This is a genomic window from Dactylosporangium darangshiense (genome assembly GCF_039537565.1).
GTDB lineage: Bacteria > Actinomycetota > Actinomycetes > Mycobacteriales > Micromonosporaceae > Dactylosporangium > Dactylosporangium darangshiense.
In genome coordinates, this window is record NZ_BAABAT010000003.1 from 57390 (window position 1) to 114031 (window position 56642).

The 56642-nt window shown below is 73.3% G+C and carries 49 protein-coding genes and 1 pseudogene (1 of these 50 only partly in view); 18 read left to right on the forward strand and 32 right to left on the reverse strand.

Features of this window, described 5'->3' with window-relative positions:
• From ABD901_RS06965 to ABD901_RS06975, 3 genes are all read right to left on the reverse strand, one after another.
• A protein-coding gene (locus ABD901_RS06965; RefSeq protein WP_345122493.1) for a protein kinase domain-containing protein crosses the window boundary here: on the reverse strand, nucleotides 1–1490 show its 5' portion. 160 nt of this gene lie to the left of the window's left edge; only the first 1490 of its 1650 coding nucleotides appear in the window; it begins with the start codon at nucleotides 1488–1490; its stop codon lies beyond the left edge, outside the window.
• A 185-nt stretch (nucleotides 1491–1675) separates the two neighbouring features.
• Nucleotides 1676–2935, reverse strand: a complete 1260-nt coding sequence (locus ABD901_RS06970) for a glycosyltransferase family 4 protein (protein WP_345123543.1) — start codon at nucleotides 2933–2935, stop codon at nucleotides 1676–1678.
• 218 nt (nucleotides 2936–3153) lie between these two features.
• Nucleotides 3154–5082, reverse strand: coding sequence for an amylo-alpha-1,6-glucosidase (locus ABD901_RS06975; RefSeq protein ID WP_380136286.1), 1929 nt, complete (start codon nucleotides 5080–5082; stop codon nucleotides 3154–3156).
• A gap of 154 nt (nucleotides 5083–5236) precedes the next feature.
• Here ABD901_RS06975 and ABD901_RS06980 point away from each other — a divergent pair, with 154 nt between their 5' ends.
• Nucleotides 5237–7891 carry an MGH1-like glycoside hydrolase domain-containing protein gene (locus ABD901_RS06980; protein ID WP_345122497.1) on the forward strand — a complete coding sequence of 885 codons (2655 nt, stop codon included), beginning with the start codon at nucleotides 5237–5239 and terminating at the stop codon, nucleotides 7889–7891.
• A gap of 146 nt (nucleotides 7892–8037) precedes the next feature.
• Here ABD901_RS06980 and ABD901_RS06985 read toward each other — a convergent pair whose 3' ends face one another.
• Nucleotides 8038–11190, reverse strand: coding sequence for a helix-turn-helix transcriptional regulator (locus tag ABD901_RS06985; protein ID WP_345122499.1), 3153 nt, complete (start codon nucleotides 11188–11190; stop codon nucleotides 8038–8040).
• A gap of 63 nt (nucleotides 11191–11253) precedes the next feature.
• Here ABD901_RS06985 and ABD901_RS06990 point away from each other — a divergent pair, with 63 nt between their 5' ends.
• Entirely contained in the window at nucleotides 11254–12099 is an 846-nt protein-coding gene (locus ABD901_RS06990) for a PP2C family protein-serine/threonine phosphatase (RefSeq protein ID WP_425556662.1), read from the forward strand.
• A gap of 161 nt (nucleotides 12100–12260) precedes the next feature.
• Here ABD901_RS06990 and ABD901_RS06995 read toward each other — a convergent pair whose 3' ends face one another.
• Nucleotides 12261–13631: an FAD-dependent oxidoreductase gene (locus ABD901_RS06995; RefSeq protein ID WP_345122501.1), complete on the reverse strand. Its 1371-nt coding sequence runs from the start codon at nucleotides 13629–13631 to the stop codon at nucleotides 12261–12263.
• A 115-nt stretch (nucleotides 13632–13746) separates the two neighbouring features.
• Here ABD901_RS06995 and ABD901_RS07000 point away from each other — a divergent pair, with 115 nt between their 5' ends.
• Together ABD901_RS07000 and ABD901_RS07005 are read left to right on the forward strand one after the other, a co-directional pair.
• Nucleotides 13747–14253, forward strand: a complete 507-nt coding sequence (locus ABD901_RS07000; RefSeq protein WP_345122503.1) for a TetR/AcrR family transcriptional regulator — start codon at nucleotides 13747–13749, stop codon at nucleotides 14251–14253.
• Between the two features lie 117 nt (nucleotides 14254–14370).
• Nucleotides 14371–17016, forward strand: coding sequence for a putative bifunctional diguanylate cyclase/phosphodiesterase (locus tag ABD901_RS07005; RefSeq protein ID WP_345122505.1), 2646 nt, complete (start codon nucleotides 14371–14373; stop codon nucleotides 17014–17016).
• Between the two features lie 6 nt (nucleotides 17017–17022).
• Here the strand turns inward: ABD901_RS07005 and ABD901_RS07010 are convergent, their stop codons facing one another.
• Together ABD901_RS07010 and ABD901_RS07015 are read right to left on the reverse strand one after the other, a co-directional pair.
• Nucleotides 17023–18387: a serine/threonine-protein kinase gene (locus ABD901_RS07010; protein WP_345122507.1), complete on the reverse strand. Its 1365-nt coding sequence runs from the start codon at nucleotides 18385–18387 to the stop codon at nucleotides 17023–17025.
• Between the two features lies 1 nt (nucleotide 18388).
• Nucleotides 18389–19408 (reverse strand): LacI family DNA-binding transcriptional regulator, encoded by a 1020-nt coding sequence (locus ABD901_RS07015; protein ID WP_345122509.1) that lies wholly within the window; start codon nucleotides 19406–19408, stop codon nucleotides 18389–18391.
• Nucleotides 19409–19579: 171 nt separating this feature from the next.
• On the opposite strand from ABD901_RS07015, the gene ABD901_RS07020 reads away from it, so the two are divergent.
• Nucleotides 19580–20398, forward strand: a complete 819-nt coding sequence (locus ABD901_RS07020) for a serine/threonine-protein kinase (protein ID WP_345122511.1) — start codon at nucleotides 19580–19582, stop codon at nucleotides 20396–20398.
• Nucleotides 20399–20415: 17 nt separating this feature from the next.
• Here ABD901_RS07020 and ABD901_RS07025 read toward each other — a convergent pair whose 3' ends face one another.
• The gene (locus tag ABD901_RS07025) at nucleotides 20416–20781 is read right to left on the reverse strand and encodes a hypothetical protein (RefSeq protein ID WP_345122513.1); all 366 of its coding nucleotides are present in this window, start codon (nucleotides 20779–20781) and stop codon (nucleotides 20416–20418) included.
• Between the two features lie 115 nt (nucleotides 20782–20896).
• Between ABD901_RS07025 and ABD901_RS07030 the strand changes: the two genes are divergently transcribed.
• From ABD901_RS07030 to ABD901_RS07040, 3 genes are all read left to right on the forward strand, one after another.
• The gene (locus tag ABD901_RS07030; RefSeq protein WP_345122516.1) at nucleotides 20897–22192 is read left to right on the forward strand and encodes a glycoside hydrolase family protein; all 1296 of its coding nucleotides are present in this window, start codon (nucleotides 20897–20899) and stop codon (nucleotides 22190–22192) included.
• On the forward strand, nucleotides 22189–22944 hold the full coding sequence (locus ABD901_RS07035; protein WP_345122518.1) for a 3-ketoacyl-ACP reductase: 756 nt from the start codon (nucleotides 22189–22191) through the stop codon (nucleotides 22942–22944). Before ABD901_RS07030 ends, ABD901_RS07035 begins: the two co-directional genes overlap by 4 nt.
• Before the next feature lie 164 nt (nucleotides 22945–23108).
• Nucleotides 23109–25268 carry a transglycosylase domain-containing protein gene (locus ABD901_RS07040; RefSeq protein WP_345122520.1) on the forward strand — a complete coding sequence of 720 codons (2160 nt, stop codon included), beginning with the start codon at nucleotides 23109–23111 and terminating at the stop codon, nucleotides 25266–25268.
• Here ABD901_RS07040 and ABD901_RS07045 read toward each other — a convergent pair.
• Nucleotides 25228–26700, reverse strand: a complete 1473-nt coding sequence (locus tag ABD901_RS07045) for an MFS transporter (protein WP_425556664.1) — start codon at nucleotides 26698–26700, stop codon at nucleotides 25228–25230. The genes ABD901_RS07040 and ABD901_RS07045 overlap by 41 nt on opposite strands.
• Before the next feature lie 45 nt (nucleotides 26701–26745).
• On the opposite strand from ABD901_RS07045, the gene ABD901_RS07050 reads away from it, so the two are divergent.
• Nucleotides 26746–27285, forward strand: a complete 540-nt coding sequence (locus ABD901_RS07050) for a hypothetical protein (protein WP_345122522.1) — start codon at nucleotides 26746–26748, stop codon at nucleotides 27283–27285.
• Between the two features lie 34 nt (nucleotides 27286–27319).
• Here ABD901_RS07050 and ABD901_RS07055 read toward each other — a convergent pair whose 3' ends face one another.
• The 5 genes from ABD901_RS07055 to ABD901_RS07075 form a co-directional block, all read right to left on the reverse strand.
• A complete protein-coding gene (locus ABD901_RS07055) occupies nucleotides 27320–28015 on the reverse strand; it encodes an ABC transporter permease (RefSeq protein WP_345122524.1) in 696 nt (231 codons plus the stop codon).
• A gap of 17 nt (nucleotides 28016–28032) precedes the next feature.
• Nucleotides 28033–28944 (reverse strand): ABC transporter ATP-binding protein, encoded by a 912-nt coding sequence (locus ABD901_RS07060; protein WP_345122526.1) that lies wholly within the window; start codon nucleotides 28942–28944, stop codon nucleotides 28033–28035.
• Nucleotide 28945: 1 nt separating this feature from the next.
• A complete protein-coding gene (locus ABD901_RS07065) occupies nucleotides 28946–29812 on the reverse strand; it encodes an ABC transporter permease (protein WP_345122528.1) in 867 nt (288 codons plus the stop codon).
• Complete coding sequence (locus ABD901_RS07070) at nucleotides 29796–30752, reverse strand: ABC transporter ATP-binding protein (protein ID WP_345122530.1); 957 nt, start codon at nucleotides 30750–30752, stop codon at nucleotides 29796–29798. Before ABD901_RS07070 ends, ABD901_RS07065 begins: the two co-directional genes overlap by 17 nt.
• A gap of 138 nt (nucleotides 30753–30890) precedes the next feature.
• A complete protein-coding gene (locus ABD901_RS07075) occupies nucleotides 30891–32126 on the reverse strand; it encodes an MFS transporter (protein WP_345122531.1) in 1236 nt (411 codons plus the stop codon).
• An 18-nt stretch (nucleotides 32127–32144) separates the two neighbouring features.
• On the opposite strand from ABD901_RS07075, the gene ABD901_RS07080 reads away from it, so the two are divergent.
• The 4 genes from ABD901_RS07080 to ABD901_RS07095 all read left to right on the forward strand — a co-directional run bounded on the left by ABD901_RS07080 (nucleotide 32145) and on the right by ABD901_RS07095 (nucleotide 35099).
• Nucleotides 32145–32822, forward strand: coding sequence for a FadR/GntR family transcriptional regulator (locus ABD901_RS07080; RefSeq protein ID WP_345122533.1), 678 nt, complete (start codon nucleotides 32145–32147; stop codon nucleotides 32820–32822).
• On the forward strand, nucleotides 32819–33601 hold the full coding sequence (locus ABD901_RS07085) for an ABC transporter ATP-binding protein (protein ID WP_345122535.1): 783 nt from the start codon (nucleotides 32819–32821) through the stop codon (nucleotides 33599–33601). The genes ABD901_RS07080 and ABD901_RS07085 overlap by 4 nt, the downstream gene beginning before the upstream one ends.
• Before the next feature lie 53 nt (nucleotides 33602–33654).
• On the forward strand, nucleotides 33655–34458 hold the full coding sequence (locus ABD901_RS07090) for a class I SAM-dependent methyltransferase (RefSeq protein WP_345122537.1): 804 nt from the start codon (nucleotides 33655–33657) through the stop codon (nucleotides 34456–34458).
• A gap of 422 nt (nucleotides 34459–34880) precedes the next feature.
• A complete protein-coding gene (locus tag ABD901_RS07095) occupies nucleotides 34881–35099 on the forward strand; it encodes a hypothetical protein (RefSeq protein ID WP_345122539.1) in 219 nt (72 codons plus the stop codon).
• 36 nt (nucleotides 35100–35135) lie between these two features.
• Here the strand turns inward: ABD901_RS07095 and ABD901_RS07100 are convergent, their stop codons facing one another.
• Complete coding sequence (locus ABD901_RS07100) at nucleotides 35136–35534, reverse strand: alpha/beta hydrolase (RefSeq protein WP_345122541.1); 399 nt, start codon at nucleotides 35532–35534, stop codon at nucleotides 35136–35138.
• Between the two features lie 569 nt (nucleotides 35535–36103).
• Nucleotides 36104–36478: a GNAT family N-acetyltransferase gene (locus tag ABD901_RS07105; RefSeq protein ID WP_345122543.1), complete on the reverse strand. Its 375-nt coding sequence runs from the start codon at nucleotides 36476–36478 to the stop codon at nucleotides 36104–36106.
• A 233-nt stretch (nucleotides 36479–36711) separates the two neighbouring features.
• On the opposite strand from ABD901_RS07105, the gene ABD901_RS07110 reads away from it, so the two are divergent.
• Entirely contained in the window at nucleotides 36712–36858 is a 147-nt protein-coding gene (locus ABD901_RS07110) for an SDR family oxidoreductase (RefSeq protein ID WP_345122545.1), read from the forward strand.
• A gap of 141 nt (nucleotides 36859–36999) precedes the next feature.
• Here ABD901_RS07110 and ABD901_RS07115 read toward each other — a convergent pair whose 3' ends face one another.
• The 10 genes from ABD901_RS07115 to ABD901_RS07160 all read right to left on the reverse strand — a co-directional run bounded on the left by ABD901_RS07115 (nucleotide 37000) and on the right by ABD901_RS07160 (nucleotide 46770).
• A complete protein-coding gene (locus tag ABD901_RS07115) occupies nucleotides 37000–38376 on the reverse strand; it encodes an alkaline phosphatase family protein (RefSeq protein ID WP_345122547.1) in 1377 nt (458 codons plus the stop codon).
• A complete protein-coding gene (eboE, locus tag ABD901_RS07120) occupies nucleotides 38373–39527 on the reverse strand; it encodes a metabolite traffic protein EboE (protein WP_345122549.1) in 1155 nt (384 codons plus the stop codon). The genes ABD901_RS07115 and eboE overlap by 4 nt, the downstream gene beginning before the upstream one ends.
• On the reverse strand, nucleotides 39527–40375 hold the full coding sequence (locus ABD901_RS07125; RefSeq protein WP_345122551.1) for a TatD family hydrolase: 849 nt from the start codon (nucleotides 40373–40375) through the stop codon (nucleotides 39527–39529). Before ABD901_RS07125 ends, eboE begins: the two co-directional genes overlap by 1 nt.
• Nucleotides 40375–40983, reverse strand: coding sequence for an EboA domain-containing protein (locus ABD901_RS07130; RefSeq protein WP_345122553.1), 609 nt, complete (start codon nucleotides 40981–40983; stop codon nucleotides 40375–40377). The genes ABD901_RS07125 and ABD901_RS07130 overlap by 1 nt, the downstream gene beginning before the upstream one ends.
• Nucleotides 40980–41843 carry a sugar phosphate isomerase/epimerase family protein gene (locus ABD901_RS07135; protein ID WP_345122555.1) on the reverse strand — a complete coding sequence of 288 codons (864 nt, stop codon included), beginning with the start codon at nucleotides 41841–41843 and terminating at the stop codon, nucleotides 40980–40982. The genes ABD901_RS07130 and ABD901_RS07135 overlap by 4 nt, the downstream gene beginning before the upstream one ends.
• Entirely contained in the window at nucleotides 41840–42697 is an 858-nt protein-coding gene (locus ABD901_RS07140) for an SCO3242 family prenyltransferase (RefSeq protein ID WP_345122557.1), read from the reverse strand. The genes ABD901_RS07135 and ABD901_RS07140 overlap by 4 nt, the downstream gene beginning before the upstream one ends.
• The gene (locus ABD901_RS07145) at nucleotides 42694–43827 is read right to left on the reverse strand and encodes an inositol-3-phosphate synthase (protein ID WP_345122559.1); all 1134 of its coding nucleotides are present in this window, start codon (nucleotides 43825–43827) and stop codon (nucleotides 42694–42696) included. Before ABD901_RS07145 ends, ABD901_RS07140 begins: the two co-directional genes overlap by 4 nt.
• A 541-nt stretch (nucleotides 43828–44368) precedes the next feature.
• On the reverse strand, nucleotides 44369–44983 hold the full coding sequence (locus ABD901_RS07150; RefSeq protein ID WP_345122561.1) for a YidC/Oxa1 family membrane protein insertase: 615 nt from the start codon (nucleotides 44981–44983) through the stop codon (nucleotides 44369–44371).
• A gap of 571 nt (nucleotides 44984–45554) precedes the next feature.
• Nucleotides 45555–45809, reverse strand: a complete 255-nt coding sequence (locus ABD901_RS07155) for a DUF6412 domain-containing protein (protein ID WP_345122563.1) — start codon at nucleotides 45807–45809, stop codon at nucleotides 45555–45557.
• Between the two features lie 538 nt (nucleotides 45810–46347).
• Nucleotides 46348–46770 (reverse strand): tautomerase family protein, encoded by a 423-nt coding sequence (locus ABD901_RS07160; RefSeq protein WP_345122565.1) that lies wholly within the window; start codon nucleotides 46768–46770, stop codon nucleotides 46348–46350.
• A gap of 83 nt (nucleotides 46771–46853) precedes the next feature.
• On the opposite strand from ABD901_RS07160, the gene ABD901_RS07165 reads away from it, so the two are divergent.
• Entirely contained in the window at nucleotides 46854–47420 is a 567-nt protein-coding gene (locus tag ABD901_RS07165; RefSeq protein ID WP_345122567.1) for a TetR/AcrR family transcriptional regulator, read from the forward strand.
• Nucleotides 47421–47667: 247 nt separating this feature from the next.
• Here ABD901_RS07165 and ABD901_RS07170 read toward each other — a convergent pair whose 3' ends face one another.
• From ABD901_RS07170 to ABD901_RS07180, 3 genes are all read right to left on the reverse strand, one after another.
• Nucleotides 47668–50433, reverse strand: coding sequence for an ATP-binding protein (locus ABD901_RS07170; protein ID WP_345122569.1), 2766 nt, complete (start codon nucleotides 50431–50433; stop codon nucleotides 47668–47670).
• Nucleotides 50409–50600 (reverse strand): hypothetical protein, encoded by a 192-nt coding sequence (locus ABD901_RS07175; protein WP_345122571.1) that lies wholly within the window; start codon nucleotides 50598–50600, stop codon nucleotides 50409–50411. Before ABD901_RS07175 ends, ABD901_RS07170 begins: the two co-directional genes overlap by 25 nt.
• A gap of 259 nt (nucleotides 50601–50859) precedes the next feature.
• On the reverse strand, nucleotides 50860–50991 hold the full coding sequence (locus ABD901_RS07180) for a hypothetical protein (RefSeq protein WP_345122573.1): 132 nt from the start codon (nucleotides 50989–50991) through the stop codon (nucleotides 50860–50862).
• Between the two features lie 207 nt (nucleotides 50992–51198).
• Here ABD901_RS07180 and ABD901_RS07185 point away from each other — a divergent pair, with 207 nt between their 5' ends.
• Nucleotides 51199–51978 (forward strand): DUF72 domain-containing protein, encoded by a 780-nt coding sequence (locus ABD901_RS07185; RefSeq protein ID WP_345123547.1) that lies wholly within the window; start codon nucleotides 51199–51201, stop codon nucleotides 51976–51978.
• A 138-nt stretch (nucleotides 51979–52116) separates the two neighbouring features.
• On the opposite strand, the gene ABD901_RS07190 is transcribed toward ABD901_RS07185, so the two are convergent.
• The gene (locus tag ABD901_RS07190; RefSeq protein WP_345122575.1) at nucleotides 52117–52866 is read right to left on the reverse strand and encodes a Kelch repeat-containing protein; all 750 of its coding nucleotides are present in this window, start codon (nucleotides 52864–52866) and stop codon (nucleotides 52117–52119) included.
• A 29-nt stretch (nucleotides 52867–52895) separates the two neighbouring features.
• A pseudogene (locus ABD901_RS58980) lies at nucleotides 52896–53375 on the reverse strand (hypothetical protein); the annotation flags it as partial.
• Between the two features lie 50 nt (nucleotides 53376–53425).
• On the opposite strand from ABD901_RS58980, the gene ABD901_RS07195 reads away from it, so the two are divergent.
• Both ABD901_RS07195 and ABD901_RS07200 read left to right on the forward strand, forming a co-directional pair.
• The gene (locus ABD901_RS07195; RefSeq protein ID WP_345122577.1) at nucleotides 53426–53890 is read left to right on the forward strand and encodes a MarR family winged helix-turn-helix transcriptional regulator; all 465 of its coding nucleotides are present in this window, start codon (nucleotides 53426–53428) and stop codon (nucleotides 53888–53890) included.
• A gap of 285 nt (nucleotides 53891–54175) precedes the next feature.
• Entirely contained in the window at nucleotides 54176–55573 is a 1398-nt protein-coding gene (locus ABD901_RS07200; protein WP_345122579.1) for a serine/threonine-protein kinase, read from the forward strand.
• A gap of 9 nt (nucleotides 55574–55582) precedes the next feature.
• Here ABD901_RS07200 and ABD901_RS07205 read toward each other — a convergent pair whose 3' ends face one another.
• Nucleotides 55583–56395 carry a sugar phosphate isomerase/epimerase family protein gene (locus ABD901_RS07205; RefSeq protein WP_345122580.1) on the reverse strand — a complete coding sequence of 271 codons (813 nt, stop codon included), beginning with the start codon at nucleotides 56393–56395 and terminating at the stop codon, nucleotides 55583–55585.
• Between the last annotated feature and the right edge of the window lie 247 nt (nucleotides 56396–56642).

Consider the following 56642-nt stretch of genomic DNA (forward strand, 5'->3'; position numbering starts at 1 on the left):
TTGCGCGGCGGCGGGCCGCCGGGCTGCACCGGCGGGCGGGACTTCTCCGGCGGGGCGTCGACGATCTCGGTGATCGCGGGGAGCTGCTCCTGCGGGCCGCGCATGTCGTTGCGCTGGTCGCAGGCGACGTCGTTGAGGAAGAAGTCGCTGGGCGGGCCGGGCTGGCCGCCGTGGCCCCACACGCCGAAGGTGATCGCCTTGCCGGGCGGCAACGGGGCCTGGCCGGTGACGACCTGGGCGCCGACGCCGGGCTCGTAGCTGCCGACGCCCTCGATGCGCTCGACGGCCTGGCCGCCGCGGAACACGAAGCGCAGGGTCCACGGGTCGAGGGTGCGGTTGCCGACGTTGGAGACCCTGACCCGGGCCTCGAACGGCATGTCGCCGCCGTCGGTGAGCTGCGGGTGGATGTAGAAGTCGATGTTGCAGCCGGGCTTGGGGGCCCACGGCTTCCAGATGATCATGCCGGTCGTGGCGCCGGCGGCGGCCACCGTGGCGATGATCGCGGCCCAGGTGCGGCGGGTGCCGCGGTGGTCGCGGTGTTCGCGGCGGGGTGCCGGCAGGGCGCGGCGCGGGGCCTCGAGCTCCGCCGTCGGGGGGACGTGGACCTCCTGCGTCGAGGAGCCGTCCTCGCCGGGGAGTACCACGTGGATGCCGGTCGCCGCGGCCAGGACCCTGGCGACCTCGACGGCCGGCGGGCGGGCGTCGGGGTCCTTGGCCAGGCAGCGGCCGACCAGGCGGGCCACCTCGCCCGGCATGCCGGGGATCTCCGGCAGCGGGTGCGGGGGCTCGTACACGTGGTTGGCGATCATCTGCGTCGGCGTGTCCGCGTGCCACGGCAGGCGGTCGGTGAGGCAGCGGTACGCGAGCAGGCCCACGGTGTACACGTCGGTGGCGGGAATCACCCCGCCGCCGAGCAGCCGCTCGGGTGCGAGGTAGGCGGGGGTGCCGAAGACGGTGCCGTCGCGCTCGTCGTCGGGGTCGTACGAGCCGGTGAGGCCGGCGACGCCGAAGTCCAGGATCTTCGCGCCGGCCGCGGTGAGCATGACGTTGCTCGGCTTGATGTCGCGGTGGACCACCCCGCGCTCGTGCGCGGCGGCGAGGCCGGCGGCGACCTGGGCGCAGATCTGCGTCGCCCGGCGCCACGACATGGGGCCGGAGCGCAGGCGGTCGGAGAGCAGTTCGCCCTCGAGCAGCTCCATGACGACATAGGGGCGGCGGCCGTTGCGGCCCGCGGAGAGGTCGCCGGCCTCGCCGTAGTCGTGCACGGCGGTGATGTTGGGGTGCTGCAGCCGGGCCACCACCTGGGCCTCGGCCCGGATCCGCTCCCGGTTGCCGGGCTTGCTCGCGAGCTCGCCGGCGAGCAGCTTGATCGCGACGTCCCGGTCGAGGACGAGGTCGCGGGCCCGCCAGACGACCGCCATGCCGCCGGTGCCGACGGGTGCGATCAACCGGTACCTGTTGCCGAGGACCTCGTCGGCGCTGCCGCTCAACCCAGTTGCCGTTTCCTGATCGACTCCGGTCGCTGTACCTGGAAAACCGTACCGGGGAACCCTCGCGGTGGCGAGACCCAAAATGTGACCGACCCCGGCAAATCCCTCGCCGGGGCGGTCAACGGACGTGCGGAACAGGGTCGGAAATCCGATGTATCAGCCTCGCACCGTACCGACTCGGCCGGCTACAGCGTCAGGAGGTTGCCCTCCGGTACGACGATCTGCGGGCGGCCGTGCTCGAGGAAGGCCGCGGCCTGCTTCGCGGCGAAGCCGGGGGCCTCCGTGATCGCGGTGGCGTAGACGTCGGCGGTGTTGCCGGCGATGATCGGCCAGCCGTACCGCTCGCTGACCATGGATCGCGCCTGCTTGGCGACCCGGCGGGCGAACGGCTCGTCCTCCAGCAGGGTGCCGACCGACGCGGCCAGGGCCTCCGGGGTCTTGGCCGGAAACGTCACGCCGGTCACACCGGGCTCGACGATCTCGGCGAGCCCGCCGGTGGCGGCGACCGCGAGCGGCGCCCCGGCGGAGGCGCCCTCCAGGGCCACCATGCCGAACGGCTCGTAGATGCTCGGCACGACGAGCGCGTCGGTGGCCGCCATCAGCGCGGGCAGCTCGCCCTCGCCCATGAAGCCGGCGAAGCTGACCGCCCGCTGCAGGCGCAGCCGGCGCACCTCCTCCTGCAGCTCGGCGCGGTGCGGGCCGTCACCGGCGATGACGACCCGCAGGCCGTTGTGCCGGGCGCGCAGCTCCGGCAGCGCGGCGATGAGGTCCTGCACGCCCTTCTCATAGACCAGCCGTCCGGCGTAGCCGAGCAGGGGCCCGTCGGCGGCGAAGCGCGCCCGGGCGGCGTTGACCGCCCGCGACGGGGCCCGCCACACGGTGGCGTCGACGCCGTTGGCCACCACCGACACCCGCGCGGGCGCGAGGTCGAGCAGCCGGGTGACCTCCCAGCGCATGTACTCCGAGCACACGATGACGCGGCACGCCTCGTGCCCGAGCCACCACTCGACGGAGTGGATGCACTTGTTCATCTCGTCGGGCAGCCAGCCCTGGTGCCGTCCCGCCTCGGTGGCGTGGATCGTGGCCACCAGCGGCAGGTCGAGGCACTCCTTCAGGGTCACCGCGGTGTGGGTGACCAGCCAGTCGTGCGCGTGGATGAGGTCGTACTCCCCCGTGGCCGCGGCCCGCAACGCCGCCCGGGTGAGGGTGTGGTTGAACGCCATCGTCCACGCCAGCAGCGTCGAGGTCGCCAGCGGGAACAGCGGCGGGTCCTCGGCGGCCCGCACGACGCGCACGCCCTCCGCGTACTCCTCCAGCGGCGCGCCCGGCGCGTGCCGCGTCACGACCGTCACCTCGTGGCCCGCCGTCACCAGCGACGTCGCCAGCGCGTGGACGTGCCGGCCGAGGCCGCCGACCACCACCGGCGGGTACTCCCACGAGAGCATCAGAATGCGCAACGGTTGTCGGTTCCCGGTCCCGATGGTCTCGCTCACGTGGCCGCCCCCAAGTGATCGTTGATCAAAACGCTCGCCCAGATACCCACGCACGGCAGCGATTACACGCGCGGTATCGCCCCCGCGCGTGAGCCGTTGGGTGGGTTTGAGACTCATCCTGCCCGGCGAGGGTTACCGGGGCGGCAAATCTCATTTCTGTGGTGTAACGGTCAGCCGACATTCCTTCGTACGCGCAGGGCCTCCGCGACCGACCAGGCCTGGAACGGGCAACCCGTCGCCCGGTGGGGTGGGTCCCCGTCCGCTGTCTCGCTGACCGAACCTACGCCCCACTCCCACAGATGCGCCTCGATACCCTGCAACAACGCTTCGTGCTCCTGCGCAGATCGGGCCGACCGGGCATCGGCATATGGGCCGATCATCCAGGGCCACACCGTCCCCTGGTGGTAGGCCGCGTCGCGCTGCGACGGGCCGCCCGAGTGCGTGCCGACGTAGGCCGGGTCATCGGGGCCCAGGCTGCGCGGCCCGAGGGGCGTGAGCAGGGCGGACACGCCGTCGGGAAGGGGGCGCCCGCGCATCGGGCCGCGGGGCAGGCTCCACGCCAGCAGCTGGTTGGGGCGCAGCGCCGGGTCGTCGCCGGCGGGCCCGTCGACGACGTCGAAGAGGGGCGTTGCATCCTGCACCGCCGTTGCGGAGTGCAACCGGCGCCCGAGCGGGAAGCGCCGCTCGAAGCTGTGCCGGGCCCGCTCGTGCAGCGCCCGCACGTCGCCGGCGTCGCGGCCGAGGCGCTCGTTGAGGGCGGCGATCGCGGCGAGGCCGTTGATCCACAGCGCGTTCACCTCGACGGGCTTGCCGGCCCGCGGCGTGATCGGCACGCCGTCGACGCGGGCGTCCATCCACGTGAGCGCCACGCCCGGCGCGCCCTGGGTGATGAGCCCGTCGGCATCCGCCCGGATGCCGTAGCGCGTCCCCCGCAGGTGTGCGGCGACGACCTCGTCCAGGGCCGGGAGGAGCTCGGCGGCCAGGTCGTCGTCACCGGTACCGCAGACGTGCCGGTCGACCGCGTGCAGGAACCACAGGGTGGCATCGACGGTGTTGTGCTCGGTGCGCCCGGTGTCGGCGGTGTTGGCGAGCATCCCGTCGTCGAGCGTGGCGGCGTACGCGCGCAGCAGCTCGCGGCCCTCGTCGTACCGGCGGGTGGACAGGAAGAGGCCCTCGTAGGAGGTCATCGTGTCGCGGGACCAGGTGCCGAACCACGGGTACCCGGCCACGACGTCGGGCGCGCCCGCGGCGCCGGCGACCACGAACGCGTCGGCGGCGAGGACCAGGGCCCGGTCGACGTCGTCGCTCGCGTCGTGGGTGAGCGCGCGGTTGCGCCGGCGGGCCGACTCGACGATCCGGGCGGCGCCCCGGGCCTGCTCGTGCGTGCCGGCCCACGCCTCGACCTCGAGGCTCTCGCCGGGCTCCAGGCGGGCGGTGAACCCGCCGGCGAAGAAGAGGTCCTCGTCGGGCGTCAGGCCGCGGTCGCGCTCGAGGCGGGCGTGCGCACCGCGGTACCACTGCCGGACCTGACCGAACCCGGGACCTTCCAGGCGGAAGGCCCGCTCGACGACCGCGCCGCGCTCGTGCGCCTCCACCGCCGGCTCGGGCCCGGCGGCGGTGCGCTCGCCGTGCACGTCGCGCCAGGTGACCAGCGCCTTGAGGGTGAGCGTGACCGGGCCGGGCGCGCTCACCAGCCGGTGCACGACGCCGAGGTGGGCGCGGCCGTGGACCATGGCGAGCTCGCGCTCGAGCACGACCGGGCCGATCCGCCAGCGCCGGCGCGGCAGCCCGTCGACGAGGTCGAAGCGCTCGAGCAGGGTGTGCCCGGCCGGGCTGATCACGCCGCCGGACCACTCGTGCACGGCGAGCTCGACGGCGGCGCCGGATGGCAGAGTGAGCACCGGGTCCAGGGCGGCGAGGGCCAGGTGTCGCCGGCCGGGTTCGCCGGGTTCGGCGGCGACGAGCAGCCCGTGGTACCGCCGGGTCCGAAGCCCCGACACGGTGCCCATCGCGTAGCCGCCGGTCCCATCCGGGACAAGCCACTCACGCGTCGCACCTGCCGTCAAATCACCACATATCTGCGGACCGAACACCACCATGCGCACAATCTTGGTGGCTAGGGGTGGCGGGCGGCGAGCGCTTCGCCACAAGATTATTGATCAAGGGGGGTGGTGGTGTAGGAACAAATGCCACGGAAGGGGTCGAATGTTGGGTCTCAACTTGACCGAAACATGAACAACGGAGAATAGCTGCGTGATCGAGGACGATGGGAACGCCGAGCGCCGAAGGCTGGCCGAAGCCGACAGCGGGGAGCGCCCATGGCGGGGCTGGGGGCCCTACCTGTCCGAGCGAGCCTGGGGCACGGTCCGGGAGGACTACAGCCCCCACGGCAACGCCTGGGACTACTTCCCGCACGATCAGGCCCGCTCCAGGGTGTACCGCTGGAACGAGGACGGCATGGCGGGCATCTGCGACGACCGCCAGACGTTCTGCTTCGCCCTCGCGCTGTGGAACGGCCAGGACGCGATCCTCAAGGAGCGCATGTTCGGCCTCGGCGGCGACCTCGGCAACCACGGCGAGGACGTCAAGGAGTACTGGTGGTACCTGGACTCCACGCCGACGCACTCGTGGATGCGGTGGCGCTACCACTACCCGCAGCGCGCGTTCCCCTACGACGACCTCGTCGCCGAGAACTGCCGGCGGGGGCGCGACGAGCCGGAGTACGAGCTGGTCGACACCGGCATCTTCGACGAGGACCGGTTCTGGGTCGTCGACGTCGACTACGCCAAGGCCGGCCCGACCGACATGTGCATCCGCATCCGCGTGGAGAACCGCGGGCCTGAGGCGGCCGAGCTGCACATCCTGCCGACGCTGTGGTTCCGCAACACGTGGGCGTGGGGGCTGCCCGGGCGCGACTACCGCCCGGAGATCCGCGCCAAGGACAACGGCCTGCTCGCCGAGCACCGCCTGCTCGGCCGCCTGGCGCTGACCGGCGACGGTGCGCCGCAGCCGCTGTTCTGCAACAACGAGACCAACGGGCCGCGGATCTGGGGCAAGCCCGGTGAGGAGTACCCCAAGGACGGCATCGGCGACCACGTCATGCACGGCACCGACAGCGTCAACCCCGAGGGCGTCGGCACCAAGGGCGCCCTGCACTACGTCGTCACCGTGCCGGCCGGGGGCTCGCACGAGATCCGGCTGCGGCTCAACCTCAACGCGCCCGGCGCCAAGGACCTCGCGCCGGCCGATCTCAAGGCCGACTTCGAGTCCACGATGAGCCGCCGCCGCGCCGAGGCCGACCGGTACTTCGACGACCTCGTCCCGGGCGAGGCCACCGCCGAGGAGAAGATGATCGTCCGGCAGGCGGTCGCCGGGCTCATGTGGGGCAAGCAGTTCTTCCACTTCGACGTGGCCCGCTGGCTGACCGGCGACCCGGTCTCCGAACCCCCGCCGGAAGGCCGGCGCTACGGGCGCAACTCGCACTGGTGGCACATGAACAGCTGCGACGTGCTGTCCATGCCCGACCCGTGGGAGTACCCCTGGTATGCCGCCTGGGACCTGGCGTTCCACTGCGTGGCGATCGCGCGCGTCGACCCCGGATTCGCCAAGGAGCAGCTGCTGCTGCTCCTGCGCGAGTGGTACATGCACCCCAACGGGCAGATCCCGGCCTACGAGTGGGCGTTCAGCGACGTCAACCCGCCCGTGCACGCCTGGGCCGCGCTGCGCGTCTTCGTCATGGACGGCTCGCACGACTTCGACTTCCTCGCCCGCGTGCTGCACAAGCTGCTGCTGAACTTCACCTGGTGGGTCAACCGCAAGGACGCGGAGGGCAACAACGTCTTCGAGGGCGGCTTCCTCGGCCTGGACAACGTCGGGCCGTTCGACCGCTCGGCGGCGCTGCCGGTCGGCGGGCGCCTCGAGCAGAGCGACGGCACCGCGTGGATGGCGATGTACGCGCTGAACCTGCTCGACATGTCGCTCACCCTCGCGGTGCACGACCGGGTGTACGAGGACATCGCCGCCAAGTTCCTGGAGCACTTCGCCTACATCGCCGACGCCGCCTACGAGTTCGGCCTGTGGGACGAGGAGGAGGCGTTCTTCTACGACGTCCTGCGCACCGCGGACGGCCAGCAGATCCCGCTCAAGGTCCGCTCCGTCGTCGGCCTGCTGCCGCTGACCGCCACAACGATCATCAGCTCCTCGACGCTGCGCCGGCTGCCCGACGTCGCCGCCCGCCTGCGCTGGTTCCTGACCAACAAGCCGGAGTACGGCGACGTGGTCGGCGCGAAGAAGAGCCGCGGCGGCCAGCAGCTGCGCCTGCTGTCGATGGTCGGCCCGGACCAGCTCATCCGCATCCTGCAGCGCATGCTCGACCCGGACGAGTTCCTCTCCCCGTACGGCCTGCGCACCCTGTCCCGCGCGCACAAGGACGAGCCGTTCACGGTGCACCTCGGCGACCACGCCTACACCGTCGGCTACGAGCCCGGCGAGTCCACGAGCGGCCTGTTCGGCGGCAACTCGAACTGGCGCGGCCCGATCTGGATGCCCGTCAACTACATCCTCATCGAGGCCGTGCGCCGCTTCGCGGAGTTCTTCGGCGACGACCTGCAGGTGGAGTACCCGGCGAACAGCGGCAAGATGGCGACCCTCGGGGCGGTGGCCGACGACCTGTCGCACCGCCTGGTGAAGCTGTTCCTCAACGACGAGCGCGGCAACCGGCCGGTCTTCGGCGACGTGCCGCTGTTCCAGTCCGACGGCGCCTGGCACGACCTGCTGCTGTTCTACGAGTACTTCCACGGCGACACCGGGGCCGGTCTCGGTGCGGCGCACCAGACGGGCTGGACGGCGCTGGTGCTGGATCTGATCCTGACGTTGCGTACTCCGCCGCCGACGGATCCGCGTTCCTGAGCGGGCCATTTGCGGGGCTTTTGCGGGGCTTTTGCGGGGCTTTTGCGGGGCTTTTGCGACAAGTCGGGCGCTGGCGCGCCACGACTTGTCGGATTTATACCCCGACAGGGGATAAATCCGATCATGTGCCGAATCTCGCGGCCCGGCTAGCGCTCGGGGGCCAGGCGGTGGCGCACCGCCCACAGCGCGGCCTCGGTGCGCGACGCGGCGCCGGTCTTGCGCAGCAGGTTGGAGACGTGAACCGTCACGGTGCGGATGGAGATGCCCAGGGAGCTGGCCACCTGCTGGTTGGTCATGCCGGCGGCGAGGCAGCCGAGCACCTCGAGCTCGCGGGCGGTCAGGTCGCCGCCGGCGCGCAGGCTGTGCAGGAGGGTCTCGGCCTCGGCCAGGCGCCAGCCGGGCCAGTGCGCCAGCAGCGCGACCGCGCGCTCCGCGTGGCGGCGGGCCTCGCCGGCGCGGCCGAGGCGCAGCAGGGCGTGCGCGACCGCGGTGTGCACGGCGGCCTCCTCGGCGCGGTCGGTGTTGCCGAAGCCCGGATCATCGGCGCTCTCCAGCGCGGACGGGAGCAGGGACACGGCCTCGGCGTCGCGGCCGGCCGCCACGGCCAGCAGCAGCCGCAGCCGAGGCGGGCGCTCGGCGACGTGCTCCTCCACGACGGCGGCGGGCACTGCTCCGTGCAGGGCCCAGCGCGCCGCCTCGGCCAGCCGGGCCGCGTCGCATCCGCCCACACAGTCGCGCAGCATTTCCGCGGGATCCGCCGGGTGTACCCCACGAGCCGCCACCGCCACGCGCAGCACCCGCACGAGGCCCGAGTCGCGGCCCTCGGCATCGGCGCGGGCGAGCATCCGCACGGCGAGCGGGTCGTCGCCGCGCTCCAGGGCGAGCAGCCCGGCGCGGGCTGCGAAGCCGGCCCGCTCCACCGGGTCGCCCTCGATCGGCAGGCGGGACCACACGAGGGCCTCGGCCCGGGCCAGGTCGCCGGTGCGGATGGCGTGCGCGACGCCGAGGCTCGTGGTGCGCCCGGCGCAGAACTCGAGGCCGTACCGGCCCAGGGTCGCCATCGCGTCGTCGAACAGCCGCCAGCCGGCGACCTCGCCCGACCCCGGCAGCGCGACCACGACGAGGTTGTGCACCGCCCGGCCGATCGCGACCGGGTCCCGCTCCCGCGCGGCGAGCTGCCGGGCCGCCCGGAGCAGGGCGACGCCGTGCTCGGCCGCGCCGGTGAGCGCCTGCGCCGTACCGAGGGTCACCGACGCCGACGCGATGCCGGCACCGGCCCGCTCGGCGGCCGCGAGCGCCGCCTCGGCCAGCGCGAGCGCGCTCGCCGCGCCCTCCATGCGCAGCGCGCTCTCCGCCTCCGCGGCCCGCTGCCGCGCCAGCGACGCCGGCGAGCCGCCGATCGCCGCGGCCCGGTCCAGCGAGCGGCGGTGCCCGTCGGGCTCGCCCAGGCACCAGCGCGCGGCGGCGAGCTGCCGGTGGGCGTCGGCGAGCTCGTCGTCGCACCCCTCGGCCTCGTTGATCCAGTCGGCCGCGTAGTCGGCGGCGAGGCCGAACCGCGCGCTGACGAACGCCGCTGCGGCACCGACCGCGACCAGCGCCCGCCGCTGTATCGCGGCCTCGTCGGCTTTCTCCCCCGCCGCGCCCGGCGCCCGCCGCTGGACGGCGGCCTCGTCGGCCCCTTCCCCCGCCGCGCCGGGCGTCAGCCGCTGGACGGCGGCCTCGTCGGCTTTCTCCCCCGCCGCGCCCGGCGTCAGCCGCTGGACGGCGGCCTCGTCGGCCCCGTTCCCCGATGCGCCCGGTGAGGGCCGGTGCGGTGACTGCCGCTGTATCGCGGCCTCGACGGCGCCGTCCCCGATCGCGCGCGGCGAGGGGCGGTGCGGCAGGCGCAGGCCGAGCGCGACCAGGTCCAGGGCGGCGTCGGCCAGGCCCTCGGCGAGGCTCGCGGCGGCGCCCCGGGCGGCGGCGGCCCGCGCCTCGGCGGTGTCCCCGAGCGCGGCGGCGTGCCGGGCCAGGGCCGCGTCGTCGCCGAGCTCGACGGCGAGGCCGCGGGCCAGGGTGTGCACGCGGGTGCGTTCGCCCGGCATCGCACCGGCGGCGAGGGCCTCGCGCAGCAGCGGGTGGCGGAAGCGCAGGGAGCCCGCGGGGGCGAGGTCGGGCGCGATGAGCAGCAGGCCGAGGTCGAGCAGGCGGCGCAGGGCCGGCTCGACATCGCCGCCGCACACGTGCACGAGGACGTCGCTCTCGACCGGGTCGCCGAGCAGCGCCGCGGCCCGGGCAACCCGCCCGACCAGCTCCGGCTCGCCCCCGACCGGCTCGACGAGCAGGCCGACCACGTGTGCGGGCAGGGGCGCGCCGGCGAGGTCGTCGGCGGTCCCGTACGCGGCGAGCAACTCCGTCAACCAGAACGGGTTGCCGCCGGTGCGCCGCAGCGCGCCGCGGACGGTGCCGGGCGCGGGCGCGCTGCCGTACTTGGCCTCGATCAGCTCGGCGGTCTCGCGGGCGTTGAACGGGGCGAGGTGGATGCGGCGTACGGACGGCCCGCCGCCGAGGCGGCGCAGCGTCCGCGCGGCGGCGAGGGCGAAGGCGGCCTCCTGCGGCGGGCGGCTGGTCACGAGCAGCAGCGCGCGGAGGCTCTCGGCGGCCGCGGCGAGCTCGGCGACGAGCGAGAGGCTGGCCGGGTCGAGGTCGTGCAGGTCCTCGACGACGACGATGCCCAGCTTCCGTCCACGTTGGACACGCGGCGAGGCATCGGATATTTCCGATTCGGTACCCACATCAGCGCCATCGCCACGGAATTTCGTGAAATGTCGGATAAGTCCGGACGCGGAGCGCCTGGACTTATCCGCCCGAACACCGAAGTCCTCGACGGTCGTGCCCGCCGCGTCGCCGACGTCGCCGGCGCGCTCGTCGAGCCGGCCCGCGTCCGCCTCGAGCAGGGCGCGCACCACGTCGACGGCGGCGCGCAGCGTCGTGGCCGGGGCCAGGCGCGGCTCGGCGCCGTCCGCCGAGCGTTGCGCCAGCCGGTTGAGCAAGGCTTCGTCCACGGAGAGCCCGGCGGCGGGGCGGCCGCTGAGCACCGATGCCAGCCAGTCGTGCGGCGCGGCCCCAAGCGACCGCGCGGCGCCGCGCACCACGGGCGTCCCGGTCAGGTCGAGGCGCTCGAAGATCTCCGCGACGAGGCGGCTCTTGCCGCTGCCACCCTCGCCGGTGATCAATATTATGCCTGGTCGCCGGGCCTGCCACGCCTCCGCGATCTCGGCGAGCTGTGCGGCTCGGCCGATGAAGGGGGCGGTTGGCATGCGGCCACGATACGCACAAGTGCGTAGTGACGCCCGCGGTACCGATGCGGCACGCTGTCACGCATGGCAGAGGGCGTGGCAGAGGGCGTGATCGACGGGGGTCACCAGCCGCTCGCGTTGCACTGGGCGGCGCGCACCGATGTGGGACTGGTGCGCAGTACCAACCAGGACTCGGTTTTTGCCGGTGACCGGCTCCTCGCGGTCGCCGACGGCATGGGCGGGATGGCGGCCGGCGACGTCGCCAGCCGGCTCGCCATCGAGGCGATGGGCCCGCTCGACGAGGAGTTCGCGGGCAACGACCTGCTGACGGCCCTGCGCACGGCGGTCTCCGACGCCAACCGCCGCATCCGCGACGAGGTCGAGGCCGACCCGGCGAAGCTCGGCATGGGCACGACCCTGACCGCGATCCTGTTCTCGGGCGATCGCATCGGCCTCGTCCACATCGGCGACTCGCGGGCGTACCTGGTGCGCGGCGAGGAGTTCGGCCAGATCACCAAGGACGACACGTACGTGCAGCTGCTGGTCGACGAGGGCCGCATCACGCTCGACGAGGCGGCAACGCACCCGCAGCGCTCCCTGGTGAGCCGGGTGCTGCAGGGGCAGCCGACCGATCCCGTGTACTCCGTGACGGCCGCCCGCGCCGGGGACCGCTACCTGCTGTGCAGCGACGGGCTGTCCAGCGTGCTGCGGGCGGAGACGATCGAGGAGGCCCTGCGCGAGTACGCCGACGTCGACGAGTGCGTCGAGCGCCTCGTCGACCTGGCCCTGCGCGCCGGCGGCCCGGACAACATCACCGCCGTGGTCGCGGACATCGTCGGCGACGACGTGCCCGAGCCGAAGGGCCTGCGCCAGCGCCTGCGCTCCTGGCTCGGCCGCGACGAGATCACGGGCGCCCGCCTCCCGGCCTAGCCGGGCCACCTCCCGGCCTGCGCCAGCGCCCGCGCTCGCGGCTCGGCCGCGACGAAATCACGGGCGCCCGCCTCCCGGCCTAGCCAGGCCGCCTCCCGGCCTAGCCGGGCCACCTCCCGGCCTGCGCCAGCGCCCGCGCTCGCGGCTCGGCCGCGACGAAATCACGGGCGCCCGCCTCCCGGCCCAGCCGGCGCGACGACCGGCGACGGCGTCGGGGGCGTCCAGGCGGCGATGCGCTCGGCGCCCCGCGTGGTCGCGCTCGCCGGGGTGAGCCGCGCCAGGGTGCGCACGACGGCGCTCGCCACGGCACCGCGGGCGCCGGCGACCCGCCCGACCTGCCACGAGCGCCGCGCGACGAGGGCGACCCGGGGCCGCCGCTCGGCGTCGTACCGGCGCAGCGCGGCCTCTACCTCGCCGTCGCGGCCCGTGTCCCCGGCGGGCACGAACCCGGCGAGCGTCACCGCGTCCTCCAGGGCCTGACAGGCACCCTGCCCGAGATTCGGCGTCATGGCGTGCGCCGCGTCGCCGACGAGCGCGGTCCGGGCCCCGAACCGCATGGGCGCGACCGGATGCAGGTCGAGCAGCGGATGGTGCAGCAGCGTCGCCGGATCGGTCGCGGCCAGCAGCGCCGGGATGGGCACGTGCCACCCGCCGAAGGCCCGGCGCAGCTGATCCAGCTGCGTTTCCTTCGCGTCGGTACGCAAGGGAGCCGGCGCCGCCGCGTACCAGTACACGCCCCGGCGCCCCATCGGCACGTGCCCGAAGCGCAGCCCGCCCGGCCCCATCGTCTCGCCGCCCTCGAGCGCACCGCCCATCGCCTCGGCCGGCACAACGGCCCGCCACGACACCTGCCCGCTGTCGCGGATGCGCACCTGCGGGGCGTACGCCGCCCGCACCACGCTGCCGATCCCGTCCGCGCCAACGATGAGGTCCGCGTCGAGCTCGCGGACGTCGCGCACCTCGGCCCCGGTCCGCACCTCGAGCCCATCGGCGAGGATCTCGTGCAGGTCCGCCCGGTGCACCACGATCGGCCCACCGGCGCCCACGCCCGCGCCGCCGTCACTAGCGCCGCCCGCGGGGTGCGCGAGGTATGCGGCGCCGCCCGCGGCATGCGGGACGCCGCCCGCGGCGTCCGCGGGGTGCGGGACGCCGCCCGCGGCGTGCGCCGGGTGCGCGAGGTGCGCGGCACCACCCGCGCCGTGCGGGACGCCGCCCGCGGGGTGCGGGGCGGTGACGGGGTGCGCGGTGGAGGGGGCGTCAACGGGCGGGGCGGTCATCCGGACGCGGGTCAGCCAGGTGCCGCTCGCGGTGCGGAGGCCGCCGCCGGTGATGGGGGCGCCGGCGGCGCGTACGCGGTCGCCGAGGCCGAGCCAGTCCAGGGCGAGCAGCGCGTTGGGCCACAGGGAGAGGCCGGCGCCGGCGGCCTCCAGGGTGGGCTGGCGCTCCAGGACGGTCACGTCCCAGCCCCGCAGGGCCAGGCCGCGGGCCGTTGCCAGGCCGCCGATCCCGCCGCCGACCACGATCGCGCGCATTGATCCCCCTCGAACCCGATATTATGATGATATGTCGGATTTATCCGGCCTAGCGGAGCGGCCGGATAAATCCACTACAGCTGTAGTAAGACGCTACACCTGTAGTATGTGTGCTGTGAAGCGGGCGGAGGACGGGCGGAAGAGTCGGTTAGCGGACGCGGCCGTCGACGTGCTGGGGCACGACGGGGTGCGGGCGCTGACCCATCGGGCCGTCGATGCGCGCGCTGGGGTGCCGCAGGGGACCTGCAGCTACCACTTTCCTACCCGCAATGCGCTGCTGACCGCCGCGCTCGAGCGCATTGCCGAGCTCGACCTGGCCGAGTCCGAAGGGCAAGAGCTCGGGGCCGTGCTCGCGGCGTGGGCCGGGTCGCACCGCACGCGGGCGCGGTTCATGCTCATGCTCGATCCGCAGGCCCGGCGCGAGCTGGGCGACGCCGCGGCGCGGCTGGCCGACGGGTTCGTCGAGCTGGCCGAGAAACTTACCGGGTCGCGGGCGCGGGCGCGGCTCATGATCGGGCTGATCGACGGGCTGCTGCTGGACGAGCTGACGCGCGGTACCGTCGGCGACGACGAGCGGCGGGAGCGGATCGCGGTCATCGAACGCATCGTTGGCATGCCCTGACGAGGGCCGCTGGGCTGCTGAATCAAGCATTTGCTCTGGCGGTAACCCCGGGGCGGGCCGGGTCGTTGTGGATGATGAAAAACCCCCGGCGCTCCTGACGCGAAAGCGGGCATCGCATTGGTCAGTAACCCGCGCACCTTCTGGCTCGTGCTGCTGTGCGCCGCGGCGGCGCTCGGGGCGGCCGCCGCCGTCGGGCCCGTGCTCGGGCTGGCCGCGGTCGCCGCGGCCGGCGGGGCGGCGGCGCTGCTGCAGGCCGGTGGGCTGATCCGGCTCGCGCTGCGCATCCATCACGAGCGGCGCAGCTTCGGGCCGTGCCGCGGAGCCGGGTTCCTCGGGCTGGGGGCGCTGCTGGCCGGGGCGGGGGTGGCCGTGACCGGGCTCCCCTGGCTCGACCCCGGGCCGGTCGCCGCGGTGACGACGCTCGTCGCGGCGCCGGTGTACCTCGCGGGGCTGTTGCTGCTGCCGGGGACGGCGCCGGACCTCGGCGCCCGGCTGCGCCGGCTGCTCGACGGGGCCGGGATCGGCGTCAGCCTGTTCTACTGCGCCTGGGTCCTGGCCCTCGGGCACTCGGCGCCCGGTACCGCGCCGGCGCGGCTCGCGGTCGCGCTCACCGGGTGCGTCGCCGTCGCGGTCGCCGTCGTCACCGGGATGCGCGCCGTGCGGCATCGGCCCGCGGCGCTGGCCTGCGCGGGGGGTGCGGCGCTGTCGATCGTGGGCGTCGACGTGTACGCGCTGCTGCTGCTCGGCCACCAGCGCGCCTGGCCGGCGGCGCCGGGCGCGGTCACCGCGGGGCTCGCCGTGGCGGGGGTGGCGATGGTCGCCGGACCGTTCCTCATGGCGGCGGGGGCGCGGCGCGCCGACGACGAGCCGGCCCGGCCGCACGCCGCCGACGAGGGCGGGTCGTTCGCCGCGTACCCGCTGCTCATCGGGCCGGCGCTGCTCGCCGTCGCGGTGTCGGCGCTGCACCTGATCACCGGGGGGCGCTTCGACGAGACGTCCGTGGCCCTCGGGGTTGGCGCGTTCGCCGCCCTCGCCGTGCGGGAGCTGCTCGCCGCGCGGGACATCCGGCGGTACGCCCACGCGCTCGCCGGCCGCGAAGCCCGCTTCCGCACCCTGGTCGCCGGCTCCACCGACGTCGCCGTCGTGCTCGACGACGACCTCGTCGTGCGCTGGCAGTCGCCGGCCGCGGCCCGCCAGTTCGGGCTGTCCGACCAGGACGTGGTCGGCCGGCCCTTCACCGATGTGTTGCACGCGGCCGATGCCGCACCGGCCGCGGCGGCGCTGCGCGCGGTCCTCGACGGCTGCCAGCACGTGCTCGTGCAGGCCCGGCTCCGCGACGGCTTCGGCCGCTGGCGCGACACCGAGTCCACCGTCAGCGACCAGCGCGACGCCCCCGAGGTGGCCGGGCTCGTGGTGCACGTGCGCGACATCGGCGAGCGCGCCCAGCTGCAGCGCACCCTCGACGCGGTCACCTGGACCGACGACCGGACGGGTCTGGCCAACCGGCGCCGCCTACTCGCCGCGGCCGGCGAGCTGTGCGCGGCCGAGCGCCCCGGCTCGCTGCTCGTGCTCGAGCTGGACCGCTACGCGAGCGTCGCCGACCTGCACGGGCCCGCGGTCGGCGGCGCCGTGCTCATCGAGGCGGCCCGCCGGCTGCGTGCCGCGGCCGGCCGCGACGACCTCCCGGCACGCCTCGGCGGCGCCGCGTTCGCGATCCTCACCGAGGCACCGCTGGTGCACGCGTTCGCCCTGGCCACGAGGCTGGCCACCGCCCTCGCGGAGCCGTTCCACCTGCCCGGGTCGCAGACCGTGCATCTCTCGGCCGACGTCGGGGTTGCGGATCTGCTCGGGGCCGGCGGGGCCGAGGAGGCGCTCCGCCACGCCGACGTCGCCCGGCGGCGGGCGCGGCAGCTCGCACGGGGGCGCGACGGCGGGCGGGTCGAGTGCTATGACCGGTCGTTCGAGACAGCGCTGGTGCGCCGCACCGAGATCGAGCAGCAGCTGCCCGGAGTCGTCGGGCGCGGGGAGCTGGACCTGGTGTTCCAGCCCGTCGCCGACCTCACCACGCGGACGCCCGTCGGGGCCGAGGCGCTGCTGCGCTGGCGGCATCCGCGGCTCGGGGCGATCCCGCCCGCGGAGTTCCTGCCGATCGCCGAGGAGCTCGGCGGGGGGATCGCCGAGGAGATCGCGGAGTGGGTGCTGCACCGCGCGTGCCGGCAGTTGTCACGGTGGCGCGGTGACGGGCGGGACCTGTGGGTGTCGGTGAACGTCTCGGCGGCGCAGCTCAACAACGGCGGGTGGCTCGCGGCGGTCGCGACCGCGATCGACACCCACTGCGTGCCGGCCGAGTCGCTGGTCGTCGAGGTGGCCGAGGCGGCGCTGCCCGAGGATGCGTTCGCGGTCGAGCAGCTGGCGGGGCTGCGAGCCCTCGGGGTGCGCACCGCGCTGGATCACTTCGGGACCGGGCCGACGGCGCTCGCGCACCTGCGGCGGCTGCCGATCGACGTGCTGAAGATCGACCAGGCCCTGTTCAGCGAGCCGCCGGGGCGGCAGGGGGCCGCGACGCCGATCGTCGACGTCGTCGTGGGGCTGGCGCGGCGGCTGGGGATCGACGTGATCGCGTGCGGGCTGGAGAGCGAGCCGCACGCCGACGTGGTGCGGGCCGCCGGGTGCCGGCTCGGGCAGGGGCACCTGATCTGCCCGCCCGAGCATGCCGAGCACGTGGAGGCGTACCTGGAGCGGCACCGGCAGCCGACGCTCTGAGCGGGCTCAGGCCGTCAGGGAGCGGCCGAAGTTCACCACCGCGGCGTCGAGCTCCTGGTAGGCGGCGTCGCTGATGGCGTGGTCGCGGGTGCGGTCGCTCAGGTTGCGCCGCAGGTCCTCGATGCGCCGGACGGCGTCGTTGTCGTCGGAGAGCAGGTTGCCGACCTGGTTGCGGATGTCGAGGGCGACGTCGGAGCGGATCTCGCCGGCCTGCGCGCGGCGGTCGACGATGTCCAGGACCGCCTTGGCGGCGGCCTGCGGGGTCTGCGGGGACGGGCCGGCGGGCGGCGAGGCCGGCGGGCCGTCCGAGGAGGCGCCGCTCGGGCGGGCCGGTGGGCGGGCGGTCCCGCCGGGGCCGGTGCTGGCGCGGTCCGTGGGGGCCGGCGCGAACGAGACGAGGATGCTGACCGTGGGCGCGGGGGCCGCGTTCCCGCCGGGGCTGCCGGCCGGGTCGTCGTCCTTGAGCAGGAGCACGGCGAGTACCGCTGCCACGGCGACCACGACCGGGACGGCCAGCCAGGCGCGGCGGCGGCCGGGGCCTGCGGGCGTCCCGGGGCCCGCGCCCAGGATCGTGGCCGCCTCCGCCGCCGTCGGGCGCAGGGCCGGGTCGGTCTCCAGGCAGCGCAGGCACACGTCGGCGACGCCGCCGGGCAGGCCCGGCACGGTGAGCGTGGGGCGGCGGCCGGTGGCCAGGGCGCGCTCGAGCTCCTCCCAGGTGCCGGCCGGGTACGGCGGCGCGCCGGTGAGCATCTCGAACAGCAGCACGCCGAGGGCGTAGACGTCGGTGGCGCCGCTGGCGGGCGCGCCGACGAGGCGCTCGGGCGCCACGTACGGCGGGGTGCCGAACGTCATCGCCTCCTCGCGCTGGCCGATGTCGGCGGCGATGCCGAAGTCGAGCAGGCGGACCCCGTCGGTGGTGAGCATGACGTTCTCGGGGGTGACGTCGCGGTGCACGACGCCGCGGCGGTGCGCGGCGTGCAGCACGTCGGCCACCGTCGCGGCGACGGCGACCGCCTCCGGGCACGGCAGCGGTCCCCCGGCGAGGCGGCTGGCCAGGGAGGCGCCGTCGAGCAGCTGCATGACCACGTAGGCGGCGATGCGCCCGCGCGGGGTGACGGTCTCGCCGTAGTCGTAGACGCCGATGGCGTTGGGGTGCTCGATGCGCGCGGCGGCCCGCGCCTCCCGCCTGATGCGGTCGCGCTGCCCGCCGTCGGAGGCGATCGGGCCGTCGAGGACCTTGACCGCGACCGTGCGCTCCAGCGTGGAGTCCCAGGCCCGCCAGACCACCGACATGCCGCCCGCCCCGACGGGCTGCTTGAGGATGTAGCGGCGGGCGAGGATGTCGCCCTCCCGCAGCTGAGCGTCGCGCATCCTACGTGGAGGCCCGCACAACGAGCTCCGTCGGCAGGATCGGGTTCTCGGGGTGGGGGTCGCCGGGGTGGTCCAGGTCGGTGTCGAGCAGCAGGGCGGCGGTCACCGAGCCGAGCTCCTCCACGGGCTGGCGGACCGTGGTCAGGGCGGGCGTGGTGAACGCGGCGAGCGGGGCGTCGTCGAAGCCGACGACGGCGACGTCCTCGGGCACCCGGCGGCCGGCCTTGCGCAGCGCCTGCAGGGCGCCGGCGGCCATCGCGTCGGAGGCGACGAAGAGCCCGTCGAGGCGCGGGGTGCGATCCAGCAGCCACGCTGCGGCGTGGCCGCCGGAGGCGGTGGTGAAGTCGCCGTAGGCGGCGAGCGGCTGGCGGCCGGCCGCGAGCATGGCGCGACGGTACCCGTCGAGGCGGTCGGCCGCGGCCGGGGAGTCGGGCGGGCCGGCGATCGCGGCGATGGTGCGCCGGCCGCGCAGCAGGAGGTGCTCGACGGCCTGGCGGGCGCCGTCGCGGTTGTCGACGTCGGCGTAGGGCACGGCCAGCTCCGGCCGGCCGGCGGAGCGGACCGGGACCAGCGACGCGGCGAGGGACACGGCGAGGGGGTGCCCGCCGGGCGCGCCGACGATCATGACGCCGCCGACGCTGCCGGCGGTGAGGAAGCGGGTGGCGCTGGAGACGGCGCCGCGGGTGGCCGACATGGTCAGCAGCGGCACGCCCCGCCGGGCGAGCTCCTCCTCGGCGCCGGCGAGCAGCCGCGCGCAGTAGCCGTCGCGGAACAGCCGGCCGGCCGGCTCGAACACCACGGCGGCGACGGGCAGGCCGGCGGCCTGCTCGGTGCGCCGCGGCGCGCGGTGGCGGACGTAGCCGAGCCGGGCGATGGCGTCGTGGACCTGCACCCTGGCGGAGGTGCTGACCCGGACCCGGCCGGTGAGGACGCGGGAGACGGTGGCGGCGGAGACCCCCGCGGCGGCGGCGACCTCGGTGACGGTTGGGGGTGCGGGCTCGGCTGCGTGCTCTTCAGGCATCAAGTCTCCTGTGGGAGCGATTCCTGCGGTCAGCGTCAGCCACGAGTTACGCCGATGTCAACTATCGGTTTCGATCACCCTTAAGCTGCCTGCAATTCGCCCTAAACTACGCTGTGTCAAGTATCGCCAGGGCTATCGCTAGCCGGACCGAGTAGGGAATAGTCGTCGACTGTGTCGGGGATCGAGGTTGGCCGCAGGGTGCTCGACCGCTACCTGCTGGTCCGTCCGATCGCCCGGGGCGGCATGTCGCTGGTGTACGAGGCGGTCGACCTTGAGCAGATCAGGCCGGTGGCGCTGAAGATATTGGCGCCCGCCTTCGCCGCCAACACGCGCGCCTGTCACGCGGCGCGACGCGAGCCTCACCTCATGCAGCGCATGCGGCACCCCACCGTGCCGAAGGTGTTCGCGTTCGGCGAGGTCGACGTGGACGCCGTGTCGGTGCCGGCGGTCGCGATGGAGCTGCTCAACGGGGTGCCCCTCGCGACCCGCCTGGCCGAGGGGCCGCTGCCCTGGCCGCGGGCGGTGGAGATCGCGGCCTCGATCGCGGAGATGCTCGCCGTGGCGCACCGCCGCGGCATCGCGCACCGCGACCTGACCGCCGACAACGTCATGCTCACCACCGCCGGGGTGAAGATCATCGACTTCGGGCTGGCGCTGCCCTTCGCGCACCCGTCGGCCGGCCGCGACCAGCAGGCGCCCGCGTGGGACGTCTACGCGCTGGGCGTGCTGCTGTACCACATGCTCACCGGCCGCTCACCGCACGCGCCCGGCGCCCGGCTGCTGCAGGCCGCGCCCACCCCGGTGGTGCTCACGCCCGGCCTGCCACGCTCCGTAGCCGAACTGTGCCGCAAGTGCATGGCCAAGCGCCCGGACGAGCGCCCCGAGAGCGCCGAGGTCGCGCTGTCGCTGTGGGCCGAGTTCGCAACCGACTGGCAACAGTCGGGCGTCTTCACCGAGAGCTACGGCACACGCTCCGGACACGGATCGTAACTGCTGAGTCTCAGCCGCTACTGCTCGGCGAGCAGCAGGTGCGGCATCAGGCGTTCGATCGCGTCGAGGTCGTAGACGCGGCGGATCTCGGTCACCAGGCCCGACTCGCCCACCGCCAGGAACTCGGCCAGCCGGAAGGTCTCGCCGGCCAGGGCGCAGTCGTAGACGAGCGCGGCGCGGCGGTCGACGACCGTCTGTGAGAAGACCGCGATCGAGTCCAGCGCTGCGGCGTAGCCGGTCAGCAGCTCGATGAAGTCGCCGTCCGGGTCGAGGTTGGACTCGATCGCCGGTGCGGCGGCCAGCAGCTGGAACAGCTCCGCCGTGCGCCCCGTGGTCCAGGCCGCGACCCAGCGGCCGGCGACGTCCTCCACCGCGATGTCCATCGCCCACATCCTCGCATGCCGGGCCGCGGCGGCCCGCGCCGGACCGCTGCCGCCGCCCGCCGGACCCCGCGCCCCGGGGTTCCAGGAAAGGGCTTTCCTCGGTAGCATCCGGTGCATGTTGCGGATCGACGAGGAACTCACGGCCAAGGCGCTGCGCCCGGGCGTGGAGCGGATGTTCGAGCTCTCGGCCGGCAAGATCCGGGCGCTGGACCCGGACGGGGGCGGCGGGTCGCCGGTGTTCACCGTCGACGGGCGCTACACGGCGCGCGGCTGGACGGAGTGGACGCAGGGCTTCCAGGTGGGCTCGGCACTGCTGCAGTTCGACGCCACCGGCGAGGAGGCGTTCCTGGACCTCGGCCGCTCGCAGACCGAGCGGCTCATGGCGCCGCACGTCAGCCACGTGGGCGTGCACGACCACGGGTTCAACAACGTCAGCACGTACGGTGCGCTGCTGCGCCTGCACCGCGAAGGGCGCATCGACGGGCGGGACCGGGGCGCCGCGGAGCTCGCGCTGAAGGTCTCCGGCGCCGTGCAGGCCGCCCGATGGCAGCGCACCGAGGACGGCACCGGCTACATCTACTCGTTCAACGGGCCGCAGTCGCTGTTCGTCGACACGATCCGCTCCTGCCGCTCCCTCGCCGTCGCGCACCGGCTCGGGCACGTCCTCATGGCCGAGCACGACGAGCGGGTCGACCTGCTCGAGCGGCTGCGCCAGCACGCGCACAACACAGCGCGCTACAACGTGTACTACGGCACCGGGCGCGACGCCTACGACGTGCGGGGCCGCACCGTGCACGAGGCGCTGTTCAACGTCAACGACGGGCGGTTCCGGGCGCCGAGCACGCAGCAGGGGTACTCGCCGTTCTCCACCTGGACCCGCGGCCTGTCGTGGGCGATGCTCGGCTTCGCCGAGCTGCTGGAGTTCGAGTCCGACGACGTGTTCGCCGAGGCGGCCCGCGCCACCTGCGACTTCTACATCGCCTCGTCGCCGGCCGACGGCGTGCCCTACTGGGACACCGGCGCGCCCGGCGTCGCCCACCTGGACCTCGACGCGCCGGCGGACCCGTTCAACGCCTTCGAGCCGGTCGACTCCAGCGCCGCCGCGATCGCCGCGCAGGGGCTGCTGCGCCTGGGCCGCCACCTCGGCGACGAGCGCTACACGCAGGCCGGGCTCACCGTGGCGCGCACGCTGCTCGCCGAGCCCTATCTGTCGGCCGACTCGGCGCACCAGGGGCTGCTGCTGCACTCGGTGTACCACCGCCCGAACGGCTGGGACCAGGTCCACGAGGGCCAGCGGGTGCCCAACGGCGAGTCCAGCATGTGGGGCGACTACCACCTGCGCGAGCTCGGCCTCTACCTGCTGCGCCTCGAGGACGGGCCGTACTACACGTTCTTCGGCGGCGTCGCATGAGCGCGGCGCTGGTCACCGGGGCGTCGCGCGGGATCGGCCGCGGTATCGCGCTCGCCCTCGCCGGCGCCGGGTTCGACGTGGTCGTGAACTACGCGAGCAACGCGGCGGCAGCGGCCGAGGTCGCCGCGGAGGTCGAAAAGCGAGGAGCAAAGGCCGCGGTGGTACACGCTGATCTCGCGCAGTCCGCCGATCGCGCCCGGCTCGTCGAGGAGGCGTACGCGGCGTTCGGCGACATCGAGCTGCTCGTGAACAACGCCGGCGTGGCCCCGTCAGTACGCGCGGACATCCTCGAGGCGGGCGAGGAGTCGTTCGACCGCCTCGTCGGCATCAACCTCAAGGGCCCGTACTTCCTGACCCAGCTGGTCGCCAACCGGATGATCGCGGCGGGCACCGCGGGCCGGATCGTGACGATCTCGTCGATGAGCGCCTACACGGCGAGCGTGAACCGCGGCGACTACTGCGTGACGAAGGCCGGGCTGTCGATGCTGACGAAGCTGTACGCTGCGCGACTGGCCGAACACGGCATCAACGTCTACGAGGTCCGGCCCGGCATCATCGCCACCGACATGACCGGCGGCGTCAAGGAGAAGTACGACCGGCTGATCCACGAGGAGGGCGTGACCCCGATCCGCCGCTGGGGCACCCCGGAGGACGTCGGCAAGGCCGTGGTCGCCATCGCGACCGACCTCTTCCCCTTCTCGACCGGCCAGGTCATCGACGTCGACGGGGGGTTCCACCTGCGTACGCTGTAGGCTCTTGGCACCGCGGAGCTGGCAGGGAGGCCCGCCAGGGCCGACCGTTGTCTGGTGGGAACTACGGTCAGTTAGTGACGCGGTCCGAGTCATGATCGGTTGTCACGAAGGCCGGTGTCATTTTTCACGTGTCGCTCGGGAATCCGCAGGGTACACCTCGAAGGGTGCGTCTGCGTGGACATGTAGCCCTCAAGAGCCTTGCGTCCCTGTTGTTGTGCGGTCTGTTCGCCGGGGTGGTGGTCGCCGCGGCGGTCTTCCCCGGCCTCGCCGCGTCCGGGCTGGCCGCCAAGGGCGGCAGCGATGCGTTCGAGAACCTGCCGACCGACCTCGACGTGCTGCCGTCACCGCAGATCTCCTACATCTACGCCAGCGACGGCACCACGCTGCTGGCGATGATGTACGACGAGAACCGCCGCGACGTGCCGATCTCCGACGTCTCGCCGGCCATGCAGCAGGCGATCGTCGCCGCCGAGGACACCCGCTTCTACGAGCACCGCGGCGTCGACCTCAAGGGCGTGGCCCGCGCGTTCGTCAACAACGAGAACGGCGGCGACCAGCAGGGCGCCTCCACGCTCACGATGCAGTACGTGCGGGAGGCGACCGCCTACTCGGCGCAGACGCCGCAGGAGGTCGTCGACGCGACCGCGAAGACGTCCGGGCGCAAGCTGCGCGAGATGAAGCTCGCCATGGCCCTGGAGAAGAAGCTCACCAAGCAGCAGATCCTGGAGAAGTACCTCAACATCTCCCCGTTCGGCCACGGCGCCTACGGCATCTACGCGGCCGCGCACGTCTACTTCAACAAGGACCCCAAGGACCTGAGCCTGGCGGAGTCGGCGCTGCTGGCCGGGCTGGTCAAGGCGCCGTCGACGAACGACCCGGCCACCGCCGACGGGCTGCCGAAGGCGATCGCGCGCGAAGGCTACGTGCTCGACCAGATGGTGGCGCTGAAGTACATCACCGCGCAGCAGCGCGACGAGGCGAAGGCCACGAAGCTCACCATCGTCGGCCAGCGCACCCCGGAGGGCTGCGAGTCGGTGCAGCGGGCGGACCTGGGCGCCGGGTTCCTGTGCGACTACCTGCGCCGCTGGTGGCTGGACCAGCCGGCGTTCGGCGCCGACGAGCTGGAGCGGGAGAACCGGCTGCACTCCGGCGGCTACACCATCATCAGCTCGCTCAACGTCAAGACCCAGGCGGCGGCGTTCAAGTACGCCAAGGACCAGCCCGAGGTCGGCAGCAGCGAGAAGGTCGGGATGGGCAACCCGGAGGCGGTCATGGTCGCCGCGGTCGAGCCCGGCACCGGCCGGGTCCAGGCCCTCGCCACCAACCGCAACTTCAGCAACGACCAGACCAACAACAAGCCGTCGACCAACCCCGCCAAGAAGGGGCAGAAGGGCAACTACCCCAACACGACGGTGCCGTTCATCACCGGCGGGCCCGACGTGCCCGGCTACCAGGCCGGCTCCTCGTTCAAGATCTTCACCGCGGTCGCGGCCCTGGAGTCGGGGATCCCGCTGAGCCACACCGAGGACGTGCAGGCCCAGTTCGTCTCCGACTACCCGATCGACGCGAACAGCCCCGCGGCGTGCAACGGCCCGCACTACTGCCCGCGGAACTCCACCGGCGACCCGGTCGGCACGTTCAACATGTGGCAGGGGTTCGGCCTGTCGCTCAACACCTACTTCGTACCGCTGGAGCAGCGCGTCGGCGCCGACCACGTCGTCGACGTGGCGAAGCGGCTCGGCATCCAGTTCCGCTCCCCCAGCGACGCCGCCTTCGCCAAGGACGCCAAGGAGTGGGGCGCGTTCACCCTCGGCGTGTCCGACACGACGCCGCTGGACCTCGCCAACGCCTACGCGACGCTCGCCGCCGACGGCATGTACTGCGCGCCGACCCCGATCACCGAGATCAAGGACCTCAAGGGCAACAAGGTCGACGCCGGCCAGCCCAAGTGCCGCTCGGTCGTCTCGGCGGACGTGGCCCGCGCCGCCGTCGACATGGCCCGCTGCCCGGTCGGCGACCAGTCCGCGTTCAACGCCTGCCCCAACGGCGGCACCGCCACGGGCGTGCGCGGCGACGTCGGGCGCCCGGTCGCCGGCAAGACCGGCACCACCGACAGCGGCAAGAGCGCCACGTTCGTCGCGATGACGAAGCAGCTCGCGGTCGCCGGCATCCTCACCGACCCGGACAACCCGCAGACCAACCGGACGATGTCCCACCCGGTGGTCAACAACGCGGTCGCCTACACGCTCAAGGCCGGCCTGCAGGGGCTGCCGGTGGTGAACTTCACGGCCCCGAGCCGGCAGAAGGCGTTCGGTTCGAACTGACGCCCTTGGCGTGCGCCTCGACGTCGTCGGCGGCCCGCGCGCGCAGCAGCGCGTGGACGTCGGCGATGTCGCGGGGCGCGGTGCGCGAGGCCAGCCAGTACATGACGCCGGTCGGCAGGAAGAACACCTGGAACGCCGCCAGGCCGATCGCGAGGTTGGCCGGCGGCGGGAAGCTGCGGGCCAGGGCCGCGAACACCGCGCCGACGAGGCCGTTGCCCGCCGACCGGCCGACGCCGTTGACGAGGTTGCCCATCGAGTACACCGTGCCGCGGTGCTCCGGCGGGTTGACGTCGGCGATGAGCGCGAACCAGTTCGGCGAGTTCGCCGACGTGAACGCGAGCGCGACGAGGGCCAGCCCGAACGCGCCGGCGAGCCCCGGCGAGGTGAACAGCGAGCCGAGCACCAGCGCCGCCGCGGACCGCCCCGACGGCGGCGGGAGCGTCAGCGGCGCGAAGAACAGCGCCACGTACAGCGGGACGCCGGCCAGGATGCCGATCGCCGCCACCTTGGCCCGCCCGCCCGGGTCGCGGCGCTGCCACCGGTCCCCGATCAGGCCGCCGACGATCGACAGCACCCCGCCGAGCTGGAACAGGGTGGCCAGGACGCCGCCGATCTGGATCGCGGCCTGCTCGTCGTAGCCCTGCGCCTCGGCCTTGGCCTGGAACAGCCGCGGCAGCCAGACGAGGGAGCCGAACGCCGCCTGCGCGGTGAGGCCCTGCAGGATCAGCCACACGTTGGTACGCCGGGCGAGGATGCGCGGCAGGTCGGCGCGGGAGATGCGGTGCTCGTACTCCTCGCCGGCGGCGAACACGGCGGCGAGGTCCGGCTCGCTCTGGCCGCGGCGGATGTCGGCGGTGGTGAAGTACGCGACGCCGGCCACCACCCCGAGCCCGGCCAGCACGTAGAACGGGGTCCGCCAGTCCTTGCCGCCGAGCTGGCTGGCCACCAGCACCCCGGCGAGCGTGCCCACGCCCTGCGACAGCCCCCACAGGCTCATGACGAGGCCGCGCCGGCGCGGCGTGATGAGGTCGCTGACGACGGAGAACCCGACGGACCCGACGGCGCCGAGCCCGATCGCGGCGAACAGCTGCGCGGCGAGGAACCCCCAGTAGCCCCCGGCGAGCACCGTGGCCCCGGTGCCGGCCGCCCAGATCAGGGTCCCGGCCATGAGCACCGGCTTGCGGTCGGTGCGGTCCCCCGCATACGCCCAGGCGACGGCGGCGACGGCGGTGACGAGGTAGCTGACGGCGGTGACGACGCCGAGGGCGCCCTCGCCGACCCCGAGCGCCCGGCTGATCGGCGAGTACAGCGGCGGGACGAGGCCGATGGCCACGTTGTCGAGCGAGGCCAGGATGATGAAGACGACCACGCTGTAGACACGATGCGCGCTCAACCCACCACTCCCCCCGAATTCGGGGCGGGCACCGCCCACGATGGGGGGAAGCCGCCCGGCCCGGCCTCGACGACCGTAGATTCCATGAAGTTCCGTATGCTGCCGGTGGCCGCAACAGCGATGCTAGCCCTGACCGCCTGCACAGGCGGCGGTGGCGGTGGGGACCAGGCCGCGCCCTCCGCGACACCCAATGCGGCGCCGAAGGCGCTGCTCGACGCCGCGCAGTGCATGCGCGACAACGGCTTCCCCGAGTGGCCGGACCCGATGCGCTACTCCGACGGGCACTGGGGCTGGCCGGACAGCGCGCCGCAGGTGCAGCAGCCGCCGGCGGCCTGCTCCACCCTGATGCGCCAGGGCAAGGACGCCCAGGCCGGCTCGCGCCGGGCGGTGAGCCCAGAGGAAATGGTCAAGCTGCGCAAGTGGGCGGAGTGCGTGCGTGCGCACGGCATACCGGACTGGCCCGACCCGGACGCCGCCGGGCAGTTCGACCCGCCGACCCGGCTGAAGCCGTTAGACGGCAACGAGGACCTGCAACGGGCCAGCGAGGCCTGCGTGGCCCTCGAGCCGGCGGACGGGATCGCCATGAAGGCCGACCCCGGCGTGACGAAGCCCGCCGCCGGCTGAGGGCGGCGGGCTCGTCGACGAGCGGCTCGCGGGCTCAGCCCGTCTCGCCGGCGACGGACAGGGTGCGCAGGCGCTGCACCGCGTACGCGGTCGAGGCGACCGTGAACACGCCGGCCATGACGTAGCTCAGCGGTACCGCCACGTTGCCGTGCAGCAGGTCCGACGGCGCCAGGGCGTCGACGATCGCCTGGACGTACTGCTGGATGGACAGCTTCTGGGTTCCGGTGAGGATGTTGCCCAGCACGCCCTCCCACAGCACCACGTAGGCGAGGCCGACGAGCACCGGGCGGCGGGTCAGCACGCTGAGCATGACGAACAGCGAGCAGTAGGCCAGGGACCCGACGACCGCGCCGACGACGAGGGCGAAGGCCACGGCGGCGTCGCCGGCGATGAGCCCGACGATGAACAGCGGCACCCCGGCGAACAGGGCGGTGACCCCGGTCGCCACGCCCAGCTTCGTGAAGATGATCTCCGAGCGGGGCAGCGGCTTGGACAGGATGTGCGTGATCGTGCCGTCGTCGATCTCGGAGCCGAGCACGCCGGTACCGACGATGAGCGCGATGACCGGCAGCACGGCGGTGAAGCCGAGGCCGCCGATGATGCCCTCGCCCCAGTCGGCGGGCTCCGCGCCGGTCGTCCGCGCGATCAGGGCGAGGCCGATGAGCAGCAGCGGCAGCGGTACGAGCAGCCAGATCCGGCGCCGGCCGAGCAGGCCCCTGGTCGTGATCATCGCGACTGTGGCATTCATCAGGCACCCACCAGGTAGGAGAAGACGCTTTCCAGGGACTCGTCGGCCGGCAGCAGGCGGCGCACTCGGACGCCCTCCTTGAGCGCGATGCGCGGCAGGGCCCGGGTGAACGTGCCGTAGTCGGAGGCGCGCACCTGCAGGCCGGTCGCGTCGATGTCGACGCCGGCGACCGAGTCCTGCGCCATGAGCGCGACCGCGAGGCGCCGGTCGTCGCTGGAGCGGATGGTGAACACGTGCGGGCGGTTGGTCATGAGCCGCCGGATCGTGCGGAACTCGCCGGAGGCGGCGAGCCGGCCGGAGACCATGACCTGCACGGTGCCGGAGACCTGCTCGACCTCCTCCAGGATGTGCGAGGAGAACAGCACGGTGCGCCCGTCGTCGCCCATCTTGTGCAGCAGGTCCATCATGTGGAAGCGCTGCCGCGGGTCCATGCCGTTGAACGGCTCGTCGAGCAGCAGGACGCTCGGCTCGTGCACGAGCGCGGCGGCGACCCGGATGCGCTGGCGCATGCCCTTGCTGTAGGTCTCGATGCGCCGGTCCTGCGCCGGCTCCATCTCCACCAGGGCGAGGGCCCGGCGGGCCGCCTCCTCGGGGTTGGCCAGCCGGAACAGCTTGGCGCTGGCCAGCACGAACTCCTTGCCGGTCAGGAAGCCGTGCACGCTCTCGCGCTCGCTGACGAGGCCGAGGCTGCGGTACACGTCGGGGTTGCGCCACGTCGGCGCCCCGTCGACGGTGAGCGTGCCCCGCGAGGGTGCCAGGAACCCGGACATCATGTGCAGCAGGGTGGTCTTGCCGGCCCCGTTCGGGCCGAGCAGGCCGGTGACGCCCGGCCCGAGCGTCATGGTGACGTCGTTGACGGCCACCACGTTGCCGTACCACCGCGAAACGTGCTGCAGGTCGACGGTGCTCATCTCAGGCGGCCACCTTCCGGTAACGCAGCAGCAGGAGCCCGACGGACCCGCCGAGCAGGATCAGGGCCGCGATGCCGTACACCGGCCCGTAGTCGCCGATGGGCAGCCGGTTGTTGTTCTCCACGCCGAAGATCCACTGCTCCAGACCGAGCATGAGGAACATCGGGTTGGCCAGGAACGCCAGGTTCTTGATCGTGTCGTTGCCGAGCACCGACAGGATGCCCACGATCGGCGAGGTGATCAGGAAGACGCCGACGATGAACGCGGCCGCGAACGCGCGGCGGCCGGTCAGCGAGGCGACCAGCAGCGAGATCGCCGCCAGCACCAGGGCCCGCAGCAGCGTGGTGCCCAGGCCCGGGCCGAGGTCGCCGAGTTCCTTCCACGCGCCGTGCCAGCCGTCGGTGCGGGTGAACACCGCGCCGATGTAGATGAGCAGCTGCGGCACGGCCAGCAGGCCGAGCACTGCGGTGACGAGGGCGGCGTACTTGGCCAGCGCGTAGTCGGTGCGCGCCAGCGGCCGGGAGAAGTACAGCGGCAGCGTCCGGTCCCGCAGGTCCCGCGAGACCAGCTCCGGGGCGACGATGGCCAGGAACAGCATCACCGGGTAGCTCAGGCCGCTGGCGTACTGCCGGTAGCTCATCAGCGTCTCGCCGCTGAGCGAGCGGAAGGCGATGACGACCACCGCGACGAGCAGCACGATGCCGATGATCGCCCAGGGGAAGATCTTCGCCTTGGCGCCGCGGCCGATGCCGAACGCGGCCCGGACGCTGTGCTCGTAGAGGGAGCGGTTGGCATACCAGCGGCCGAGGCGCGGCCCCGAGTAGCGCTGGTAGCCGATGTCGTGGATGACACTAGTCTGCGGCGCCACGGCCGGCCTCCTGAACAGCGCTGAGCGCGGGTGCGGTCACGGTCGGTGGTTGGAAGAGCTCGGCGACCCGGTGGCGGCGCTGGTCGAGCCGGTGCAGCGGCAGGTCCAGCTCGGCGACGGCGACGAGGATGCGGTCGTACACGTCCTCGCTGTCCAGCGGCACGCTGAGCGCCGCGCCGTCGCGGGTGGCCGGGATGCCCAGCTCCGCCAGGCGCCCGGTGAGCTGCTCCACACCCTCGCTGACCTCGACGGTGAGCACGTCGCGGCTCGTCGTCATGTCCTCGACGGTCGCGGAACGCAGCAGGTGCCCGCCGTCGATGGCGATGATCGAGTCGCAGATCCGCTCGACCTCGCCGAGCAGGTGCGAGCACACCACGATGGAGATGCCGAACTCGGTGCCGATGCGGTGCACCAGCTCCAGCATCGCGTCGCGCCCGGCCGGGTCGAGGCCGTTGGTCGGCTCGTCCAGCAGCAGCAGGTCCGGGTCGTGCGCGAGGGCCTGTGCCAGCTTGACCCGCTGCTTCATGCCGGTCGAGTAGCCGCCGATCTGGCGGTAGCGCTCCTCGTAGAGCCCGACGTGGCGCAGCGCCTCGGAGGCGCGCTCGCGGGCCGCGGTGGCGGGCAGCCCGCTCATGCGCGCCAGGTGCGTCACGAACTCGGCGGCGGAGACCTCGCCCGGCAGGCAGTCGTGCTCGGGCATGTAGCCGACCCGGGCACGGACCTCCTCGGCGCGGGACGTCGGGTCGAGCTCGAGCACCCGAAGCTCCCCCGAGGTCGGCGCGAGCAGGCCCAGCATGATCTTGATAAAGGTGGACTTACCGGCACCGTTTGCCCCGACCAGCCCGATGATCCCCGGCTGCACGGCCAGGGTCAGGTCCGATAGGGCGGTGACGCCACCCCCGTAGCGCTTCGTCAGCGCACGCGTCTCGATGAGTGTCACGTCGCCGAGACTACGGACCGTGTACCCCTGGGACCATCCGGAACGCACCTGAAAGCCGTTCCTTAGGGGTTCTACCTGTGATTCCTCTCAGGTTCGGGCCGTACGCAGCTCAGGGTCGGCCGCGGCGCGTGATGTTGCTCAGGTTCGGGCCGCATGCAGCTCGGGGCCGGCCGCGCCGTGTGCGGGCGCGGCCCGGCGCCGGCGGCCGGCGAGGGCGCCGAACGCGAGCTGGGTGACGGCGAGCGCGGCCAGCAGGACGAGCGTGGCGTGCCAGCCGCCCGTGTGCTCCGCCAGCGTCCCCGCGGCGACCGGCCCGGCGGCCGCGAGCAGGTAGCCGAGTGACTGGGCCATGCCGGACAGGTGGGTCGTCTCGCGGTGGGTGCGCCCGCGCAGGCTGATCAGCGACAGCGCGACGACCAGGCAGGCGCCCTGCCCGAGCCCGGCGACGGCCGCCCACACGACGGTCAGACCGGGCGCCAGCAGCAGCCCGAGCACCCCGGCGAGCATCGGCGCGCACGCCACCACGGCCCCGGTGACCTGGCTCGCCGAGCGCCGCAGCACCAGCGGGATCGTCAGGCCGCCCGCGATGCCCAGCACCTGGAAGACGAACAGGTGGACGCCGGCCGCCTGCGCGCTGGACCCCGAGTCCGTGTCGATCGTCGGCAGCCAGGTGACGAGCACGTAGAAGGTCGTGGACTGCAACCCCATGAAGGCGGTGATGAGCCACGCGGCCGGCTGCCGCCACACGCTCGGGTGCGCCGGCTCCTCGGCGAGCCGGGTCTGTCCGGCCGCGGCCCGGGCCGCGCGGGCGCGCGGCAGCCAGACCGCGCCGATGACGAGGGCCAGCACCGCCCAGACCGCCAGGGCCGCGCGCCAGTCGGTCGCGGCCGCGAGGGGCACCGCGACGGCGGAGGCGGCCGAGGCGGCGACGGTGATGGCGGCGGTGTAGAAGCCGGTCGCCCGCGACACGTGCGACGCGTAGTCCCGCCGGATGATCACCGGCACCAGCACGTTGCCCACGGCGATCGCCGTGCCGACGACGATCGTGCCGAGCCACAGCCCCGGCGCGCCGGTGTAGGAGCGCACCACGCAGCCGCCGGCCAGCAGGAGCAGCGCAACGAAGATCGCGCGCTCCGCCCCGAGCGGCCCGGAGACCCGGTGCACCAGCGGCGAGACGGCGGCGAAGGCGAGCAGCGGCAGCGCACCGAGCACGCCCAGCAGCGTCTCGCCGAGGTGCTCGGCGGCCCCGATCTGCCCCAGCAGCGGCCCGACGGCCGTGATGGCGGGCCGCAGGCACAGCGCGACCAGGAAGATCGCGGCCGCGTGGCGCTGCGCGGCCCGCAGTGTTCGCTGCTCGGTGTAAATGTTCGACATTTGCACTAAAGTTAGTGCATGCAGCTGAGCTCCCCCGTCCGTCAGACACCGTTGGTGATGCAGGTCGCAGGCCAGTTCCGCGACCTCATCGAGGCCGGGGCGTGGCCCGTCGGCGCGAAGATCCCCGGCGAGGTGGTGCTGGCCGGCGAGCTGGGCGTGAGCCGCGGCACCGTCCGGGAGGCGCTGCGCGCACTGAGCCTCACCGGGCTCCTGGAGCCGCGGGTCGGCGACGGGACGTACGTGCGGGCGACCAACGAGATCACCGGCGTGCTGGTGCGCGACGAGCTGTCGGCCCTGACCACCGTGCTGGACACCCGCGCCGGGCTGGAGGCCGCGTCGGCCCGCCTGGCCGCCGCACACGCCACCCCTGCGGACCTTTCGGGCCTGGCGGCGGCGCTGCACACCCGGTCGGTCGCGCACGACGCCGGCGACCGCCCCGGCTACGTCGCCGCCGACCTCGCGTTCCACCGCGGCGTGGTGCGGGCCAGCGGCAACCCGCTGCTGCTGCGCCTGTACGACGCCGTGGCCGAGGTGGTGACCCGCTCCATCGAGGACACCGCGTTCCTCCCGGAGGACCCCAGGGTCCGCGACTCGCACGACCGGCTGCTACGGGCAATTCGGGACGGCGACCGCGACGGCGCCGCCGCGACCTCCTACCGCCTCATCGAGTCCGTCAAGTCGACCATCGCCCGATGAGCGCCGTCCTCTCCCTGCGCGACGTGACGTTCCGCCGCGAGGGCAAGCAGATCCTGCACGGCGTCGATTTCACCGTGTCGGCCGGCGAGCACTGGGTCATGCTCGGCCCCAACGGCGCCGGCAAGAGCACGGTCCTCTCCTTCTGCGGCGCCGTGACCCACCCCACCACGGGCACCGTGCACGTCCTCGGCCGCCAGCTGGGCCGCGTCGAGCTGCAGGCGCTGCGCCGCTCGATCGGCCACGTCAACCCGCGCCACCCGCTGCGCTCGCCGCTCACGGTCCGGGAGGTGGTGCTCACCGGCATCACGGGCACCGTCGAGACCCCCGCCCGCTGGCGCCCCACGCCGTCGCAGTTCTCCCGGACCGAGGAGCTCATCGACCTGATGGGCCTGAAAGGCATGGCCGACGAGCGCTGGCCGACGCTGTCGCAGGGCGAACGCGGCCGGACGCTGATCGCCCGCGCCCTCGCCAGCGACATCCAGCTCCTGCTGCTGGACGAGCCGTCCACCGGTTTGGACGTCGCCGCGCGCGAGCAGCTGCTGGACACGCTCGACCTGCTGCACACCACGCACCCCGGCCTCGCTTCCGTCCTGGTGACCCACCACCTGGAGGAGCTGCCGTCGCAGACCACGCACGCGCTGCTGCTGGCCGAGGGCCGGGTCGTCGCCGCCGGCCCGACGCACGCCGTGCTGACCAGCGAGAACGTGAGCGCCGCTTTCCAGTACTCGATCCGCGTCGAGCACCACGACGGCCGCTGGAGCGCCCGCGCGCGGCGCTGACTGCCTTGTCTTCCTGTCCCGCCCGTTTCCTCGTGGAACGGAACAATAGCCGCATGACATCCGAGAACACCGCTGGTCCGACGCGGGGCGAGGCATCCTCGACGGCGGCGCGGGGCGCCGCATACTTCGACCAGTGGTACGCGGACATGGCCGCCTCCCCGGCCCGCGACGCCATCGTCGCGCGCGCCCTCGGCCTGCCGCCGCAACTGCAGTTCGCCAGCGCCCTGACCTGGCAGGCCCTGGCCGACGTGACCGAGGCACTGCGCCTGCCGCCCGACGGCCTGTTGCTGGACATCGCATGCGGCCGCGGCGGGTACGGCATCGAGGTCGCCCACCGCCGCGGCACCCGGCTGATCGGCGTGGACTTCTCCGCCGTCGCCCTCGAGCAGGCAAGGTCGATCGCCGCAAGCCGCTTGCAACACGGCCGGGCCGAGTTCCGGATCGGCACCCTGGTCGCCTCCGGCCTGGAATCAGGTATCGCGGACGGCATCATGTGCGTGGACGCGGTCCAGTTCGCCGAGCCGCCGCTGCACGCACTGACCGAGTTCCGCCGCCTCCTGATGCCGGGCGGCCGGCTGGCCCTGACCTGCTGGGAGCCGGCCGACCCCACCGACGAACGCGTCCTGCCACGCATCCGCGCCGTCGCCCTCCGCCGCGACCTGCCGGCGGCCGGTTTCGTCGACGTCGAGGTACACGATAGGCCCGAGTGGCGCGCGGCCGAGCGGGCTCTGTGGGAAGAGGCTCTCGCGGCGGACCCCTCCGACCCGGCGGTGGAGTCGCTGCAGGCCGAGGGCCGGCGTTCGCTGGAGGCCTTCGACTCGCTGCGCCGGGTGTTCGCGACCGCTACCGCGCCCTGAGCCGGAACCACCTTCCACCCGAGCACGGCCGCCGTGCGCCTGAGCGAGAGCACTTCGCCGCCCGAGCACGGCCGCCGTTCGCCCGAGTAGGAACACCTTGCGCCGGCCGCCGTTCGCCCGAGCAGGAACACCTTGCGCCCGAGCACGGCACCGTGCGCTTGAGCAGGAACACCTTGCCGCCCGAGCGCGGCACCGTGCGCTCGAGCAGGAACACCTTGCCGCCCGAGCGCGGCACCGTGCGCTCGAGCAGGAACACCTTCCGCCCGAGGAGGCAGACGCCCGCTCAAACGGGAACGCCTGCCAAGCGGGCGCCGTCGTTGGTCGCCCGGGCGGGAACATGCCCCACGCCAGCAAGCCGATGTGCGCCTGAGCGAGAGCACCTTGCCACCCGAGCGGGCCGGGCGTCGTTGAACGCAAACACCATGTCGGCCACCGTCGGCGTCGCGCTGAGCCTGGTCACCCAGCCGAACACAGCAGTTCGGCTCGCGGCGCCGCGGCAATGCGGCCATCCGGTCGGCGACGCCGGGGATGAGCTCGGCGAGGACTTCGGCGGGAAGACGACCTGGCTGTGGTGGGGCACCTGGACCACTCTGGCGTCGCAGGCCGACGTTCTGTCATTGGCGATCGTCGCAGCAGGCTGATACCAGCAGGGCGGCTGACGGACGCCCGGGCAAGGCTCAGGCGGCGAGCGCCGCCCGGAGCGCGGCCGTCGCCCGCGGGGACCACAGCACGTGCCCGGCCAGCGCCGGGCCACCGCGCGCGTCCGCCATGAGCAACAGCTCATCGCCCATGTCCAGGCCCGATTCGTCCGAGCCGACGGCGATCCGGCGGCCGTCCAGACCGTACTCGTCGCCGTGCTCGGCGACCCACGCCGCGGCGACGAGATTCTCCTCGAGCGCCACCGGGATGCGGGCGCTCGGGGCGAGGCTGTAGTCGACGACGACAACCGCAGCCCGCACCTGCGTCGCTAGCCGGTAGGCCCGCAGGTCGACATCGCTGACCGGCGCGTCACCGCCATGCACATAGATGACGACGGGCAGAAGGCCGTTCACACCGAGCGGCCGGAACAGCCGCATCCAAGTCTCACCGGCCGGCCCGCCAAGCGCCCTGATCTGCTGGCCGCCGGGAGGATTGCCAGGAAGCCGGCCGGGAACCGCGGCCGGCACACCGTCGGCGAGCCTGCGGGACACAGCGGAGCCGCGACGCGACACCCGCGACGGCTTCGGCGTGGTCGGGGCGAACCCGTACGAGGCACTCCTCGGCGCTGGAAGCTCAACGGTCTTCGACACGGTGGTCATCACAACTCCAATCCGACAGCCGCTACGCCCTCGTCAGTGGGCTGGCCTGTTACGAAAAGCGTGCGACCGCCGGGCATGCCAGGGCATGGGTCATTTGACCGCATTGGCACGGCGTCACCGGTGGCCGGATCGGTCATCTGGTCATACCGCCGCGCAATCATGCGGAAGGCCTCGAAGATCCTGAAGGATCGGGCCGCGCCTTCTTCGAGCCTGCGGACGAGAAGGTCACGGCGGGCGGTCAGCGACGCGATGACGCGATCGAGCTCGGCGATGCTGTGGCGATTGGTGGCAAGAGACGCCGGGCACTCGTCGCTGCGCTCGTGGCCGGCGTCCAGACACGCAACCGATCAACCTGCGTCGAGTCCTTTGCCGAGCAGCAGTCCATGGTTGCCAAACCCAGCCGAATAGTAGAAGCCGGCCGCGTCCTCGTTCGGCGCAAAGACCACCGCAACGAGGAACTCGACGCCGCGGTCCCGGGCGACCCGCTCGGCCGCGCCCAGCAGCGCGCGACCGACGCCCCGACCACGGCAATGGTCAAGAACCACCGTGTGGACCTCGGCGGTCTGGCGCGGGATCAGGATTTGATGATCCCTCGGAACTGGTCGAGGCACGACCTCCGCCATGCCCGCCACCTCACCATCCACCTCGGCCACCAGTAACAAATCGTCGGCCGTCCGGCAGCACCAGGTGCTCGCGTTCCTTCTCAAAAACGACCTCACCATCTCGGCGGGCTCGACGGATCTCCCAGTGGATCCCGCCGCCCGCCCGGCGCTGGTCGAAAAAGGCGAGTTCCGAGCCGGAGACGGCCAGGCCACCGGATCTCGTGATGGTGTTCGGCGTGACCGCCCGGACACCACTCGGGTCGAGTTCGACCAGAGGGAAGTCGGGGTAAGGACATCAGCCACGGAAGCGGTCACGTTGCGACGCCAGGCGTCCGGCTCCGGTCAGGGATGGCGTGGGGTCAGGGCAGGAGGTCGGCGCGAGCAGCCCGCTCGGTCGCATGGGCCGCCCGGACGAAATCGCCGACGCCGTGTCGTGGCTGGTCTCGCCGGCGGCATCGTACGTCACCGGCACCGATATCATCGTGTCCGGCGGGCGATGACCTGGCCAGGATCGTGACGACGACCGGCCCCGCGGTCGAGGGAGTTGCTCCCGGTTACGAGGTCATCGGCTTCACCCACGAGGGCGCCAGTCACGCCGAAGTACGTGGGCATCGCCGAGACCACCGCCCACCTCGCCTGCGTCAGGAAGGTAGGCCCGCCAGGCGGAGCAGCAGCGACTTCACCTCCGTCGCGCGCACGCGAGTCAGGTCGAGGTCGGCGGCGTCGCTCAGCCATACCGGGCCGTCGGCGTCCTGCGTTGGCATGAGGCCGTGCGAGCCGCGCACGGCCCTTGCGCCCTCGTCCAGGCCGACCACGCTCATGAGGTACCGCATCCCGGTCTTCTTGCGCAGCAACGCAACGCCGGCGCGGGCCTTCGCCGCCCCGGGGGCGGCCGGGTCGAAGAACAGCTCCGCCGGGTCGTAGCCGGGCTTGCGGTGGATCTCCACCAGGCGCGCGAAGTCCGGCTTCCGCGCATCGTCCAGCCAGTAGTAGTAGGTGAACCATGCGTCGGGCTCGGCCAGCAGCACCAGCTCGCCCGAACGCTCGTGGTCCAGGCCGTGGCGCGCCTTGCCGTCGGCGTCCAGGACCTCGCCGACGCCGGGCAGGGCTGCAAGCAGTTTGCGTACCACGGAAATGTCTTGCGCATCGCGGACGTAGACGTGGGCGATCTGGTGATCTGCCACCGCGAACGCGCGTGACGTCCACGGATCCAGGTACTCCATCCCGTCCTGTGCATACACGTTGAGCAGACCCTCGGAGCGCAGCAGGCGGTTGACGTCGACGGGGCGGCGGGCCTCCGTGATGCCGTACTCCGACAACGCCACCGTCGTCGCACCCCGGGCGCGAGCGGCGTCCAGCAGCGGGGCCAGCACGTCGTCCAGCGCCGAGGCCGCCGCGGCCGCGCGCGGGTCCGAGGGGCCGTACCGCTGCAGGTCGTAGTCCAGGTGCGGCAGGTACACCAAGGTCAGGTCCGGGTTCTTGTCCGCCATCACCTGCACGGCGGCGCGAGCGATCCAGGACGACGACGGCAGGCCGGCGTTCGGGCCCCAGTACGTGAACAGCGGGAACGGGCCGATGCCCGCGGTGAGCTCGTCGTGCAGCGACGGCGGAAACGTGTAGCAGTCGGGCTCCTTGCGCCCGTCCGAGTAGTAGATCGGCCGCGGCGTCACGGTCCAGTCGACGTCGGCGCCCATGGCGTACCACCAGCAGATGTTCGCGACCGTGTAGCCGGGCTCGGCGCGGCGCGCGGCGTGCCACAGCTTGTCGCCGCCGACGAGGGCGTTGTGCTGCCGCCACAGCAGCACCTCGCCGAGGTCGCGGAAGTACCAGCCGTTGCCGACGATCCCGTGCCCGGCGGGGGTCTCGCCGGTCAGGAACGTCGACTGCACGGAGCAGGTCACGGCGGGCAGCACCGGCTCGAGCGGCACGGCGGTGCCCAGCCGGGACAGGTTCGGCATGTGCGGCAGCAGCCGCGGCGTGAGCCCGACGACGTCGAGTACCACCAGTGGCCGGCTCATCGGGCCTCCATCGTCTTCAGTCCGAGGTCCTGCAGGGTGTCACGGGCGTAGGCGAGCTCCGCGGCCATGCCGTACGCGAGGGCCTGCGGGCCCTCCGGGCGCTGGGCCGGCGGCAGGACGTTCCAGGTGTACGTCTCGACCTCGAGGTGGTCGCAGGCGGCGATCGGGCCACCGACGAGCGCGCCGAGCCCGGCCCGCAGCACGCCGGTAGTGGCTTGCAGCGGCGGCTCGGGAGCGGCGTGCAACGGCACGTGGTAGTGCACCCGCCACGGCCCGTCGGGGCCTGCGTCGAGGGCCTCGTCGAGGTCGTCGAAGGCGTGCCGGCAGCCGGCGGTGCGGGTCTGGTGCAGGAAGCGGGGCTCGGCGTAGCGGGCCACGACGTCGCGCGAGCCGCCCGGGTCGGGGACCTCGAGGGCCGCCGAGACCTGGATCTTCACGACCGGCAGGCCGGCGCGGGCGAGGCGGTGCACCGCGGTGACCGGGTCCTCCCAGGCGCAGGCGAGGTGGGCGAGGTCGACGCAGACGCCGACCCACTTGCGGTCCACGCGGGCCAGGTGGACGGTGGCCTGCAACGTGTTCTCGATGACGCAGCCGGGCTCCGGTTCGAAGGCGACGCGGACGGTACGCCCCGTCAGCACCTCCAGCGCCGCGAGCCCCTCTGCGAGGGCGTCCAGCGCGCGCCACACCCGCGCCACCTGCGGGCCGTTCCACGGGTCCCGCCAGCCCAGCGGCAGGGTCGAGATGGAGCCGCGGGCGGCGTCGTCGGGCAGCAGGTCGACGAGGATCCGCGCCAGGTCGAGGGTGTAACGCAGCCGGGCGGGGTCGGCCCAGTCCGGGTGGTACACGGCGCGCTTGACGACTGGGGCGTGGAACTCGCGGTACGGGAAACCGTTGAGCGTCACCACCTCCAGGCCGCGCGCGTCGAGCTCGCGGCGCAGGCGCCTGCGAAGGGCGGCGTCGGCGGCGAGCTCGGCGGCCACCCCGGCGCCGAGCCACAGGCCCAGGCCCAGCACGTCGGTGCCGAGCCGCTCGCGCATCGGCGTCGCGTACGTCGCCAGCTGCGCGAGGATGCCGGGCAGGTCCTCGGCCGGGTGGACGTTGGTGCCGTACGCCAGGTGCACCACCTGCCCATCGGGGTGCCGCAGGCGCATCAGGATCCCCCGCGCAGGATCGAGTTGCCCTCGAAGGTCGCCCCGGCGTCCACGTCGGACAGGTCGAGCCGCTTGGACTGGCCGTAGAACTCGACCGGGTTGCGCCACAGGACCCGGTCGACGTCGTCGTCGCAGAACCCGGCCGCCAGCATCGCCTCGCCGGTACGCCGGGTCAGCAGCGGATCGGAGCGTCCCCAGTCGGCGGCGGAGTTGACGAGCATGCGCTCCAGGCCGTACTCGCGCAGGATGTGCACCATCCGCTCGGCCGTCATCTTCGTGTCGGGGTAGATGGAGAAGCCCATCCAGCAGCCGCTCCCGGCGACGGTGCCGACGGTGACCTCGTTGAGGTGGTCGACGGCGACGCGGCCCGGGTCGATGCCGGACTCGCGCACCACGGCGAGGGTGCGCTCGGTGCCGCGGGCCTTGTCGCGGTGCGGCGTGTGGACCAGCGCGGGCAGCTCGTGCTCGACGGCGAGGGCGAGCTGCGCCGAGAACGCCTCGTCCTCCTCCGGGGTCATGGAGTCGTAGCCGATCTCGCCCACCGCGACGACGCCGTCCTTCTCGAGGTACCGCGGAAGAATCTGCAGCACGTCGCGGCATCTCGGGTCGTTGGCCTCCTTCGGGTTCAACGCGATCGTGGCGTGGTGACGGATGCCGAACTGCCCGGCCCGGAAGGGCTCCCAGCCCACGAGAGAGTCGAAGTAGTCGGTGAACGAGCCGACGTTGGTGCGCGGCTGCCCGAGCCAGAAGGCGGGCTCGACCAGGGCGCGTACCCCGGCGGCGGCCATCCGCTCGTAGTCGTCGGTGGTGCGGGACGTCATGTGGATGTGGGGGTCGAAGATGCGCATCACGAGACCCTCTCCTGAAGTCGGTGCAGCAGCTCGGTCGCGTCGGCGGCCAGGGTGCGCCCGGCGGCGCGGCGCTCCTCGGCGAGGCCGGCGAGCATGGTGGCGAGCTCGGCGTCGGCGCGGGCGTCGAGGTCGGCGACGCCGGACAGCGGCAGCTGCATGAAGACGGCCTTGAGCACGCCCTGGCGCCAGGCCGGCGCGGGCAGGGCCTTCGCGGCCGGGCCGAGCGCCGCGGCGACGAGCCGGGTGTCGTTGGTGCGCAACGCGTCCAGCAGCAGCGGCCCGGCGACGGGCGCGGGCAGGCGCAGCAGGGGCAGGGCGCGCAGCACGGCGCGCTTCTCGGCGGCGTCGCCGTAGCGGTACAGCGCCTCGATCTCGGTGGCGGCGGCCTCGCGTGGCAGCCGGTCCAGCAGCACGACGCGGGCGGCGTCATCGACGCTCCACCCCTCGGGGGACGCGAGCATCCAGCGGCCGCAGCGGCGCCCGGCCGCCGGGAACAGCCGCCCGATCGCCGCGGGCTGCCGGGACACCGTCTCCAGGGCGGTGTCGAGCCAGACGGTGTCGGCGAGCTCCGCCTTCAGGGCCGCGTACAGGGCTTCGGTACTCACGACACCTCCTGGAATCGCTCCTGTGAACGCTGCTCGGCGGCCCGCAGGAAGGCCAGCGAGTCGCGGGCCACGCCGGGCGCGGCGTGGCTGTGGCGGGGCAGCTCGACGGCGACGAGGCCGCCGTAGCCGATCTCGGCGAGGGCGCGCATGACCGGCGGGAAGTCGACCTCGCCGGCGCCGAACTCGAGGTGCTCGTGCACGCCGCGGACCATGTCGTCGATCTGGACGTTGACCAGCGAGCCGGCGGCCCGCCGCACGCACTCGTCGGCCGGCACCGGCTCCAGGCACCGGCAGTGGCCGATGTCGAGCGTCAGCCCGAAGTGCACGGGCGCGCCGAGGTCGGCCCGCAGCCGCTCCCAGTCGGCAATCGACTCGACCAGCATGCCCGGCTCGGGCTCGAAGCCGAGCATCATCTCGTGGCCCTCGGCGGCGGCGAGGACCTCGGCGCACCCGCCGACGAGCCGCCGCCACGCCTCCTCCACCGGCAGCGCCGGCGGCCGGACCCCGGCCCAGAAGCTGACCGCCTCCGCGCCGAGGTCGGCGCCGATGCGCACGGCCCGGCGCAGGAACTCCAGGCGCGGCCCCGGCTCGTCGTGCTGCAGCGTCGGCGCGTGCTTGTGCCACTTGTCCAGCAGGTACCGCGCCCCGGTCTCGATGACGACGCCGAGGCCGAGCTCCTCGAGGCGGTGCGCGACCGCGCGCACGTGGCGGGACAGCTGCGCGTCGAACGGGTCGAGGTGGTGGTGGTCCAGCGTCAGGGCGACGCCTTCGTACCCGAGCCCCGCGATGACGTCGAGCGCGTCGTCGAGCCGGTGGTTGCTGAAGCCGTTGGTCCCGTACCCGAAACGCAGCCCGCTCATGTCGGCGACACCCTCCTGCTCAGCAGCCGCGCGAGGGGGGCCACGGCGGCCACGGCGATGCCGGTCAGCGGCCGCCCGGCCCGGGCCGTGAGCGCGCCCTGCAGGGCCGGCAGGTTGAGGATCCCGGCGCCGACGGAGGCCCGCACCCGCGCCGCGTCCGGGTTGCGCACCGCGGCGAGCTGCGGTGCGCCGTAGCGGTACGCGTACCAGCCCGCCAGCGCCGCCGGCACCAGCGCCCGGCGGCTCGCGGCGGCGGACGCGGCAACGGCGGCGGTCCCGACGAGCGTGGCCTTCGGCAGCGCGGGCGTCGCACCGTCCACCTCGGACCGGGACAGCGCGGTCACGGTGTACGTGTGCGCGAACACGACGGCGGCCGGCCACGCGGCCCGCCGCAGCCGCCCGCCCACGGCCCCGAGCAGCACGTCGAGGGCCCGGCAGGTGGCCATCGCGGCCGGCCCGGCGGGCGTGGACTTGAGCCCCAGGTCGTAGGCCCACACCGCCCCCGCCAGCGGCGCCGCGACGGCGAGCGCCCGGCGCCCGCCGGCCAGCCCCGCGACCGCGACGCCGGCGGCGGTGAGCCCCGCCGCGACGCCGAGCGCGGTCCCGGGCGCGATCCGCCCGGACGGGATCGGCCGCTCGGGCCGCTCGACCGCGTCGAGGTCGCGGTCGGCCCAGTCGTTGGCGGCCATCCCGGCCCAGTACAGCAGCACGCTGGCCCCGGCCAGCCCCGCGGTGCGCGGCCCGAGCCGCCCGGCCGCGGCGGCCCCCGCGATGACGTCGCCCGGCACCGACAGCGCCGCCGGCGCCCGCACGAGCTCGGCCAGGTCCCGCCAGCTGCGCACGGGCGCGGTCATGTGAGGCTCGCGGTGAACGCGGCGAGCGCCTCGAACTGGGCGGCGAGCCCGTGGTCGACGTCGCCGAGCGGGTCCTTGAAGAAGAAGGCCAGCTCCGGCAGCGGCCCGACCCGCCCGTTGCGGTGCGCGGCCGCGACGATCCGCGCCAGGTCGAGCACGAGCGGCGCGGCGAGCGCGGAGTCGCACCCGTGCCACGTGAACTCCATGCGCATCGACGTCCCGAGGAACCCGGCGAACGTGACGAGGTCCCAGGCCGTCTTGAAGTCCCCGATGTCCGGCACGTACTCGATGCGCGTGTGCCCGTCCGGCACGTACCCGAGCGTCTCGCCGAGCACGCGCTGCTTGCTGGCCGACTTCGCCGCGTTGGCCGCCGGATCGGCGAGCGTCGCGCCGTCCCCGCCGCCGAGCAGGTTGAGCCCTGACCAGGACCGCACCCGCAGCTGCCGCATCGCGAACATCGGCGCGAGCACCGACTTCAGCAGCGTCTCGCCGGTCTTGCCGTCGTGCCCCGCATAGGGCACCTGTTTCTCCAGGGCAAGCTCGTGCAGCGCCGGCAGCCGGGCCCCCGTCGACGGCGTGAAGTCGACGTAGGCGCACCCCGCATTCAGCGCAGCGAAAGCGGCGAGCGAACTGGCCGGCAAAACCGCGTCCGCCTGCTCCAGCGCTTGCCGCAACTGCAACAAGCTTGCATGGGCCGGATGCGGTACTGCAGCCGGCTCGGTCGAGGCCACGTTGACCACAACGACCCGCTCCAGCCCGTGCCGCTCCCGGAACGCCTGCAGGTCGGCGACCATGGCCGCGGCCGCCTGCCCTTGGGTCCCCCCGTGCGGCAGTACCTTCACGTCCTCGTCCGCTGTGGACAGTTCACTGTGCAGCGCCGCGACGAGCCTCCCCGGCACCACACCGGCGGCCGCGAGCGCCTCGGCGCGTTTGACCAGCGAGGTGGTGGCGATGTCATAGCCGCCGAAGACGAGGTCCGAGAACCCCGGCAGCGCACGGTTGTCGATGCTCGGATGCTCGGCGACGCACCCGATCGGCTCGGTAAGCCCGGCCCGCAGCGCCGAAGCGCCGACAATGCTGGTGACGGCGACGGATCCGCGCGCGCCAACCAGCCACACACCCGTACGCACGGGCTCCTCCTAGCAGGTGAGGAATCGTGTGACGATAGGAATCCAGTTGGTTGGGCGACATCGCCGATTGTCGCTGGATACGCAGCCTAGATCCCGTCCACCCTCTTCCGCCAGTGCCAACCGAACTTTTATTCAAATCAAAAAAACTTCGCCTCGGTACACCTAAAGCCCGCCCGACCACACCACCGCCACCCCGCCTCACCCCCGTACGAGCAGGCCTTCCACCCCCACTTCGACCCCGCCTCCTATCGATCTGTCCAGCCTTCGGCACCCGCTCCCGCCCCGACTCCCCCTCGCACGGGCCAACCCTCCGCGCCCTCCGTTTGTCGCAACTCCCTTCCGCGCCAGCCGGCCTTCCGCGTCGGCCGGTCTTCCGCACCCTCTCTGTCGCAACTCCCTTCCGCATCGGCCGGCATTCAGCACCTGCTTGGCGCCCCTCGCCTCCCGCCTCTCGCACCGGCCGGCGTACCAGCACCCGCGTCTTCGGCCACCCCCTCGCGCCAGGCCGAGACGCCCGCCACCACCCCGACCTCCCCTCGTACTAGCCGGACGTAGGCGCCGGCTTACCGCGGAAGATCCGCCGCTCCACGGCCGTCCAGACTCCACTGGTAACGAGGTAGACCCCCGCCGCGACGGGCACGAACGGCGCAACCGCCACCGTCCCGAACGCAAGCACCCGCACCAGCAACGGCGTCCCGGCAGGCACCTGCCGCAAATTCCAAACGGCAACACAGACGAGCGCCGCAACGATCCCCCACCCCACCAGCAACCCGGGATGCGCAACGAGCCGCGCGGTAAGGTCCCCGCCAAGCAGCGTGTACCCGTGCATGGAGTTCCCGGTGAACTCCCGATACAGCAGCCAGACGAACGGCGCCTGCGCCAACATCGGCACAAACCCGGCAAACGGCCCCGACCCTTCGCGCCGCAGCAGCTCGGAAGTCTTCTCGGCCGCAACTACTGGCTCCTTGCCATGCCGCCGCCGAATCTCCTCGAGCTGCGGCGCCAGCCGCGCCCGAACCCGCTCGGCCCGGTACCCACGCAGGCTCAACGGCAGCAACGCCGCCCGCAGCAGGACGGTTGCAACAACGATGGCCACCGGCACGGACCCAAGCCCTCCGGCCAGCCAGATCAAGACATGATGAACCACGAAACGCACCCTTCCGGCATCTTTTTCGCAACCACAGCTGCGCGCACGCCAACAAGCACCCACGCGCGACGTTTCTCCGCCCCACATCGCGCAACGCACATGCGCAGGACGGACACCACTTGCAGAGTTCGAACTGCGTTGTGCGGCCGTCGCCCCGGCCCGCCCTCGACCCGGCGCAGCCACTTCGCCCACCAACGCTGTCCGCCCCACGGCCACGACCGGACTCAGCCACCGACCGCACCTAAGTCCGCCGCCCGCAGCCAGATCTCCGGCTACGCGGCTCGAATCAGCCGCTGAGCGCACGGCGAGGTCAGGCTCTGGACGCACCAGCTCTCGTAGCGAGCGAGACCAGGCACCGACGCAGATCTATCAGCTCCCGCGGCAGGCAGGACCAGGTCTGGCGCACGCGAGATCAGGCAGCAGCGCGGCGCAATCGACCCGTTGGACGCACCACCGGACAGCCTCCGAGCGGAAGCCGGATCAGCTCCTGAATGCAAGCCGGATCAGGCACCGGGCACGGTTCGATCGGGCTCGGGCCGGACGGTCGGATCGAGGTCTGGGGCATGGGCGCAGCGAAGGATCAGGCTCCAGGCGCGCGCGGACGCGGCCGACCGGCCGCATCGGGATCCGCCGAGCGAATCGCCTGCCCACGGGCGGCACGGGCCCGGGCCGGCACGGCGCGAACCTGCGCCGGCGCTGCGGGCGCACCCGCAATGAGCCGCGCGGCCAGCACGACGGCAATCGCCGCCAGCACGGCCGTAGCAACCGCAAGAATCTCCCCCGGCGCGCCGACAGAGGCCCACGCCGCAAAGAGGGTGGTCATCGACCACGACATGCCTCTGATGCTACGCACCGCCCGCAACAAACGTGCGCCCTGCGGAAGCCACACCCGCTCTACGGGCGCGACACCACGGCAACCGCAACAAACGTGCGCCCAGCGAAAGACACGCCCGCTGTTAAGGCGCAAACACCCAGAGGGCCGCAATACACATGCGCTCAGCGGTGGTTACGAGCGCGAACTGGGGACGGGGCCGACACGAGCGCCACGCGGGCGGCGGAAAACGGGGCGCCGTCGCGGTCGTGGCGAAAGTCGGGGCGTACGGCACCCGTCCCCAAGGAGCGCGCCCAGAATCGCGTTGCCACGGGAGCGAGTGCCGTACGCGGGATAGCAGCAGGGCGGTGAAGGCTGCCACATCGCAGTCGCTGCGCGCCGCGATCAAATGGCCGTCCGCGTGGGTCGGGGGCGGGTCCATGGTGCGCTCGCGTTGCGTAGACCCGGCGGCTGGCCAGGTCGGCCGTGGTCACGACGGCGACTGCTGCGCGGCCGCGGTGATCCCCGCGACCAGGTCGCGCCGCCGTGGTCACGATGGCAACTACTGCGCGGCCGCGGTGATCGCCGCGACCAGGTCGTCGCCGGTGTAGGCGCGGCCGGCGATGCCCCAGCCGCCGTCGGGGGCGTTGAAGATGTTCACCCAGGTGTTCTCGGGCTCGTGCCAGGGCACCGTGCACTCGCCGACGATGTCGGTGGCGGCCCGGATGAACGCGGCGCGCAGCTCCACGCTGCCCAGTGCGATGTTCGGGATCTCCAGTTTGACCACGACCAGTGGGCGGTTGGCGCCCCCGGCGTACACGTCGGCGGGCTCGACCTCGTCCACGTGCCCGCCGACGATCGGCGTGAAGAACGCGTTGCCGGCGGCGCCGCTGATCTCGATGAGCGCTCGGCTGAGCCGCGGAAGGACCTGCTGCCGGCCGCTCGTGGTGAGCACCCCGCGCGGCGCGGTGACGGTGATGGGCATGACACTCCTCGTGACTAGTACGTACATCCTAGCGAGTTCACAATCGGCTAGGATGACCGTACGAGTCAAGGGAGGGCCGGAGGTTGGCGAGCGACACCCGCAACCGGATGCTGGAGGCCGCCGTGACGGCGCTGCGCCGCCATGGCGTGGCCGGCATGTCGTTCAGCGAGATCCTCGCGGCGAGCGGCGCGGCCCGTGGCGCGATCTACCACCACTTCCCCGGCGGCAAGACCCAGCTGGTCGCCGAGGCCGCCGAGCTCAACGGCCGCGAGGTGGGTGCGAGGTTCGCGCAGCTGCCGGCCACGACCCCGCGCCAGGTCGTCGTGGATTTCCTTTCCCTGGTACGCCCAGTCCTCCTCGAATCCACCACCGGCAACAGCTGCGCGGTGGCCGCCGTGGCGATGGGCTACGACACCGCCCCCGACGAGACGCTCCTGCACGCCTCGGCCACCGCCTTCGCGTCCTGGGTGGACGTCTTGGCCGACCGCCTGACGAGGGCCGGCCTCCCCCACGCCGAGGCGTACGACCTGGCCACCACCCTGATCGCCTTGCTGGAGGGCGCCCACGTCCTGTGCCGCGCGTCCGCCTCGATCGAGCCCTTCGACCGAATGTGCCGCACCGCCGAGGCCCTGGCCCCGCAGGGCCGATAAGCCCCGTGGGCCGGCGTCAGAACCGCCGACGCGGCGGGCGGCGCAACCACGCGGCGCGGCGAGCCTCAGGCGCGCGCCACGGCGGACCCGCGCTGTGGGACGGACGCGGCGAACCGCGGCGGCGGGCGCAACCACGCGGCGCGGCGAGCCTCAGGCGCGCGCCACGGCGGACCCGCGCTGTGGGACGGACGCGGCGAACCACGGCGGCGGGCGCAATCGTGCGGCGCGGCGGCCTCGAGTGGAGGGGCTACGGCGTCGGGCGGGACTTCACCCAGGCGGCGATCTGGGTGCGGGACTCAAGGTTGAGCTTGTTCAGGATGTTGGAGACGTGGACGGCGGCGGTGCGCGGGCTGATGTAGAGGCGGCGGGCGAGTTCGGCGTTGGTCAGGCCCTCGGCCAGCAGGACGGCGACCTCGCGCTCGCGCGGGGTCAGGGCCTGGTCGCCGGCGCCGGCGGTGACCGGGTCGGCCAGGCCGAGGCGGCTGCGCAGGCCGGTGAGCTCGGCGACGCGCCAGCCGGCCCAGCGGGCCAGGTGGGGCTCGGCGGCGCGGACCTGGTCGCGGGCCGCGTCGAGGTCGCCCTGGGCGAGCAGGCAGCGGGCGGCGCCGAGGTGGCCGGTGCCGCGCTGGGCGGGCAGGAGCATGGTGGGCTCGGCGACCGCGGCGCGGTAGAGGCGCAGGGCGTCGGCGATGTGGCCGGCGGTCTCGGCGATCTGGGCGTCGGCGAGCCAGCGGTATGCGTCGTCGAACAGCGGGTCGTCGATGGCGGCGGCGATCGGGCGCAGCTCGTCGGCGCTGAAGCTGGCGGACAGGCCCGCGGAGATCAGGTCGTGTGCGAAGTCGCGGCCGGTGACGCCGGTGACGCGGACGGCGTCGAGGACGATGCGCAGCAGCTCGCGGGCCTGCTCGACGCGGCCGAGGCGGCAGGCGAGGTGGAACTGCAGGCCGGGGACCGAGGTCTGGGTGAGCATCGTGTAGGCGTCGGTGGACTGCTCGATGAGGCCGCGGATGACGGTGTCGGCCTTGTCCAGCTCGCCGGCCTCGAGCAGCAGGCCGGCGAAGAGCACGCCGTGGTAGTCGCTGCCGTTGCGGGTGCGCAGCAGGCCACGGTCGCGGCGCCGCGCGGCCTCGAGCTGGGCGATGGCGGCGCCGAGGTTGCCCTCCTGGACGGCGAGGCGGGCGCGGCCCTGGAAATACGCCGCCACGGCCAGGGACTCGAACCCGGCCCGCTCGGCGAACTTGCGCATCCGCTCGAGCGCGGCGGCCCAGTCGGCGGGGCCGCCCGGGAGCAGGTTGTAGAGGTTGTTGAGCGAGCGGGCGGCCAGCAGCCACTCGCCGGCCTCCTCGGCCTCCTGCGTCGCCTCGTTGAGCAGCTTGATGCCCTCTTCGACGCCGGCGGCGACGTTGACGAGGGCCGAGCCCTTCTCTACCTTGCCGGCGAGCCAGACGGCGGGCAGGCCGAGCTCCTCGCCGAGGGAGATGGCCATGTCCGCCCAGGCCACGGCGCGCTCGGTGTCGTCGTGCAGCATGTACGCCTGTGCGATCGCCGCATACGCGTGCGCCTTCGCCGGCCCGTCGTCGAGGTGGGCGATCTCGGCGCGCAGCTGCGCGGCCCGCTCCTGCATGCTGCCGCTGCTGCCGATCTCCCAGCTGAGGCGGACCAGCAGCCGCAGCGCGTCGGCGCGCTCCTCGCGGGTGGCGGCGGCGTCGAGCCAGCGCCGGCCGAGCTCCTGCGCGTCGTCCAGCAGCCCGGCGAGCCACGCGGCCCGGGCGCCGCAGGAGAGCAGCTCGACGTCGTCGGGCAGCTCGTCGAGGCCCATCTCGGCCAGCTGCAGCGCCTGGTACGGCGAGCCCATCCCCATGTAGACGTGCAGGCCGCGGCGCGCCGCCTCGACCATGTCGAGATAGCGCCCGGCGCCCCTGGCGTGGTGCGCGACGAGGGCGTAGTCCTTGCTGCCGGTCGACAGCAGCGTCTCGAGGGCCAGCTCGTGCAGGCGGCGCCGCTGCCGGGCGAGCATCTCGTCGACGAGCGCCTCGCGGGTCAGGGCGTGGCGAAAGCTGAACTCGTCGTCGCCGGTCTCGACCATCAGCCCGCGGCGCACCAGGTCGCGCAGCCCGTCGATGAGGTCGTTCTCGTCGAAGCCGGTGACGGCGGCGAGCAGGTCGAAGGGCACCTTGCGGCCGAGGACGGCGGCGGCCTCGACGATGCGCTTCTCGTCGTCGTCGAGGTCGTCGAGCTGGCGGCGCAGCGCCTCGGCGACGTTCCACGGCAGCGGCCGGTCGCACAGCGTGTCGAGGTCGCCGTCGCCGTTGGCCTTGAGCAGCTCCTCGAGGAAGAACGGGTTGCCGCCGGTGCGGTTGTGCAGCGACAGCGCGGTCCGGTAGGCGGGCGGGCGCCCGGTCGCGGACTTCAGGAACATCGACGTGTCGGCGAGGCTGAGCCGCTCGAGCCGCACGTTGGTCACCGTGTATCGCCGCTCGAGCCGCGTCAGCAGGTCGGCCAGGGGGTGCCGCCGGGTGACCTCGTCGGGCCGGTAGGTGCCGATCAGCAGCCGCGGCCCGGGGAGCTCGGCGATCCGCTCGAACAGCGCCACGCTCTCCGAGTCGGCCCAGTGCAGGTCCTCGAAGATCACGATCGAGGGCCCCGGCGTGGTCAGCTGCCGCACGATCTCCAGGCCGGCCTGGATGCGGTCGATCATCGAACGGGAGGCGTCGGTGACCACGCGCAGGGGCTCGGGGTCGAGTCCCTCGGAGCGGTGACAGCTGTCGATCGCGTCGAGGAGCACCTCGAAGGGGCGGCTGAGGGTGCCGGGATCGGCCTGGCCGTCGAGGACCGGAACCGTCTCGGGCTGCCCCGCGATCAGCTCCTGCACCATACGGCTCTTGCCGATGCCCGGCTCCCCGCCGAGCATGGCGATGGAAGGGTCGGCGCCGTCGACGAGGCGGCGCAAGCGGCGCAGCTCGTCGTCGCGGCCGACCATCACCTGGCTCATTCCGCTACGGCTGGCCCGCACGCCACCAGCCTACCGGCGGGAGGCCGATCTACCGGCTGTGATGGACGCGACCTGCGCCACCACCGGCGGCGCTCGTCGCCGATGGCCAGGCGGCCGCGCAGGTCCAGCCCGAGCAGGCCCTGCTGGCGGTGCTGGAGCTGGCTGTAGAGGAAGGCGGGGTGCATCATGTCGACTCCTTGGCCGGATGGTTCCGTGTGGTGACTCCATCGTGTCGACGTAAGGAGCCGCTGCCATCTGCACCTGTTACGTATCTTCGGCGGTCATCGCGGCCTAGTCATCGCGGCGGCGGCTAGTCATGCGGGGCCGGCACAAACCAGAACAGCCCCGGCGCCCCGCACGGACCACCAGGAGGGGTGTCATCCGTGCGGTGCGCCGGGGCTGTCCTCCCCCGCGCGGTTCGGTCGCGCAGGGCCCGGCGAAAGCTCGTCAGGCCGCTACGCCGGCGCGTTGTGCTCGACGGCGCAGCTTCACGCGGCTTGACCAGTGCTTGGCCTCGTCGAGCATGTGCAGCTGGCGCTGGCGGACGAGCTCGGTGAGGAATCCATCGTGGACGTTCATGGCTCTGGGGCTCCTTCAACTGGATCAGCTTGTGACTCCATAGTGGCGAAGTAAGGCCCCGGTTCCATCGGTAACACTTACGTAATCGCGCCGCCCGGACATACGTAGATGGCCGCCCGCCGCGTCTACGTATCCCTACGCCGGTCTAGTCATCCCACAAATCCGCAGGTTAGGGCCGGTCGGCGGCGGGGAACGGATGACTACGTGATGCTCGTCGGAACCTCCGGGTGGCAGTACAAGGACTGGCGCGACCGGTTCTACCCGCGCGACGTGGCGCACCGGCTGTGGCTGGAGCACTACGCGGCGGCGTTCGGCACGCTCGAGGTCAACAACGCGTTCTACCGGCTGCCCGAGCGGGCCACGTTCGAGGACTGGCGGGCCCGCACCCCGGACGACTTCGTGGTCGCGGTGAAGGCGAGCCGGTTCCTCACGCACGTCAAGCGGCTGCGGGAGCCGCGCGAACCGGTCGAGCGGCTCATGGACCGCGCCGCGGGGCTCGGGCACAAGCTCGGGCCCGTCCTGCTGCAGCTGCCGCCGACGCTGCCCGCCGACCCGGCGGCCCTCGCCGCGACGCTGGACGCGTTTCCCCGCGGCGTGCGGGTCGCGGTCGAGCCGCGGCACGAGTCGTGGTGGACCGGGGAGGTCCGTGACGTACTGCAGTCGCACAACGCCGCGCTGTGCTGGTCGGACCGCAAGGGCCGCCCCCGCTCGCCGCTGTGGCGCACCGCGGACTGGGGCTACCTGCGGCTGCACGAGGGGCGCGCCGCGCCGTGGCCGCGCTACGGCCGCTCGGCGCTGAGCACCTGGATCGGGCGCATCGACGAGGCGTTCCCGGGCCAGGCCAAGACACGACCGACCTTCTACGTGTACTGCAACAACGACCCCGGCGCCGCCGCGATAGCCGACGCCGCGGCGTTCGCACACCTGGCCGAGCGCCGCGGCCTGGCGGTCGGACGGGCACCGGAACGGCTGCCGAACTGGTCGTAGGCTTCGTCCGTGGCCAAGTTCTGCTGCGTGGTGTTCGTGCTCGCCGTCTTCCTGGGATTCCTCGTGTGGCAGCGGCGCCACCTGATCAACCGCGACCGCGACGAGCGCCGCTGAGCGGCAGGAGCCGGCCGGGGAGGCTCAGGATGTACCACACCCGGAAAGAAAGGACAGGTCCAGCGATTCGATGTCGCGGCCGACGTGCAGGCCCGGCTGCGGGCCGCCGGGCAGCGTGAACAGGGTCGGGCCCACCGTCACCATGCCCAGCCCGTGGCGCGGGTGCGGCATGGGCGGCAGCGAGCGCCACCGACCGGCCGCGCCGGAGCCCGGGAAGAACGCCTCCACCTGCTCGAACGTGTGCTGGCCCTCGCCACCGGCGGCGATCACGACGCCGTTGCACGTAGCGGTCGCGGCCAGGCCGCCGCGCGCGGTGGGCAGGTCGGGGCGGCGGGTCCAGGCGCCCGAGCGCGGCTCGAACGACTCGACGGCCGCCATGTTGCCGCCCGTCGCCGTGCGGCCACCGACCGTGTAGAACAGGCCGCCGGCCGCGGCGCCGCCGAGGTGCTCGCGGCGGGTCGGGGCGCCGGGTGCGGTGCTCCAGCGGTCGGCGGCGGCGTCGTACACCAGCGCCGAGTCGGCCAGGACGTCGCGGCCGGGGCCGATGCCGGCGGCCACGTAGATCTTCCCGTCGATCGCCGCCGCGGCGCCGGCCGCCCGCGCGGAGGGCATGTCGGCCGCCGAACGCCACCGCCAACCGGCAGGAACGGCGGCAGAAGCACCGGCAGGACCGGTGGAGGACGGCGGGTCGAGGCGGAAGGCGGCGGCGCTGGGCGTCCCGTCCGCCAGATAACCACCGAAGACATAGACGACGCCGGCGACGGAGGCGGCCATGGCGTGGTTGATGCGAGCGGCAGCGGCGGGCCGGCCGACCAGGTGCGGGCGCGGATGTCGTAGATCTCCACGGTGGTCAGGCTGCCGTTGTCCGCGGCCAGGCCGCCGGCCACGACGATCCGGTCGCCGCTGACGGCGGCGGCGACCTCGGTGCGCTCGGACGGGGCGCCGGGCAGCTGCACCCAGGCGGTGCCGGAGGGAACGGTGAGTGCGGATGTATCAGGCGCGGCCGAGCCCGACTCTCCTCCAGTGGAGGTGCAACCGGAGGCAAGAAGGAGCAATGCGGCCGTCCACAACCACGGACGCATGCCGACTAGTCTCCCAAGGATCATCAGAAGTTTCAATTCATCTGTTTTCCGGCAGAACCGCCGGACAAAGACGGTGAATGCCGCAAAGGCATGCGCCGGAGGGTTGCCGAGAGATTGCACACAGTAATGAGGGGACAACGGAACCGGCACGTTCCCGATATTCTGTGTGTTCGATGTGGGGACCGGAGGGGGGCCGCCCATATGGGCAAGCACGGGGTCGCGTCGGCACGAGTACGCCGGCGCGGAACACGGTGACCGCCACGGTGGGCCGGGACAGCGGGGCGTTTACGGGGGCGACCGAGACCGTGCTGCACCTGCATCGCGCCGCAAACGCCGTGCGGCAGCACGTCGAGCAGGAGGTGCTCCGCCCGCGCCAGCTGACCTGGACCGGCTTCGTGGTGCTGCGCACCGTCTGGGCGGCGCGGCGCATCGAGACGCGGCACGTGGCCGAGCAGGCCGGCATCTCCAAGGCGACACTCACCGGCGTGGTCGACACGCTGAGCGGGCGCGGGCTCATGCGGCGCACCAACCACCCCGACGACGGGCGCCTGGTGCTGCTGCAGCTCACCCGCAAGGGCCACCGGCTCATCCGGGAGCTGCTGCCGGAGTCGCAGACCGCGGAGACCTACGCGTGGTCCTACCTCGAGCCCGGCGAGCTCGCCCGCGTCACGGCTGCGCTGCGTGGACTCGTCGATCACCTTGAGCGACCCCGGTAACGGCGGATTGTCCGGATGACCCCATCCGGGCCGCGGTCGCCGGCAAGTGACGGAACAGTGCCATAACAGGTGTGACCTCCGGCGCGGACGTTCCGGGGTTCCTGCATTACTGTTCGAGGCACCACGAGGACGTGCTGGAACGCACAAAGGTGTCCGAACGGACACGAGGGTTGCATCCAGCGCGGTCTTTTCATCTTCCGAGGAAGGGAGAAGACTGCTCGTGAGTAACACTCCCCCACAGCATCCCCCTCACCCCCAGCGACGGAAGACCGTGGAAGGACCCCGATGACCGAGGCAGGCAACCACGACGACGCCGGTGCACCCGGCACGCCGGACCTGCCGCTGCGCTCGGCCGCGCCCGCCCGCCGCGCCTCCGTCGGCGACCTGACGCAGAACGACCCGATCCGCATCGACGACTACCGGCTGCTCGGGCAACTCGGCGTCGGCGGCATGGGCACCGTCTACCTGGCGCAGTCGCCGGAAGGTACGCGGGTCGCGGTCAAGCTGGTCCACGCACACCTCGCCCGCGACCCCCGCTTCCGGGTGCGTTTCGCCGGCGAGGTCCGCGCTGCGCAGCGGGTGCCGGGGTTCTGCACGGCCCGGGTGCTCGACTCGGGCGTGTTCGAGGAGCGGCCGTACCTCGTCACCGAGTACCTCGAGGGCATCCCGCTGTCCCGGCTCGTCGCCGACGACGGCCCGCTGGACCCGGCCATGCTGCACAGCGTGGCGCTCGGCGTCGCCGCCTCCCTCGCCGCGATTCACAACGTGGGTCTGGTACATCGCGACCTCAAGCCCAGCAACCTCATGGTCACGCTCGGCGGCGTGCGGATCATCGACTTCGGCATCGCCCGGGCGCTCGACGCCGCCAGCGACATCACCGGCACCGGCAACATCGTCGGCAGCCTCGGGTGGGCCTCCCCCGAGCAGCTGCGGGCCGAGGAGCCCACGGCGGCGATGGACATCTTCGGCTGGGGCTGCCTGGTCGCGTTCGCCGCCACCGGCCGCCACCCCTACGGCGGCGAGGAGGCGGCCGCCCGCGCCTGGAAGATCCTGGAGGGCGAGCCCGACCTCGGCGGCATCCCCGACCCGGTCGGCGACCTCGTCGCCGCCGCGCTGAGCCGCGACCCCGGCGACCGCCCCAGCGCCAAACAGCTGCTGTTGGGCCTGGCCATCGACGACCTCGAGGCGGTCACCGTCCCGGTGCAGCGGCGCTGGCTGCGCGGCGCGCCGCAGATGTCGCGCCGGCGCGTGACGTCGATGGCGATCGCGCTGCCGATGGCGCTGGCGCTGGTCTTCGCCGCCGCCGAGGGCACCTCGGACCTGATGGGCGGCAACCCCGGCGGCGACTCCCACCACGGCAGCACCGGCGGCGACCAGGTGACCACCAACCTGTCGCCCCAGCCGGGCCCGCACGCGACCGCCGGTGGAGGCGGCGGGCGGCCGGGCGGCGGGGCCACGCAGACGCTGATCGGCAACCCGACCAACATCGCGCAGACGCCGGTCGCGACCCAGACGGACAACCCGGCGACGCGGACGGCGACGGCGGCGCCCGTCACCACCACCACCGCGCCGCCGACGACCGACCCGCCGCCGACGACCACCGAGGCGCCGCCGCCGACGACCGACCCGCCGCCGACGACCACCGATCCTGCCGGCTCGATCCAGCTGCCGGGCGGGCAGTGAGCGGGCGCGTCAGACGACGTGCTCGAGGTAGCGCTGCAGCGTCTCGCTGAGCACCTCACCGCCGGGACGTGACCAGACGTCCTCGTGGAACACCTCGACCTCGATCGGCCCGGCGTAGCCGGCCGCGTCGACCGCCTCGCGGAAGCGGCGCAGCTCGACGCAGCCGACGCCGGGCAGGCCGCGCCCGAGCAGCACGCCCGCCGGCAGCGGCGTGATCCAGTCGGCGACCTGGAAGCACGCGATCCGCCCGCCGGCGCCGGCCCGCGCCAGTTGCGCCCAGACCTGGTCGTCCCACCAGATGTGGTACGTGTCGACGGCGACCCCGACGACCTCGGCGGGGTGCTCCTCGGCGATGTCGAGCGCGTTGCCGAGCGTGACGACGGCGCACCGGTCCGACGCGAACATCGGGTGCAGCGGCTCGATCGCCAGCTGCACGCCGGCCGCGCGCGCGTGCGGCACGAGCTCCCCGATCGCGTCGCCGATGCGGCGTCGCGCTCCGTCGATGTCGCGGCTACCCTCGGGCAGACCGCCGCTGACGAGCACGAGCACCGGCGCGCCGAGCGTGATCGCCTCGTCGATGGCCCGCAGGTTGTCGTCGCGCCAGTCGTCCGCGGTGAAGAACCCGCCGCGGCACAGCGTCGTGACGGCGAGCCCGGCCGAGCGCACGAGCGCCGCGGTGCGCTCGATACCGTACGCGTCAACCTGGTCACGCCAAAGCCCGATGCCGGGCACGCCGGCCGCGACGCAGCCCGCGACGGTGTCCTCCATCGGCCAGCGCTTGGTGGTCGCCTGGTTCAACGAGAATCTCGATAGATCGCCCATAGGTCCTCCGATTCGCATTTTCCGGATTTGGTACTTCCTGAGCTCCCCCCGGCGACGCCCGCGCTCCGGTTCTCACCCGGCGCCGGCGCGCTCGCCGCCCGCAACCGCCGGACCGCGGCCTCGCTTCTCGACCTCACCCCACACGCACGGACAGCGGGCCGACCCGAGCCACGGCCTCGCACTTCGATCTCGCCCCGCACGAACGGCGGGGCGACCCGAACCACGGCCTCGCATCTCGACCTCGCCC

What these genes read in the sequence shown, in the direction of transcription:
- ABD901_RS06970 (WP_345123543.1), bottom strand. Translation starts at nt 2,935, where the DNA reads ATGCTCTCGTGGGAGTACCCGCCGGTGGTGGTCGGCGGCCTCGGCCGG.
- ABD901_RS06975 (WP_380136286.1), bottom strand. Translation starts at nt 5,082, where the DNA reads ATGGTGGTGTTCGGTCCGCAGATATGTGGTGATTTGACGGCAGGTGCG.
- ABD901_RS06985 (WP_345122499.1), bottom strand. Translation starts at nt 11,190, where the DNA reads ATGCCAACCGCCCCCTTCATCGGCCGAGCCGCACAGCTCGCCGAGATC.
- ABD901_RS06990 (WP_425556662.1), top strand. Translation starts at nt 11,254, where the DNA reads ATGGCAGAGGGCGTGGCAGAGGGCGTGATCGACGGGGGTCACCAGCCG.
- ABD901_RS06995 (WP_345122501.1), bottom strand. Translation starts at nt 13,631, where the DNA reads ATGCGCGCGATCGTGGTCGGCGGCGGGATCGGCGGCCTGGCAACGGCC.
- ABD901_RS07010 (WP_345122507.1), bottom strand. Translation starts at nt 18,387, where the DNA reads ATGCGCGACGCTCAGCTGCGGGAGGGCGACATCCTCGCCCGCCGCTAC.
- ABD901_RS07015 (WP_345122509.1), bottom strand. Translation starts at nt 19,408, where the DNA reads ATGCCTGAAGAGCACGCAGCCGAGCCCGCACCCCCAACCGTCACCGAG.
- ABD901_RS07025 (WP_345122513.1), bottom strand. Translation starts at nt 20,781, where the DNA reads ATGGACATCGCGGTGGAGGACGTCGCCGGCCGCTGGGTCGCGGCCTGG.
- ABD901_RS07030 (WP_345122516.1), top strand. Translation starts at nt 20,897, where the DNA reads ATGTTGCGGATCGACGAGGAACTCACGGCCAAGGCGCTGCGCCCGGGC.
- ABD901_RS07035 (WP_345122518.1), top strand. Translation starts at nt 22,189, where the DNA reads ATGAGCGCGGCGCTGGTCACCGGGGCGTCGCGCGGGATCGGCCGCGGT.
- ABD901_RS07050 (WP_345122522.1), top strand. Translation starts at nt 26,746, where the DNA reads ATGAAGTTCCGTATGCTGCCGGTGGCCGCAACAGCGATGCTAGCCCTG.
- ABD901_RS07055 (WP_345122524.1), bottom strand. Translation starts at nt 28,015, where the DNA reads ATGATCACGACCAGGGGCCTGCTCGGCCGGCGCCGGATCTGGCTGCTC.
- ABD901_RS07060 (WP_345122526.1), bottom strand. Translation starts at nt 28,944, where the DNA reads ATGAGCACCGTCGACCTGCAGCACGTTTCGCGGTGGTACGGCAACGTG.
- ABD901_RS07075 (WP_345122531.1), bottom strand. Translation starts at nt 32,126, where the DNA reads ATGTCGAACATTTACACCGAGCAGCGAACACTGCGGGCCGCGCAGCGC.
- ABD901_RS07080 (WP_345122533.1), top strand. Translation starts at nt 32,145, where the DNA reads ATGCAGCTGAGCTCCCCCGTCCGTCAGACACCGTTGGTGATGCAGGTC.
- ABD901_RS07085 (WP_345122535.1), top strand. Translation starts at nt 32,819, where the DNA reads ATGAGCGCCGTCCTCTCCCTGCGCGACGTGACGTTCCGCCGCGAGGGC.
- ABD901_RS07090 (WP_345122537.1), top strand. Translation starts at nt 33,655, where the DNA reads ATGACATCCGAGAACACCGCTGGTCCGACGCGGGGCGAGGCATCCTCG.
- ABD901_RS07095 (WP_345122539.1), top strand. Translation starts at nt 34,881, where the DNA reads ATGTCGGCCACCGTCGGCGTCGCGCTGAGCCTGGTCACCCAGCCGAAC.
- ABD901_RS07100 (WP_345122541.1), bottom strand. Translation starts at nt 35,534, where the DNA reads ATGCGGCTGTTCCGGCCGCTCGGTGTGAACGGCCTTCTGCCCGTCGTC.
- ABD901_RS07105 (WP_345122543.1), bottom strand. Translation starts at nt 36,478, where the DNA reads ATGGTGAGGTCGTTTTTGAGAAGGAACGCGAGCACCTGGTGCTGCCGG.
- ABD901_RS07115 (WP_345122547.1), bottom strand. Translation starts at nt 38,376, where the DNA reads ATGAGCCGGCCACTGGTGGTACTCGACGTCGTCGGGCTCACGCCGCGG.
- eboE (WP_345122549.1), bottom strand. Translation starts at nt 39,527, where the DNA reads ATGCGCCTGCGGCACCCCGATGGGCAGGTGGTGCACCTGGCGTACGGC.
- ABD901_RS07125 (WP_345122551.1), bottom strand. Translation starts at nt 40,375, where the DNA reads ATGCGCATCTTCGACCCCCACATCCACATGACGTCCCGCACCACCGAC.
- ABD901_RS07135 (WP_345122555.1), bottom strand. Translation starts at nt 41,843, where the DNA reads ATGAGCGGGCTGCGTTTCGGGTACGGGACCAACGGCTTCAGCAACCAC.
- ABD901_RS07140 (WP_345122557.1), bottom strand. Translation starts at nt 42,697, where the DNA reads ATGACCGCGCCCGTGCGCAGCTGGCGGGACCTGGCCGAGCTCGTGCGG.
- ABD901_RS07155 (WP_345122563.1), bottom strand. Translation starts at nt 45,809, where the DNA reads ATGTCGTGGTCGATGACCACCCTCTTTGCGGCGTGGGCCTCTGTCGGC.
- ABD901_RS07160 (WP_345122565.1), bottom strand. Translation starts at nt 46,770, where the DNA reads ATGCCCATCACCGTCACCGCGCCGCGCGGGGTGCTCACCACGAGCGGC.
- ABD901_RS07175 (WP_345122571.1), bottom strand. Translation starts at nt 50,600, where the DNA reads ATGATGCACCCCGCCTTCCTCTACAGCCAGCTCCAGCACCGCCAGCAG.
- ABD901_RS07180 (WP_345122573.1), bottom strand. Translation starts at nt 50,991, where the DNA reads ATGAACGTCCACGATGGATTCCTCACCGAGCTCGTCCGCCAGCGCCAG.
- ABD901_RS07185 (WP_345123547.1), top strand. Translation starts at nt 51,199, where the DNA reads ATGCTCGTCGGAACCTCCGGGTGGCAGTACAAGGACTGGCGCGACCGG.
- ABD901_RS07190 (WP_345122575.1), bottom strand. Translation starts at nt 52,866, where the DNA reads ATGGCCGCCTCCGTCGCCGGCGTCGTCTATGTCTTCGGTGGTTATCTG.
- ABD901_RS07200 (WP_345122579.1), top strand. Translation starts at nt 54,176, where the DNA reads ATGACCGAGGCAGGCAACCACGACGACGCCGGTGCACCCGGCACGCCG.
- ABD901_RS07205 (WP_345122580.1), bottom strand. Translation starts at nt 56,395, where the DNA reads ATGGGCGATCTATCGAGATTCTCGTTGAACCAGGCGACCACCAAGCGC.